This window comes from Aeromicrobium changchenzhani, from assembly GCF_057586615.1.
In genome coordinates, this window is the sequence record NZ_CM172480.1 from 2,626,297 (window position 1) to 2,683,967 (window position 57,671).

Annotated in this window: 49 protein-coding genes, 1 tRNA gene and 1 pseudogene (2 of these 51 only partly in view); 21 read left to right on the forward strand and 30 right to left on the reverse strand. The window is 59.3% G+C overall.

The genetic code is table 11. The features are described from left to right. Positions 1-1,474, forward strand: the 3' portion of a protein-coding gene (locus tag AC2YB9_RS13255) for a bifunctional metallophosphatase/5'-nucleotidase (RefSeq protein WP_487265810.1). 809 nt of this gene lie to the left of the window's left edge; 1,474 of the gene's 2,283 nt are visible here — the last part of the coding sequence; its start codon lies off the left edge, out of view; its stop codon occupies positions 1,472-1,474. 64 nt (positions 1,475-1,538) lie between these two features. Continuing rightward, the gene (locus tag AC2YB9_RS13260; RefSeq protein WP_487265811.1) at positions 1,539-4,280 is read left to right on the forward strand and encodes an ExeM/NucH family extracellular endonuclease; all 2,742 of its coding nucleotides are present in this window, start codon (positions 1,539-1,541) and stop codon (positions 4,278-4,280) included. Positions 4,281-4,293: 13 nt separating this feature from the next. Here the strand turns inward: AC2YB9_RS13260 and AC2YB9_RS13265 are convergent, their stop codons facing one another. The 3 genes from AC2YB9_RS13265 to glpK form a co-directional block, all read right to left on the reverse strand. Continuing rightward, the gene (locus AC2YB9_RS13265; RefSeq protein WP_487265812.1) at positions 4,294-6,021 is read right to left on the reverse strand and encodes a glycerol-3-phosphate dehydrogenase/oxidase; all 1,728 of its coding nucleotides are present in this window, start codon (positions 6,019-6,021) and stop codon (positions 4,294-4,296) included. Between the two features lie 122 nt (positions 6,022-6,143). Continuing rightward, positions 6,144-7,475, reverse strand: coding sequence for a 4-aminobutyrate--2-oxoglutarate transaminase (gene gabT / locus AC2YB9_RS13270; protein ID WP_487265813.1), 1,332 nt, complete (start codon positions 7,473-7,475; stop codon positions 6,144-6,146). A 107-nt stretch (positions 7,476-7,582) separates the two neighbouring features. After that, positions 7,583-9,100 (reverse strand): glycerol kinase GlpK, encoded by a 1,518-nt coding sequence (glpK, locus tag AC2YB9_RS13275; RefSeq protein WP_487265814.1) that lies wholly within the window; start codon positions 9,098-9,100, stop codon positions 7,583-7,585. A 38-nt stretch (positions 9,101-9,138) separates the two neighbouring features. Between glpK and AC2YB9_RS13280 the strand changes: the two genes are divergently transcribed. After that, positions 9,139-9,351 carry a hypervirulence associated TUDOR domain-containing protein gene (locus AC2YB9_RS13280; RefSeq protein ID WP_487265815.1) on the forward strand — a complete coding sequence of 71 codons (213 nt, stop codon included), beginning with the start codon at positions 9,139-9,141 and terminating at the stop codon, positions 9,349-9,351. Between the two features lie 3 nt (positions 9,352-9,354). Here the strand turns inward: AC2YB9_RS13280 and AC2YB9_RS13285 are convergent, their stop codons facing one another. Then, positions 9,355-10,335, reverse strand: a complete 981-nt coding sequence (locus AC2YB9_RS13285) for a pirin family protein (RefSeq protein WP_487265816.1) — start codon at positions 10,333-10,335, stop codon at positions 9,355-9,357. Positions 10,336-10,471: 136 nt separating this feature from the next. Between AC2YB9_RS13285 and AC2YB9_RS13290 the strand changes: the two genes are divergently transcribed. Together AC2YB9_RS13290 and AC2YB9_RS13295 are read left to right on the forward strand one after the other, a co-directional pair. Continuing rightward, the gene (locus AC2YB9_RS13290) at positions 10,472-12,379 is read left to right on the forward strand and encodes a cation:proton antiporter (protein ID WP_487265817.1); all 1,908 of its coding nucleotides are present in this window, start codon (positions 10,472-10,474) and stop codon (positions 12,377-12,379) included. 33 nt (positions 12,380-12,412) lie between these two features. Continuing rightward, complete coding sequence (locus tag AC2YB9_RS13295; RefSeq protein ID WP_487265818.1) at positions 12,413-13,978, forward strand: phytoene desaturase family protein; 1,566 nt, start codon at positions 12,413-12,415, stop codon at positions 13,976-13,978. Here the strand turns inward: AC2YB9_RS13295 and AC2YB9_RS13300 are convergent. Further along, on the reverse strand, positions 13,975-14,493 hold the full coding sequence (locus AC2YB9_RS13300; RefSeq protein WP_487265819.1) for an SRPBCC family protein: 519 nt from the start codon (positions 14,491-14,493) through the stop codon (positions 13,975-13,977). The two genes, AC2YB9_RS13295 and AC2YB9_RS13300, sit on opposite strands and share 4 nt — an antisense overlap. A gap of 78 nt (positions 14,494-14,571) precedes the next feature. Here AC2YB9_RS13300 and AC2YB9_RS13305 point away from each other — a divergent pair. Continuing rightward, positions 14,572-14,644, forward strand: a tRNA-Lys gene (locus AC2YB9_RS13305). Positions 14,645-14,756: 112 nt separating this feature from the next. Here AC2YB9_RS13305 and AC2YB9_RS13310 read toward each other — a convergent pair. The 7 genes from AC2YB9_RS13310 to AC2YB9_RS13340 form a co-directional block, all read right to left on the reverse strand. Continuing rightward, positions 14,757-15,911 (reverse strand): tyrosine-type recombinase/integrase, encoded by a 1,155-nt coding sequence (locus AC2YB9_RS13310; RefSeq protein ID WP_487265820.1) that lies wholly within the window; start codon positions 15,909-15,911, stop codon positions 14,757-14,759. Next, a complete protein-coding gene (locus tag AC2YB9_RS13315) occupies positions 15,911-16,186 on the reverse strand; it encodes a helix-turn-helix domain-containing protein (protein ID WP_487265821.1) in 276 nt (91 codons plus the stop codon). Before AC2YB9_RS13315 ends, AC2YB9_RS13310 begins: the two co-directional genes overlap by 1 nt. 77 nt (positions 16,187-16,263) lie before the next feature. Beyond that, a complete protein-coding gene (locus AC2YB9_RS13320; RefSeq protein ID WP_487265822.1) occupies positions 16,264-17,820 on the reverse strand; it encodes a replication initiator in 1,557 nt (518 codons plus the stop codon). Then, complete coding sequence (locus AC2YB9_RS13325) at positions 17,817-19,157, reverse strand: FtsK/SpoIIIE domain-containing protein (RefSeq protein ID WP_487265823.1); 1,341 nt, start codon at positions 19,155-19,157, stop codon at positions 17,817-17,819. The genes AC2YB9_RS13320 and AC2YB9_RS13325 overlap by 4 nt, the downstream gene beginning before the upstream one ends. After that, positions 19,154-19,420: a hypothetical protein gene (locus AC2YB9_RS13330; protein ID WP_487265824.1), complete on the reverse strand. Its 267-nt coding sequence runs from the start codon at positions 19,418-19,420 to the stop codon at positions 19,154-19,156. The genes AC2YB9_RS13325 and AC2YB9_RS13330 overlap by 4 nt, the downstream gene beginning before the upstream one ends. Further along, positions 19,417-19,734, reverse strand: coding sequence for a hypothetical protein (locus AC2YB9_RS13335; protein WP_487265825.1), 318 nt, complete (start codon positions 19,732-19,734; stop codon positions 19,417-19,419). The genes AC2YB9_RS13330 and AC2YB9_RS13335 overlap by 4 nt, the downstream gene beginning before the upstream one ends. Further along, positions 19,731-20,150: a hypothetical protein gene (locus AC2YB9_RS13340; protein ID WP_487265826.1), complete on the reverse strand. Its 420-nt coding sequence runs from the start codon at positions 20,148-20,150 to the stop codon at positions 19,731-19,733. Before AC2YB9_RS13340 ends, AC2YB9_RS13335 begins: the two co-directional genes overlap by 4 nt. A 133-nt stretch (positions 20,151-20,283) precedes the next feature. Between AC2YB9_RS13340 and AC2YB9_RS13345 the strand changes: the two genes are divergently transcribed. Beyond that, positions 20,284-21,042, forward strand: a complete 759-nt coding sequence (locus tag AC2YB9_RS13345; RefSeq protein WP_487265827.1) for an XRE family transcriptional regulator — start codon at positions 20,284-20,286, stop codon at positions 21,040-21,042. 48 nt (positions 21,043-21,090) lie between these two features. After that, the gene (locus tag AC2YB9_RS13350) at positions 21,091-21,567 is read left to right on the forward strand and encodes an NUDIX hydrolase (RefSeq protein ID WP_487265828.1); all 477 of its coding nucleotides are present in this window, start codon (positions 21,091-21,093) and stop codon (positions 21,565-21,567) included. Here AC2YB9_RS13350 and AC2YB9_RS13355 read toward each other — a convergent pair. The 3 genes from AC2YB9_RS13355 to AC2YB9_RS13365 form a co-directional block, all read right to left on the reverse strand. Further along, positions 21,555-22,106 carry an HDIG domain-containing metalloprotein gene (locus AC2YB9_RS13355; RefSeq protein ID WP_487265829.1) on the reverse strand — a complete coding sequence of 184 codons (552 nt, stop codon included), beginning with the start codon at positions 22,104-22,106 and terminating at the stop codon, positions 21,555-21,557. The genes AC2YB9_RS13350 and AC2YB9_RS13355 overlap by 13 nt on opposite strands. 185 nt (positions 22,107-22,291) lie before the next feature. After that, entirely contained in the window at positions 22,292-25,654 is a 3,363-nt protein-coding gene (locus AC2YB9_RS13360; RefSeq protein ID WP_487265830.1) for a DUF499 family protein, read from the reverse strand. 1 nt (position 25,655) lies between these two features. Further along, positions 25,656-28,460, reverse strand: a complete 2,805-nt coding sequence (locus AC2YB9_RS13365) for a DUF1156 domain-containing protein (RefSeq protein WP_487265831.1) — start codon at positions 28,458-28,460, stop codon at positions 25,656-25,658. Positions 28,461-28,576: 116 nt separating this feature from the next. Between AC2YB9_RS13365 and AC2YB9_RS13370 the strand changes: the two genes are divergently transcribed. After that, a complete protein-coding gene (locus tag AC2YB9_RS13370; RefSeq protein WP_487265832.1) occupies positions 28,577-29,572 on the forward strand; it encodes a DUF4917 family protein in 996 nt (331 codons plus the stop codon). 29 nt (positions 29,573-29,601) lie between these two features. On the opposite strand, the gene AC2YB9_RS13375 is transcribed toward AC2YB9_RS13370, so the two are convergent. Beyond that, positions 29,602-33,036: a helicase-related protein gene (locus AC2YB9_RS13375; protein WP_487265833.1), complete on the reverse strand. Its 3,435-nt coding sequence runs from the start codon at positions 33,034-33,036 to the stop codon at positions 29,602-29,604. A gap of 846 nt (positions 33,037-33,882) precedes the next feature. On the opposite strand from AC2YB9_RS13375, the gene AC2YB9_RS13380 reads away from it, so the two are divergent. The 3 genes from AC2YB9_RS13380 to AC2YB9_RS13390 all read left to right on the forward strand — a co-directional run bounded on the left by AC2YB9_RS13380 (position 33,883) and on the right by AC2YB9_RS13390 (position 36,898). Then, complete coding sequence (locus AC2YB9_RS13380) at positions 33,883-35,070, forward strand: DUF262 domain-containing protein (protein ID WP_487265834.1); 1,188 nt, start codon at positions 33,883-33,885, stop codon at positions 35,068-35,070. Then, the gene (locus AC2YB9_RS13385; RefSeq protein ID WP_487265835.1) at positions 35,067-35,909 is read left to right on the forward strand and encodes a HEPN domain-containing protein; all 843 of its coding nucleotides are present in this window, start codon (positions 35,067-35,069) and stop codon (positions 35,907-35,909) included. Before AC2YB9_RS13380 ends, AC2YB9_RS13385 begins: the two co-directional genes overlap by 4 nt. Before the next feature lie 182 nt (positions 35,910-36,091). Then, the gene (locus AC2YB9_RS13390; RefSeq protein WP_487265836.1) at positions 36,092-36,898 is read left to right on the forward strand and encodes a TIR domain-containing protein; all 807 of its coding nucleotides are present in this window, start codon (positions 36,092-36,094) and stop codon (positions 36,896-36,898) included. 310 nt (positions 36,899-37,208) lie between these two features. On the opposite strand, the gene AC2YB9_RS13395 is transcribed toward AC2YB9_RS13390, so the two are convergent. From AC2YB9_RS13395 to AC2YB9_RS13425, 7 genes are read right to left on the reverse strand one after another with little or no spacing between them, the layout of a single operon-like run. Then, complete coding sequence (locus AC2YB9_RS13395) at positions 37,209-37,478, reverse strand: hypothetical protein (RefSeq protein ID WP_487265837.1); 270 nt, start codon at positions 37,476-37,478, stop codon at positions 37,209-37,211. After that, positions 37,475-38,482, reverse strand: coding sequence for a M23 family metallopeptidase (locus AC2YB9_RS13400; protein WP_487265838.1), 1,008 nt, complete (start codon positions 38,480-38,482; stop codon positions 37,475-37,477). The genes AC2YB9_RS13395 and AC2YB9_RS13400 overlap by 4 nt, the downstream gene beginning before the upstream one ends. Further along, positions 38,479-39,012 carry a hypothetical protein gene (locus AC2YB9_RS13405; protein ID WP_487265839.1) on the reverse strand — a complete coding sequence of 178 codons (534 nt, stop codon included), beginning with the start codon at positions 39,010-39,012 and terminating at the stop codon, positions 38,479-38,481. The genes AC2YB9_RS13400 and AC2YB9_RS13405 overlap by 4 nt, the downstream gene beginning before the upstream one ends. Then, entirely contained in the window at positions 38,996-40,831 is a 1,836-nt protein-coding gene (locus AC2YB9_RS13410; RefSeq protein ID WP_487265840.1) for a hypothetical protein, read from the reverse strand. The genes AC2YB9_RS13405 and AC2YB9_RS13410 overlap by 17 nt, the downstream gene beginning before the upstream one ends. Continuing rightward, entirely contained in the window at positions 40,828-43,344 is a 2,517-nt protein-coding gene (locus AC2YB9_RS13415; protein ID WP_487265841.1) for an ATP-binding protein, read from the reverse strand. The genes AC2YB9_RS13410 and AC2YB9_RS13415 overlap by 4 nt, the downstream gene beginning before the upstream one ends. Then, positions 43,319-43,696, reverse strand: a complete 378-nt coding sequence (locus AC2YB9_RS13420) for a hypothetical protein (RefSeq protein ID WP_487265842.1) — start codon at positions 43,694-43,696, stop codon at positions 43,319-43,321. The genes AC2YB9_RS13415 and AC2YB9_RS13420 overlap by 26 nt, the downstream gene beginning before the upstream one ends. 4 nt (positions 43,697-43,700) lie before the next feature. Beyond that, positions 43,701-43,961: a hypothetical protein gene (locus AC2YB9_RS13425; RefSeq protein WP_487265843.1), complete on the reverse strand. Its 261-nt coding sequence runs from the start codon at positions 43,959-43,961 to the stop codon at positions 43,701-43,703. A gap of 225 nt (positions 43,962-44,186) precedes the next feature. Here AC2YB9_RS13425 and AC2YB9_RS13430 point away from each other — a divergent pair, with 225 nt between their 5' ends. The 3 genes from AC2YB9_RS13430 to AC2YB9_RS13440 all read left to right on the forward strand — a co-directional run bounded on the left by AC2YB9_RS13430 (position 44,187) and on the right by AC2YB9_RS13440 (position 46,170). Then, positions 44,187-44,549, forward strand: coding sequence for a hypothetical protein (locus tag AC2YB9_RS13430; RefSeq protein WP_487265844.1), 363 nt, complete (start codon positions 44,187-44,189; stop codon positions 44,547-44,549). Between the two features lie 818 nt (positions 44,550-45,367). Beyond that, positions 45,368-45,607 carry a hypothetical protein gene (locus AC2YB9_RS13435; protein ID WP_487265845.1) on the forward strand — a complete coding sequence of 80 codons (240 nt, stop codon included), beginning with the start codon at positions 45,368-45,370 and terminating at the stop codon, positions 45,605-45,607. Between the two features lie 41 nt (positions 45,608-45,648). Next, the gene (locus AC2YB9_RS13440; protein ID WP_487265846.1) at positions 45,649-46,170 is read left to right on the forward strand and encodes a hypothetical protein; all 522 of its coding nucleotides are present in this window, start codon (positions 45,649-45,651) and stop codon (positions 46,168-46,170) included. 19 nt (positions 46,171-46,189) lie between these two features. Here AC2YB9_RS13440 and AC2YB9_RS13445 read toward each other — a convergent pair whose 3' ends face one another. The 4 genes and pseudogenes from AC2YB9_RS13445 to AC2YB9_RS13460 form a co-directional block, all read right to left on the reverse strand. After that, entirely contained in the window at positions 46,190-46,435 is a 246-nt protein-coding gene (locus tag AC2YB9_RS13445) for a VOC family protein (RefSeq protein ID WP_487265847.1), read from the reverse strand. 76 nt (positions 46,436-46,511) lie between these two features. Further along, entirely contained in the window at positions 46,512-47,021 is a 510-nt protein-coding gene (locus AC2YB9_RS13450) for a nuclear transport factor 2 family protein (protein WP_487265848.1), read from the reverse strand. Further along, positions 47,011-47,487 (reverse strand): annotated as a pseudogene (locus tag AC2YB9_RS13455) (sigma-70 family RNA polymerase sigma factor); the annotation flags it as partial. The gene AC2YB9_RS13450 and the pseudogene AC2YB9_RS13455, both read right to left, overlap by 11 nt. Before the next feature lie 8 nt (positions 47,488-47,495). Further along, on the reverse strand, positions 47,496-47,945 hold the full coding sequence (locus tag AC2YB9_RS13460) for a VOC family protein (protein WP_487265849.1): 450 nt from the start codon (positions 47,943-47,945) through the stop codon (positions 47,496-47,498). A gap of 181 nt (positions 47,946-48,126) precedes the next feature. Here AC2YB9_RS13460 and AC2YB9_RS13465 point away from each other — a divergent pair, with 181 nt between their 5' ends. Then, a complete protein-coding gene (locus AC2YB9_RS13465) occupies positions 48,127-48,282 on the forward strand; it encodes a hypothetical protein (RefSeq protein WP_487268619.1) in 156 nt (51 codons plus the stop codon). Between the two features lie 71 nt (positions 48,283-48,353). Here the strand turns inward: AC2YB9_RS13465 and AC2YB9_RS13470 are convergent, their stop codons facing one another. Further along, a complete protein-coding gene (locus AC2YB9_RS13470) occupies positions 48,354-48,626 on the reverse strand; it encodes a dihydrofolate reductase family protein (protein WP_487268620.1) in 273 nt (90 codons plus the stop codon). On the opposite strand from AC2YB9_RS13470, the gene AC2YB9_RS13475 reads away from it, so the two are divergent. After that, a complete protein-coding gene (locus tag AC2YB9_RS13475; RefSeq protein WP_487268621.1) occupies positions 48,507-49,184 on the forward strand; it encodes a TetR/AcrR family transcriptional regulator in 678 nt (225 codons plus the stop codon). The genes AC2YB9_RS13470 and AC2YB9_RS13475 overlap by 120 nt on opposite strands. 34 nt (positions 49,185-49,218) lie before the next feature. After that, positions 49,219-49,950: a flavodoxin family protein gene (locus tag AC2YB9_RS13480; protein WP_487265850.1), complete on the forward strand. Its 732-nt coding sequence runs from the start codon at positions 49,219-49,221 to the stop codon at positions 49,948-49,950. 25 nt (positions 49,951-49,975) lie between these two features. Here AC2YB9_RS13480 and AC2YB9_RS13485 read toward each other — a convergent pair whose 3' ends face one another. Continuing rightward, positions 49,976-50,464 carry a hypothetical protein gene (locus AC2YB9_RS13485; protein WP_487265851.1) on the reverse strand — a complete coding sequence of 163 codons (489 nt, stop codon included), beginning with the start codon at positions 50,462-50,464 and terminating at the stop codon, positions 49,976-49,978. Between the two features lie 408 nt (positions 50,465-50,872). On the opposite strand from AC2YB9_RS13485, the gene AC2YB9_RS13490 reads away from it, so the two are divergent. From AC2YB9_RS13490 to cls, 3 genes are all read left to right on the forward strand, one after another. Then, on the forward strand, positions 50,873-52,480 hold the full coding sequence (locus AC2YB9_RS13490) for an amidohydrolase (RefSeq protein WP_487265852.1): 1,608 nt from the start codon (positions 50,873-50,875) through the stop codon (positions 52,478-52,480). Between the two features lie 116 nt (positions 52,481-52,596). Beyond that, the gene (locus AC2YB9_RS13495; RefSeq protein ID WP_487265853.1) at positions 52,597-55,326 is read left to right on the forward strand and encodes a bifunctional diguanylate cyclase/phosphodiesterase; all 2,730 of its coding nucleotides are present in this window, start codon (positions 52,597-52,599) and stop codon (positions 55,324-55,326) included. Continuing rightward, positions 55,323-56,822: a cardiolipin synthase gene (gene cls, locus AC2YB9_RS13500; protein ID WP_487265854.1), complete on the forward strand. Its 1,500-nt coding sequence runs from the start codon at positions 55,323-55,325 to the stop codon at positions 56,820-56,822. The genes AC2YB9_RS13495 and cls overlap by 4 nt, the downstream gene beginning before the upstream one ends. 12 nt (positions 56,823-56,834) lie before the next feature. On the opposite strand, the gene AC2YB9_RS13505 is transcribed toward cls, so the two are convergent. After that, on the reverse strand, positions 56,835-57,671 hold the 3' portion of the coding sequence (locus AC2YB9_RS13505; protein ID WP_487265855.1) for a cysteine desulfurase-like protein. Its footprint extends 375 nt past the window's final position; only the last 837 of its 1,212 coding nucleotides appear in the window; its start codon lies off the right edge, out of view; the stop codon is at positions 56,835-56,837.

Genomic DNA, 57,671 nt, shown 5'->3' on the forward strand with positions numbered 1-57,671 from the left:
CAAGGAGTATGTGTGGGACGCACCGGTAGCCGGCACCGATCACACCCGACCGATCGTGCAAACGGGCAGTTATGGCGAACGTATCGGCCAGGTCAAACTGACCTTCGACAAAGACACCAAGGCTGTCACGGCTTACACCGCTGGCAACGTTAAACGTACGACCGCCGACGATCAAGCTCTCATCGACGCGTTCCCGCGAGTCAAGAAGGTCGATGGAATTGTCGATGCCGCGCTTGCGAAAGCCGATGAGATCGGTGGTCAGCCAGTCGGCTCGGTCAAGGCCGACATCACGACTGCCTATACCGACGGCAATGCCGATGGGACTCCCGAGACCAGGGACGATCGCAGCAACGAATCAGCGCTCGGCAATCTCGTTGCTGACTCGCTCAAGGAAGCCGTTGGTGACACTCCGCTCGGCGCCGACTTCGGTGTCGTCAATCCCGGCGGTCTCCGCGCCGAGCTTCTGTATGGGGGCTCGACCGGCAGCGACGCCGCAGTCAACAAGGATGGCGTCATCACCTACGCGGAAGCCAATGCGGTCCTTCCGTTCGTCAACAACCTGCACTCAGTGGCGCTGACCGGTGCGCAGTTCAAGCAGGTCCTCGAACAACAGTGGCAGACCAACCCCGACGGCACCGTGCCCTCACGCCCCTACCTGCAACTCGGCCTGTCGAAGAACCTCACATATACGTATGACGCGAGCCGTGCAGCCGGCGATCGGATCACCTCGGTGTCGGTCAACGGCGGCCCACTGGATGCTGCCAAGACCTACAAGGTGGCAACGTTCTCGTTCCTGGCCACCGGCGGCGACAACTTCCGTGCCTTTACCGAGGGCACAACGGTCGACACCGGGTTGATTGACCGGGACGCGTGGATCAAGTATCTCGGTGATCACAAGGACCTGGCACCAAGTTTTGCTCGTCGAGCGATCGCGCTAAACGGCCAGAAATCGTCCTACCAGGCTGGTTCGAAGGTCGATCTCGCGTTGACCAAACTCGATCTGACCTCGCTTGGTGCGCCGAAGAATGCGACCGTGAAGGCTTCACTCAAGGGCGTCACGGGATCGGAGCAATCCGTCCCGGTCACTGCGGGCGCGGCAAAAATTGCGTACTCATTGCCAGCTGACCTATCGGGTGCACAGACGCTGACCTTGACTGCGCAACCGAGCGGCACAACGGTCGACGTACCGATCACGATCACATCGACCAAGAGCCCGACGACAATCACCGCCTCGGCACGCAGCCTGTTCTTCGGCTTTTCCGCCGTCACCGCGACCGTGACCGCACCGAACGGAAAGCCCAGCGGCACGATCGCGGTCTACTCCGGCAAGAAATTAGTCGGTTACGGCTACGCCAACAAGGGCAAAGCGGTTGCCGCAGTCTACGGACCAAAACCTGGCGCGACCCTGCGGGTCGAATATCAGGGCACTAAAAAGTACGCGCCCTCGACGATCAGCATCACGCTGAAGAAGTAACCCACCCGGCGGGGCCGTCTCGGTCCCGCCGGCGTCATTCTTTGCACCATCATCAGGGGGAAACATGCGCACATCTTCATGGCGAAATGCGGGTGCTGCCGCTGGCGTCGCACTCATCGCTGGGCTGTTCACCGCCGTCCCGGCGCACGCCACGGTCGACGAAGCAACAGCCGACGGAACAGCAATCGTGATCAGCGAAGCCTATGTCAATGGAAGCGCCGCCAATGCGGCCTTCGCCAACCGTTTCATCGAGCTCTACAACCCGACTGACGCCCCCGTCACGCTCACCGGCAAATCCGTGCAATACCGCTCGGCGACCGGAACCGGCAACGCCAATAACGCGATCGCGCTGACCGGATCAATCGCCGCCGGCGGGCACTATCTCATCCAAGGCACCGCCAACTCGGGCCCGGCCGGTGCGGGACTGCCGGCCGCTGACGCTTCAGGCGCCTTCAACAGTTCAGGTGCGTCGGGCACCGTGGCGCTCATCAACGACACCAAAGCGATCGCCTTGCCGATCGGCTCGGTGACCAATAATTCCGCTGTCATCGACCTCGTCGGCTACGGCAGCTCCAACACGTATGAGGGCGCGGCCGCTACCGGTCAGAGCGCGGCCCTATCGCTCAATCGCACTGAGGCGAAAGACTCGGACAACAATGCCGCAGATTTCGCCGCACATGTTCCCAGTCCCTGCAGCACAACCTCCTGCGCGGGCGGCGAGGAGCCGCCCGGCGATCCCGAGGCCGCCACGATCGAGCAGATCCAGGGCGACGGCCCCGACAGTCCATTCGTCGGCAAACTCGTCACGACCCAGGGCGCCGTTATCGCCGCCTATCCGGCCGGCGGCTTCAACGGCATTTATCTACAGACCGCCGGATCAGGGGGTACCCCAGGCACGACATCATCCGCCGTGTTCGTTTACGGCCCTGACCTGGCCAAAACGGTCAAAGTCGGCGACGCGATCTCGGTCACCGGCAAGGTCAGTGAGTTCGGCGGTCTGACCGAGATCAGCTCCGACTCCTTCCAACTGAGCACCGAGCCGCAGCCAGCGGTCAAGCCGACACCGGTCAAGTTCCCGCTGTCCGAGGTCCAGCGCGAAGCACTCGAAGGCATGCTGATCCAGCCGCAGGACACCTACACAATCACCAACAACTACGCGACGAGCCAGTATGGTGAGATCGGACTCGCACCCGGTGATTCGCCGTTGCGTCAGCCCTCCAACGAGGCCCGGCCGGGCAGCGCCGCCTATAACCAGCTTGTGGCGCACAACGCCGACAGCCTGATCACCCTTGACGACGGCGCTTCCACCAATTTCTTCAGCGCCGCCAATCAAGGCACCCCGGTCCCATGGCTGACCGCCGGCAACGAGGTTCGCGCCGGCGCACATACGCACTTCACCGGGCCGGGCGTTCTCGATTTCCGCTTCGGCTGGAAGATCCAACCGCTGGGCACGCTGACCGCCGACAATGCCGACACGGTGCAGGAGGTCGCGAACTTCTCCGCAACCCGCACGGCGGCGCCGACCGATGTGGGCGGCGACACCCGCATTGCCTCATTCAACGTGCTCAACTACTTCACGACGCTCGGCGAGGATTATGCCGCCGATGGGCACACCTGCAGTTATTACACGGACCGTAAGGGAGCCAATGTCACGGTCAAGGATTGCGGTTCGGTTGGTCCGCGCGGTGCGGCCAATGCCGCCAATCTCGAACGTCAGCAAACGAAGATCGTCAACGCGATCAACGGTCTCAGCGCCGATGTCGTGTCACTAGAGGAGATTGAAAACTCAGTGCTGTTCGGCGAAGATCGCGATGCCGCCTTGGCGACACTCGTGGATGCGCTCAACACCAGCGCCGGTGCTGACACGTGGGATTACGTACGCTCCCCCGCCACACTCCCGGCGCATCAGGACGTCATCCGGACCGCGTTCATCTACCGGCCAGCCAAGGTCAAGCCGGTCGGCGAGTCCCACATCCTTGACGACCCCGCATTCGACAACGCTCGGCAACCGCTCGCACAAGGCTTCGCGCCAATCGCCGGGAGTGCCGAGGACACATTCCTCGCGATCGTCAACCACTTCAAATCCAAGGGTTCAGGCTCCGGCGCGGATGCCGATCAGGGTGATGGGCAAGGCGCATCGAATCATTCGCGAGTCCTGCAGGCCACTGCGCTCGCCGGCTTCGCGACCGGACAGGAGGCCGCGCTCGGAACGGACAAGGTCTTCCTGCTGGGCGACTTTAACTCGTACACGCAGGAGGATCCGCTGATGGTTCTTGCCGACGCCGGCTATGTCGACCTCGGCCAGACGTTGAGCGACAAAGAGACTTATCAGTTCGGTGGCATGATCGGCTCGCTCGACCACGTGTTCGCCTCACCCGCCGCTGCCAAGAGCGTCACCGGCGCGGATGTGTGGAACATCAACGCCTATGAGTCAGTGGCACGCGAATACAGCCGTTACAACTACAACGCGACCGGCTTCTACAACACCAGCCCGTACCGGTCGAGCGATCACGATCCGATTGTCGTCGGCATCAAGAAGGCGGCTCCGGCGCTACCGGTTAGCAGCACGTATGCGTATTCGACACCGTTCGGGATCGTCGCTGCCGTGAGCACCCGCAAGGGCATGCCAACGGGCACGGTTACGTTGTATTCCGGCGATAAAAAGTTAGTCACGACGACGTTGAAGGACAGGCTTGCGTACTTCGCGCCATGGCAATATTCACCGCGCGCGAAGGACCTTCGGATCGCCTATTCCGGCTCGTCCGACTACGCCCCGTCGGAGGCGCCGGTCCGCCGGCTGTTCTGATCCAGCGGCCCGGTCAGGACATCGTGATCGGTACGACGTCGGCGGCGCCCATCCGGGCGGCGTCGGCGGTCGCGTCGTCGGGCATCGTCTGACTCTCCCGCTCAGCTTCCACCCGTTTGAGGTAATGATCGACTTCACTCGCGCGCTGATGATCGTCCCAACCGAGCACCCCGCCCATCAGGTCAGCGACCTCCTCCGCGACGAGCGTGCCGCGGTCGAACGTCTCGATCGAAATGTGCGTGCGGCGGGCGATCGCGTCATCGAGGTGGCGGGCACCCTCATGAGTGGCGGCGTAAACCATCTCAACGCGGAGGTAGTCATCTGCGCCGGTGAGTCCCTTAGCCAGATCAGGTTGTTCCTTAATCAAGTCGAGCAATTCGCTGATCATCGCGCCATAACGATGCAGCAGATGCTCGATCCGGCCAACGTGAAGCCCACTCTGCTCAGCGAGCATCTGACGCTGGTTCCAGACCGCCTCATAACCGTCGGCGCCCAGCAACGGGACGTCCTCGGTGCAACAGATGGGAACTTTTCGCGATAGCTGGCCCGATAGTCCGTGCACGGCCGCATCAATCGCATCCTTTGCCATGATGCGGTAGGTCGTGTATTTGCCCCCGGCGATCACGGTGAGGCCCTTGACGCTCGTCGATACAGCATGCTCGCGCGATAATTGGCTGGTCGCCTCATCCTCACCAGCAAGCAGCGGGCGCAGACCCGCATACACGCCCTGCACATCGTCTTGTGTGAGTGGCACCTCAAGCACCTTGTTGACATGGTGCAGGAGATATTTAATGTCACTGTGACTCGCGGCGGGGTGGTCTTTCGACAATGACCAGTCGGTGTCGGTCGTCCCGATGATCCAATGCTGGCCCCACGGGATAACGAACAGAACGGACTTCTCGGTGCGCAGGATAAGCCCGGCTTCGCCGCGAATGCGATCGCGCGGAACAACCAGATGGACGCCCTTGCTGGCGCGTACGTGGAACTGGCCCCGTTCACCGGCGAAAGCCTGAGTCTCATCGGTCCAGATGCCGGTCGCATTGACCACTTGACGGGCCCGGATATCGAATTCACGCCCGGTCTCGAGGTCCTTGACCTTCGCGCCAGTGACCCGATCACCCTCGCGCAACAGCGCGATAACACGCGTACGGCTAGCGACGTGCGCACCGTACGACGCAGCGGTGCGCGACAGAAACATCGTGTGGCGGGCGTCGTCGACTTGGCCGTCGTAGTAGTGGAGCGCGCCGATCAGCGCGTCTTTCCTGAGCGCCGGCATCATTCGACGGGCCCCGCGACGGGTCAGATGCTTGTGGTGCGGAACGCCACGCGAACGGCCCGACAGGAAGCCCATCGTGTCGTACAGCAGGACACCGGAGCCGGCGTAGAAGCGCTCCCACACGCGGTGGGTCAGCGGGTAGAGGAACGGCACCGGGTGGACTAGGTGGGGTGCGAGTTTCTCCAGGAGAAGACCGCGCTCCCCCAGTGCCTCGGCGACAAGTCGAAAATCAAGCATTTCGAGGTAGCGCAAACCGCCGTGAATGAGTTTGCTTGAACGGCTCGATGTGCCCGAGGCGAAGTCGCGCGCCTCAATCAATCCGACGCTGAGGCCTCGAGTGGCCGCGTCCAGTGCACAGCCGCCGCCGACGACGCCGCCGCCGACCACCAAAATATCGAGAGTCTCCGCTGCCATGGCATCGAGGGCGGCTTGGCGGTTATCGGGGGAAAGCGCTACAGATCGCATGGTTCCTAGTCAATCAGACGCTGCGCGACGGACACACCGCCGATACGCGGTCCGTATCGATCGTTAGCTCCAGTCGACGCTGAACTACAGGGCGTCTTGGAACGCTTCGAGGGCAACACGCCCTATTTAATGTCTCCCAAGATCGCGGTGAGGAGTTCAAGCCCCTCATTGAGAAGCTTGTCGCTGATCGCCAGAGGCGGCAGAAACCGCAAAATATTGCCGTAGGTCCCGCAGGTCAGAACGATCAGGCCCTGCTGGTGAGCGGCTGTGGCAACATTCTTGGTGAGCTCCGGATCGGGTTCCTGGGAGTTTCGCTTGACTAGCTCGACGGCGATCATCGCACCCCGGCCGCGAACATCGCCAACACGATTATCGTCGCTCTGAAGTCGGTGCAGCCAGCCAAGCAAGATCCCTTCGATCTGCTGGGCACGACCTACGAGATCGTCGTTCTTGATGGTTTCGATCGTGGCTAGGGCGGCCGCGCAGGCCAGCGGGTTACCGCCATACGTTCCGCCCAAGCCACCCGCACACGGAGCATCGACGATCTCGGCCCGGCCGGTGACCGCGGCAAGCGGAAGACCACCAGCAATGCCCTTAGCGGTGACGATCAGATCGGGCACGATGCCGTCGTGCTCACAGGCGAACATCGCACCGGTGCGCGCGAAGCCGGTCTGCACTTCGTCGGCAATGAACACGACATCGTTCGCCGTGCACCATTGGGCGATTGCGGGCAGGAACCCCAGAGCGGGAACGATGAAGCCTCCCTCGCCTTGAATGGGTTCGATAAGAACCGCAGCCAGGTTGGTCGCACCGACCTGTTTCTCGATCATGTCGATAGCGCGCTTGGCAGCAAGCTCGCCGTCCATTTCCTTGGCATCGCGGTAGGGGTAAGAGAGCGGTGCTCGGTAGATCTCCGGCGCGAACGGGCCGAAGCCGTCCTTGTACGGCATGTTCTTCGCGGTCAGGGCCATCGTGAGGTTCGTACGTCCGTGATAGCCGTGATCGAAAGCGACGATGGCCGCCTTCTTGGTATAGGAACGGGCAATCTTAACCGCATTCTCGACCGCTTCCGCTCCCGAGTTGAAGAGCACCGAACGCTTCTCATGATCGCCTGGCGTCAACTCGTTGAGAGCTTCGGCGACTGCGACATAGCCCTCGTACGGGGTAACCATGAAGCAGGTGTGGGTGAACTTCTCAACCTGGGCCCGAACCGCTTCGATCACGCTTTGGGCGCTATTGCCGACAGTCGTAACGGCTATTCCCGAACCGAAGTCGATCAGCGAGTTGCCATCAACATCCTTGACGATTCCGCCACCCGCCTCGGCGGCGAACACCGGCAGGGTCGTACTTATGCCGGCGGCCACGGCCGCACGTTTGCGTCTCATGAGTTCGGACGAGACCGGTCCGGGGATCGCGGTGACAATTTCGCGTCGCTGTAGCAAATTGCTGGACATTCCAGACTCCCTGAGAATCGCTGGCTCGATGTGGCTTTCAACATAATTGTGGGCAGCACATCGATATACCGCCCAATTGCCAATTTTGGTTCAACGGTATGCTTGGCTCAGTCCACTTCGACCCAGTTCAATGTTCGCTGGACGGCTTTCTGCCATTGCGCATAGCCAGCGGCCCGCTGCTCATCGGTCCATTGCGAGCTCCAACGCTTCGATTCATTCCAATTGCCGCGCAAATCGTCCTCACCACTCCAGAAACCAACCGCGAGACCAGCCGCGTATGCCGCGCCCAACGCAGTCGTCTCGGGGACTTCGGGACGGCTGACATCGACGCCGAGAATATTGGCCTGAATCTGCATACACAGTTCGTTCATGGTGACTCCGCCATCGACCTTGAGCGTCTGCAACTCGACCCCCGAATCCTTCGCCATCGCATCCACAACGTCCTTGGACTGATAACAAATCGCCTCAAGCGCGGCCCGGGCAATGTGCGCATTCGTATTGAAGCGCGACAACCCGACAATCACACCGCGCGCATCGGAACGCCAGTAGGGGGCAAATAGGCCCGAAAATGCTGGCACGAAATAAACTCCACCGTTGTCGTCAACTTGGCGGGCCAAGGATTCGGACTGCGAAGCCCCGCTGATGATGCCAAGTTGGTCGCGCAGCCACTGGATCGCCGAACCGGTCACCGCAATTGAGCCCTCCAGCGCATACACGGTGGGCTGATCGCCGAATTTGTAGCCGATTGTCGTGAGCAAGCCCGCCTTCGACCGAACAATCTCCGTGCCGGTATTGAGCAGCAGGAAATTGCCGGTGCCATAGGTATTTTTGGCCTCCCCAGCAGCAAAACAGACCTGCCCAACGAGCGCGGCATGCTGGTCGCCGAGGTCGCCGGCCAGCGGCACTTCGCCAGCAAACGGACCGTCCTCGCGCGTATATCCATAGATCTCCGAGGATGATTTGATCGTCGGCAACATCTGCCGCGGGATGTCGAAGAAGCCCAAAAGTTCGTCATCCCAGGCGAGCGTTTCGAGATTCATCAGCATGGTCCGACTCGCATTGGTCACATCGGTGATGTGTTCGCCACCGCGGTAACCCCCAGTCAGCCACCACAACAGCCAAGAGTCAGTGTTGCCGAAGATCGCGTTGCCTTCCTCGGCCGCGGCTCGTACGCCATCGACGTTGTCGAGGATCCATTGGATTTTGCCGGCGGAAAAGTACGTCGCCGGTGGCAGCCCGGCTTTCTGCCGGATCACATCACCACGTCCGTCCTTGTCGAGGGCAGCCGCAATCTTGTCGGTCCGCGTGTCCTGCCAGACGATCGCGTTGTAGTAGGGGCGACCATTGCGCTTGTCCCAGACAATCGTCGTCTCGCGCTGATTTGTCACCCCGACCGCGGCCAGATCGCTCGCATGCAGCTGCGCCTTCTGCAGTGCCGACTGGATAACCGCGCTCGTACGCTCCCAGATCTCGGTCGGATTATGCTCAACCCACCCGGCCTGCGGCAGGATCTGCTCGTGCTCTAGCTGATGTTTTGCGACTTCCTTGCCGTCATGGTCGAACACCATAAATCGCGTCGAGGTTGTCCCCTGGTCGATTGCTCCGACATACCGTTGCTTGGCCATGCCGTCAGCATATTGCCTAAAATGGGTACGGTCAGATCATGAGTACGTATGCGGTGGGCGATCATGTCAGTTGGAATTCTGAGGCCGGACGTGTCAGCGGGAAGGTTATCAAGGTCCACACTCGCGACTTCGACTATAAAGGTCACACGCACCGCGCAAGCAAGGACGACCCACAGTATGAAATCAAGAGCGACAAGACCGATCATATTGCCGCGCACAAAGGCGGTGCGCTGCGCAAGCTCAGCGACTGACGCTCAGAGCATCTCGCCGCGTACGTCGGCGTGCGGCACGCTGGGGATCTGGCCGAGTTTGCCCTTCTGGAAGTCCTCGAACGCCTGCAGAACTTCCTCGCGGGTGTTCATGACGAACGGTCCGGCCCACGCTATGGGTTCGCGAATCGGCAGACCACCAAGAATGACAACTTCGAGCGCCACATGGCGGCTGTCCTGCAACTGATTGGCGCCAACTGTGATGGTTTCACCGTGACCGAGCACGGCTAACTGACCCGACTGGATTGGCCTTCGCTCGGTACCCACAGATCCCTCGCCGGCCATGACATAGACCAGCGCATTGAAGTCAGTGCGCCAAGGAAGTGTCATCGAGGCGCCGGGCAGAACGGTTGCGTGAACCATCGCCATCGGTGTTTTAGTGCTGCCTGGACCTTCCACACCGTCAACCTCGCCCGCGATGATGCGGATGAGCGCGCCGGCGTCGGGCGTCGAAGCGAGACCGACTTCACTGGCGCGGAGATCCTGATAGTGCGGCGCGGTCATCTTCTGTTTGCGTGGCAGGTTCACCCAGAGTTGGAGGCCGTGGAACAGCCCACCCTTCTGCACGAGCCACTCCGGCGGAGCTTCGATGTGCAAAAGCCCCGAACCGGCGGTCATCCATTGTGTGTCGCCATCGGTGATCGAACCGCCGCCACCATGGGAGTCTGCGTGGTCGAAGACACCGTCGAGCATGTAGGTCACGGTCTCGAAACCGCGGTGCGGGTGCCAAGGGGTGCCCTTGGGCTCGCCGGGCGCATATTCGACTTCGCCCATCTGGTCCATATGAATGAAGGGATCGAGCGCCCGCTTGTCGACGCCCTCGAACGCTCGCCTTACGGGAAATCCTTCACCCTCAAAACCGCGCGGGGCAGTGGTGATGCTGACCGGGGCCCGATCCTCCTGGTCAGGAGTGGCCGCGATGACGCGCGGAAGTACGGTCCAATCGGCAACGGTTACAGCTGGCATGTCGAACTCCTTAGGTCTGATTTCTAATCTAGTTGAACTATCAACTATGGTCAACTATTCCCGATCCCCATAGCCGTGACGCTGCCGCAACCGGCAGACTTGCACCGATCAATCTGAGCAGGCAGGGTTACCGCCGATGAATGACTTTTGGAATACGGCCCTTGACACGATCAAGAACCTCGGCCCCACGGACTATTTAGCTCTCGTGATCGCCGCGAGCGTCGCGTGTCAATGGATCGCATGGAAGATCGGGATTCCTTCGCTGCTGCTTTTGCTGCTCTTCGGCTTCGGCCTCGGTCAAGCGGTGACCGCCGAAGCTGTCTTCGGGCGCGATGTCTTGTTTGGCGGTGTCAGCATCGCGGTCGGGATCATCTTGTTTGAGGGCAGCCTTTCGCTCCGATTCCGACAAATTCGTGACCTCGGCCGACCCGTGCTCCGACTGTGTTTTGTGACTACCGCGATCGCTTGGCCGCTCATCACGTTGGCAGCGTGGCTGATCGGCTTCGACATCCGCATCGCATTGCTGGTCGGAGCGATCCTGATTGTGACCGGTCCGACCGTCATCAATCCAATTCTCCGCACATTGCGGCCAACCCGTCGGGTCTCGTCCCTGCTCCGTTGGGAAGGCATCATTGTCGATCCGATCGGCGCAATCTTGGCCGTCCTTGTCTTTCAGGGCATCCGGGCTGGCAGCCTTGACGCCGCCGTGCCGTCAGTCGCCATCACTATCGTGACGACGCTGCTGGTCTCCTTCGGCATCGCGATCGTTCTCGGCGCCGTGCTCACCGCGGTGATGCGCAGACACGCACTGCCGGACTTTCTGCACGGAGTCACCTTCCTCGCCGCCGCGATCGGCGCGATGCAGCTGTCGAACGCCTTCCAGGCCGAGAGCGGGCTACTCACCATCACGCTATTAGGCATCTACTTGGCCAACCAGCGCGATCTGCACCTCGAACACGTCATGGAGTTCAAGGAACATCTTCAGGTGCTGTTCGTCGGTGCGTTGTTCGTCGTCCTGGCCGGCCGCGTCACACCTGCACAACTCAGCGATGTGGCACCCCGCGCGCTGATCTTCTTTCTACTGCTCGTGCTCATCGTCCGGCCCGTCAGCATCTGGCTCGGCTTGTGGGGCACCAAAGTCGAACGACGCGAACGTACGCTGTTGTCGTGCATGGCGCCACGCGGAATTGTCGCAGCCAGTGTCAGCAGCATCTTCGCGCTCGAATTTGCCCGCGCCGCTCGGGGAGTCTCTGAGCAGGCAGCAAAGGCCACCGGCACCGAAGCCATTGCGTTGTCGCGCGAGGCGCACCAACTCGACCAACTCGCAACGCAGGCGACCGACATGGTGCCGCTCGTGTTCCTCCTAATCGTCGGCACAGTGGCCGTGTATGGCCTTGGCGTCGGCCGTTTGGCCCGGCGATTGGGACTCGCGGACCCGTCACCGCAAGGCGTGCTGTTCGCTGGCGTCACTCCCCTCGTTGTCGACACCTGTCGGATACTCACCGAATTGGGGATACCGACGCTTGTTGTCGATCGCGACTACCGTCCTTTGGTACGGGCCCGCATGGCTGGCCTCAGCACCGAAAATGTCAATATTTTGTCCGAGTATGCGGTTGAAGAAATGGACCTCTCCGGACTCGGGTACCTGCTGGCGTGCACCCACGACGACGACACAAATGCGACCGCTGCTCGCCAATTCACCTCTGTGTTCGGCCGCGCCAACGTCTATCAATTGCATCGCAACGGTGAGACCAATGGTCCCGGCGGCGCCAAACGCAATCCAGCCGGGCACCTCAGCGGACGTTTCCCGTTCCGGCCGGCGCTTTCCTACAACGACCTCAGCGACCGGCTCAACTCGGGTATGACAGTCAAACGTACGAAGTTGTCTAAAGAGTTCTCACTCACCGATTTCAAGGCACACTACGGCGACGAGACGGTGATCATGTTTGTTTACAACGACGGCAAGCTCAGTGTTGCCAGTGAAGACAACAAGCTTCCCGAGCACGAAGGCACACTGCTCGCCCTCGTGCATGACATCGACTGAGCGGCACGCCGCCACAGTGCGTACCGTGTCGCTATGACGAACTCGTCGAACCCTGACCGCACCGAAACCACCGACGTCATCATCGTGGGAGGTGGCCACAATGCGCTCGTCGCAGCGATCTACCTGGCTCGTTCCGGGCTCCGGACGACGGTGCTTGAACGCCTCCCGCAGGTCGGCGGTGCGGCGGTCAGTACATCGGCGTTCACCGGTGTCGATGCCCGGTTGTCACGCTATTCATATCTGGTCAGCCTCTTCCCCGAGCCGCTCATCAAGGAGCTCGGCCTCGAGCTGCGATTGCTGTCCCGTGCCACCGCCTCCTACACACCAAACAGCTCCGGTGACCTTTTCGTTGAGACCGCTGAGGGCACCGCCACAAAGGAATCGTTCCGCGCGTTGACCGGCGATGACAACGAGTTCGAGGCTTGGCAGAAGTTCTATCGCGAGATCTCGACAGTTGCGGGTGCGATTGCGCCAACCCTGCTCGCGCCGCTCCCCCACATCGGCGACATCCGCGATCAGGTCGAGATGGCAATCTGGACTGATCTGATCGATACGCCGATCGGTCAGGCAATCGAACGGCGCTTCACCGACGATGTCGTACGCGGAGTCGTCGCGACCGACGCGCTGATCGGTACGTTCGCGTCGTTGCTTGACCAATCACTGATCCAGAACCGCTGCTTCCTCTATCACCTGATCGGCAACGGCACCGGTGAGTGGCGCGTCCCAGTCGGCGGTATGGGCGCGGTGACCGGCGAACTCGAACGGGTTGCCCGGGCGGCGGGGGTCGACATCCGTACTGACAGCGAAGTCACTCACATCCTCGCGGGCGATGATAACGTCACGGTCTCAGGCGCAGATTTCGAGCTCTCGGCAGCCCATCTGTTGAGCGGCGTCGCTCCATGGGTGCTGGCCGGGCTACTCGGCGAACCATTGCCGACCAAGCCGAGCGGAGCGCAGCTGAAGATCAACATCATGGTCGACCGGTTGCCAACATTGACATCGGGAATCGACCCCGCGATCGCCTTTGCCGGCACGCTTCATCTGGACGAGTCCTACAGCCAACTCGAGACCGCCCATGCCGAAGCCAGCGCTGGTCAGGTTCCGACTGTCATTCCCGGTGAGATCTATTGCCATTCGCTCACCGATCCAACGATTCTCGGTGCCACGCTGCAAACGTCGGGGGCGCATACGCTCACCTATTTCGGATTACACACGCCAGCCGAGATTTTCGAGCGCCCTGGGGCCAAGGAAGAGGCCCTCGCGACGGCCATACGTGGGCTCGATGCGCACTTGGACGAACCGATCGAGTCTGTACTCACCCGCGACGCCAATGGCAATCGGTGTATCGAGGCGAAGACGCCGCTTGATATCGAGGACGCACTCGGCATGCCGGGCGGTCACATCTTCCACGGCGACCTGCAGTGGCCGTGGCTCGAGGACGACGAACGCCCGCACGACGCCGCCCGCCGTTGGGGTGTTGAAACCGCACATGAGCGGATTCTGATGTGCGGAAGTGGTGCCCGTCGTGGTGGTGCGGTCAGCGGTATCGCGGGCCACAATGCCGCGCATGCACTGCTGGAACTACTCGGACGAGATTAGGACGGTCGTTCGGCGGCCGGCGCACCCGAGGGCATACCGGCGGCAACATAAACTCTTAAGATCGCCTCGAACGCTCCCCCAGCCTCATCGCTGTGTGGCCCGGCGCTCGGCTTGTCGGCCAGCACCTTGTCGAGCTCAGCGAGGCAGATCGACCAACCGGCCGCATTGCGTGCTGCATTGTCAGCTGTGGCGAGGACATTGATCAAGATGAGACGGCAGCCGTTGCCAAATCGTTCGAGCTTCATGTGGAGTTCGTCTGGACCCCAGGTAAACGCGAACGCCGTCGGCGGAAGGAACTCGAGGATCCGTCCCGTGTCGGGTTTGGAATAGGGCTCACCGAAGAATTCGATGCGGCCACCGACTTTGGCCTCATGAGTCACACCGGACGGGAACCAGCGCCGCAACTTTGCTGGCTCGGTCAGTGCCGCCCATACGTGCGAAATCGGGTAGGAGGAGTTCCGATCAAAACGAAGTGCGGGTTTGCCCTCGCGCTCGATGAAGCTGCCAAGATCCATGTTGCCCACTCTAGGTGCACGGTCGACAGACTCGATTTTCGTGTCGCCGCCGCGACTGATACATTTACTTCTGCTTCCGCGGCATTAGCTCAATTGGCAGAGCAATTGACTCTTAATCAATGGGTTCGGGGTTCGAGTCCCTGATGCCGCACAGCGAGAAACCGTAGGACACATACCCTGTGACCTGCGGTTTCTCATTTCTCCGACCAACAGGCTTGCCCGGTCACTGATTTTGGCCGACGGATTGACGTCACTTTTTGACGTCACTTTGAGTCACCCGCTTCGCTGAACAGCTGACCCATTTGGTCCATCGCATGCCGCTTCGAGTCCAGATTCACATGCCCATAGACGTTCATGGTCATCTCCAACGTTGTATGGCCCACGATCTCCATTGCGGTCCGTGGAGGAACTCCAAGCTCAAGAAGGACCGAGATGCAGCCGTGTCGAAATTCGTGCAGCCGGACCACTCGTACGCCAGCATTCCGGCATGCGCGTTGGACAACTCGCGTGCAGTTTCGCGGATCCATGGCAGTGCCCACCGACGAAGCGAAAATGTAGTCCGTGGCCGGCCATGTCTCGGCAAGTTCTGCCCGGTCGGAGTCCTGCTGCTTGTGATGTTGTTTGAGAACATCCACGACAATCGGAGGCAGCGGGATTGTTCGACGCGATCGTTCGGTCTTGGGCGGCAACTCGATCAGTTTGCCGTTGACTCGCTGAACACCGCGAACGACCCGTAAGGAGCCACGGTCCAGGTCAACCTCAGACCACCTCAACCCCAAGACTTCGCTCAGCCGAAGGCCAAGCAATGCGAAGACAACAAGCATCGGCAGCAACTTGTCGTCATGGTGATAGGCAAACAGTTGCCGCACTTCGTCGATTGATAGTGGCCTTGCCTCACGTTGGACCGGCCGGCGAACTCTCACCAATTTGGCGACGTTCTTCGGAATCAATTCCTCGCGCATCGCATCTTCTAACGCTGCACGGAGCGTGGCATGGACATATTGGATCGTCCGATCACCGGTCCCCCGCTGGCGGAGTGACTCGAGGTAGACCCTGACTTGACGAACCGATAATGCGCCTAGTCGGGTGTGCCCCAGATCCGGGACGAGATATTTTTCGACGTACCGCTGATAGCTGGCAAAGGTGGTCGCCCGCACGCGTGGTTGCACGATTGTTTCAAGCCACTCCTGGAGGTAGATCTCCACCGTCAGATGCGCCGGCGCGATCGGCTCATTGCGGGCTTGCGCCTCCAGCAACTCGTCGCGTTGGTCCTCAACTTCTTTGCGCGTCGAACCATAGAGGGTCCGTCGACCACGGTGACCGGTTGCGTCGGTTACAAATATCTGTGCCGACCATCGACCGTCGCTTCGTTTGTGCAACGTCCCAGCACCCCAGGCACGCGTACGCCGGGCCGCCATCAGGAAGCCGCCTCCAGTTCAGTTACGTAGTCGCTCAAGGCACGTGCGGAGATTCGCCGTGAGGCACCGACCTTGACTGATCGAAGTACGCCCATGCTGATCAGGTTGTAGACCTTTTGCCGGCCGACCATCAGCAGTCGCGCTGTCTCCTCGGGAGTAAACAGCAATGGCGGGATTTCTTCGGACTTGAGCAGCCAGATGTTCGGCCGCACGTCCGCGACACCATCGACCTCGGGCCGGTCGTCGTGTGCGTTGAACAGATGCATCGTCTCCATGGAGACCTCCTGCGAGTCTGTCGGGTCCATCCTCCCGACGTTGGATTATTAGGTTGAAGTCATGCCCGTCAAGGGCACTACGTGTCACTTCGTGATTCGCTTCGCTCACCCTTGACCGACACGCCCACAACCGAAGTTGGCTGGGGATCGGGAGGATGGGCCAGTTTGGTCTGTGGGCCAGCCCGGGATTTGGCCATCTCGTATTCGGCCTTCCAACGCATATGCTCGCTGATCGCTCTGGTCATAATTTGGCGATAGATCGGCATGGCCGAACCCATCGAATCGTGGATGCGCCATTCGAACCGTTGAGATCCGTCGGGTCGTTGAACCTGGGCAGAAAGCCGATCGACTTCGGTCTTTTCGATTCCGGCGGCAAGGAGCACTTGGCGAACAACTTCAGCTCGATCAGCCCGATGCCCTTTGAGCGTTTTGCCGGTCCACAGGCGCGATACCAACACGCGCCGGCCACCGCAGCCGAGGTGTTGAGAGTCATGAGCCTTGGATGGGCAAGATGCTGACGTCATCCCGGACTTTGCGTCTTGCGGCTGGACGCCGAAGTGCAGCCAGTTCCAGCAGCTCGGTGAGCAAGGTAGCCTGCGCACTTCCTGATGCAATCGTCGTGCGTGCGCTTGTTGGCGTCCGGTGGCATTGGCATCGTCGGCATACGCGTCAGCAAAGCCTTTTGAGAGGTACTTCGTCAGATAAGCAACACGCTGATCGGCGTCACCGTCAGTGGCGATAATTCCTTGAAGATCCATTTGCGTGCCAAAGCGCAGCACGTGGGCAGGGCGGGCGTCCTCACCGCTCTCGGCGTTGTCCAGAGCTTGCGACCAGGTCGGTAACAATTCGTGTGTAGTCGGGTCGGTATATCCTTGGCGGTTCGGTTCGTCGACCCAAATGGGCAACTCGTCGGTGTACTGATCCGGCCCACAGGCTGGCCACCAAACTTGGTGATAGGTGGCGGCCACAACATCATGGAACAACGCTCGTGGAATGGCTCCTCGTACCGCTGCATGGAGATGTGGCGCAAGCCGTCTTTGTGGTTCGACAGCAGCGAAATATTGAACTTTGAAGCCAACTGAACGGCGAAGGTTCTGCCACAGGCGGTCAATCAATTTGGGAAAATGCATGGCATCGAGTGCGGCACGTCGGTAGTCATAACGGGTCGGGTCGACCGGCGTGCCATCGGAGCGAACCCGGCCGTAGGACGGCATGGTGAAGGTCGCAAACATGCTGGGCCGGAACGTCTTGCCGCTCGACGTGGTGAATGTCCGTCCGATGGTGCGATCCTCCACCGGAAGCTTCGGCAAGTCCGGGGTGTCCTGGCGCCGACGGGTCGAACGCACACGGCGAGATTCGTTCTCAGGATTGCTTTCGTGATCGCCGATTTCTGGCCGTTCAGGTTCAGTTGTTAGGTGCCAGCCTTCGCGACATTGCTGCATGCGCAGGCGGCGTGCTTTGTCCGCACATGGCTGACATTTTTGAGCAATCGTCGCGCCGCACGGGGTCGGTACGAGATGTCGTACGCCGGTCTCGCGATCAAATACTTCGTGCAGGATCGGCCGAACGCACACGCCGTGGGCCAGGGCTGTGTCTCGGAGCGCCTCCGCCGACAGCTGCATCGAGGCACTCATTGTGTGATTCCTCCGTTTGAGAGATCGTGGCTTGGCGCTGCGAATTCGGTGGCGACCTGGCGAATGGCTTCGTCGGAGGCAAACCCGGCGCGTACTCGGATCGGAGCACCACCGTCTTCCGGGACGACATATCCAGTCCCAGGTACTTCCCGGCTGATCCGGTGACAATGTGCGCCGCTTTGGATCGCCGCTTCACCAAGAACCATCGAGGTTTCAGAGACGTCCTTTAGTCGAAGGCCGATCATTTGAGTGAACAGCCCGCGTGAAGGAACGACTTCTTTGCGTGGATCCTGAAGGCAAGCGAACACCATGAAGCCGGGTGCTCGACCTTGTGAACACAGCAGGTTGATCGCTGCTTCTGCTCGTCGCTGTAGGTCCCGTTCCCGGCAGTAGGCCGTCAGAGCCGCAAGTTCGTCAATCATGACGACATGGAATGGCTCCGTGGTCGAGGCGACGTGATGGCGAACTCGACCGGCGTAATCGTGAGTGCGTTGTTGCATCACATTGACGAGAACCTCCAGAACGTCGACGGCTTCGACTGCGGTAGTTGCGGTGGTAGTGAACAGCTCTTTCCCCATCAGAACTTCCATCCCGCCCTTGAGGTCCACACCGTGAAGTTGAACCCGGCCGGAATGCACGTCCTGGGCGAGCGCGAATGCGAATGACCAGAACACCGACCCTTTGCCCGAACCGGATGCGCCGGCCACGAGGGTGTGGGGTCCGATCGGCAACAGCCACGCCACTCCATCCGACTGCTGCCCCATGTAGGCAGCTGCAAGGTCGGCAGAGTCGCCAGTAGGGATAGCGGCATCGAACGGCGAAGCTAGCGGGTCGCCCATCGTGAAGGTCAGTGCAACGTCTCTAATTCCCGAGGGTTCAACCCTGAGCTGCGAAGCCCCAAAGGCGAGTCGTACTGCCTCAGACGCTCGCTCGTAGCCTTCGTAGGTCTGGCCGGCGAGTGGCCGCACAATGAGGCTGACACGTGGCCAGCTTCTTCGGGTCGTCAAGATCTTCGGGGTGTTGTCAGCCGATCCAAGATCACATGCCTGACAGGTTTGTTCCCATTTCGAGCGTGCTTGCCAGCGCCAAAGGGCTGAAAGAACTGGCCGCGACGCCCACCGATCGAATGACGGTCGCTGCAGGAGGCACCATGCTCGCACTGAGGTGAGCGCCATCGCAATCAACACGACCGCCAGGACCGATTGCCGGCCTATCAGCCATAGGACGGCAAGAGCGATGACGGCGTGGCCGAAATGCCCGCGCGTGAAGCGTCCAATGAAGACACCCCACGTCCGGGCCTCGTGCCACGCCATCGTCGCAACTTTGGTGTAGTTCATGCTGATTGCTGTTCCTTAGAGCGAATTTCGCTCACTACTTCGATCAGCATTTCGATGACCTCACTGAGCGACGTACGAGACCACCGAAGTCCTTCATCGACTTCGCCGCCTGGCGCGTTAATGAGTCCGCGCGAGGCCTTCTCCACCTCGTCGTAAGCGCTATCGAGTCGTGCAGCGAAGCGTCGAAGCTCGCTGATCGCCTCCTCATCAGTGCTGGCCTCAAGAAAGCGAAACCACTCATGCATCGTGCCGCCCGGCATCATGACCGATCCTCCGTCGTAACGGCGAGAATGAAGCCGGCAACTTCGGCTTGCCAGCCTTGATTCTGGAACGCACCAATGAACGCGACCTCATACTCGCCCTGGGTGATCTCACTTCGGAGCCGGAAAATTCCCTGCTCATCAGGCACGATCACCGTGATGCGTGGGAGCAACTCATCATCCGCGGGACAGCTCATCGTCACGCGCGCAACCACGTTGGTGCGACCGAGTAGGTCAGCTGCTCGCTGGAACACATCAGCGAGATCGCCTAGAACCCAGTCACCCCACTCGAGATCCCAGTCGCTGGCCTTGATCATGCCGCGGCCTTTTCAGTCCGAGCGACAACCCGCGGCGCCGAAGTCTTGACGCCTTTTGCGCGGAGAGACCACGAAACTCGCGAGAACGTTCCGACTTCCTCGATATAGGCGGTCGCAGTCATGCCCTCGAACTCAACCTGACGAAATGGCGAGTCACCTTCGGGCTTGTCAACGACGGGCTGGACCTTCGCCGAGACCTTGATCGTCATCGTCCGGTTCGACTTCTTGGCGTCAGGGTCGGCATCGACAACGTCGACAGCCCACAGCAGCAACCCCGTGTCGGGGTCAATTGCTTGGATCACTTCGGTCTTGGTGGAACGGTCATAGTCGCGCAAGGGCGAGATTTCTCCGACCATGTAGGCGCCGAACGGGAACACTGTCCCGCAATCAACGGGAAGCTTTCTTGGGATTGCCATTTCGATCTCCTTAGTTGGTGAACTGACTACCTCCACTTCACCGCTATCCACAGGACGTTAAAACCCCATAGTCAGGACGTTTAAGGACGTCTACTGTCGAAGTAGAACGTCCTTAAAACGTCCTAGGAGCGAAATGAGCAACGAGCACCTCCGCACGCAACTGGCAGTGGCAGGTATGTCGGTGACAGACCTGGCTACCGCGATCGAAGTTGACCCAAAGACGGTTGAGCGTTGGGTCAGAAACGGACGAGTGCCGCACCACCGGCACCGATGCCAGACGGCCAAAGTGCTGAATTCTAAGGAAACGTATTTATGGCCGCAGCTGCTTCGTCAGGAGAAGGTGCGTTCAGCAAGCCGCGCGGAACTCATGGGCATCTACCCGAGTCGAGGGGACGTCCCGCACGATCTCTGGCGTCGGCTCGTCGACGATGCCACGTCAAACATCGACATCCTCGTCTACTCCGGGCTGTTTCTTTTGGACAGCAACCCTGGCATGCCAGCAAAGCTCATCGAGCGCGCAGCGAACGGACTCAAAGGAAGGTTCTTGTATGGCGTCCCCGACTCTCAAACCGTCGCGGTGAGAGGTGAGGCAGAAGGTATCGGCGATGATTTAGCGGCGCGGATCCGTCTCAGCCTCGCCTATATGCAGCCCGTGGTCGGCACGCCAGGACTTGAGATTCGGCAGCACGAAACGATTCTGTATAACTCGATCTACCGATTCGACGATGAGCTGCTCGTCAATACGCACATGATCGGCTCACCTGCTGCCTCGAACCCCGTCATCCATTTGAGGGAGGTTCCCGGTGGTCTTTTGTTCGATCAGTACATGAAGTCGTTCGAGCGAGTGTGGGAAACTGCCGACAACCTTGGCGCGATCGCTAGTCAACGTTGAAATTCATTCTCTAAATCATCCCTTGTGAGATCGTGAGACGCTGGACATATGGGACGCCGAATTGATTACCTCGATGATCCGAATGCACCTGCACCCAACAGCCTCGTTCCTTCAGCGAACGCAATAGTCACGAACGATGCGGGTAAAATTCTGCTGATTTGCAGGACCGACAACGGGAACTGGTCTCTCCCTGGCGGCGCGATGGACCTTGGAGAGTCGCTCGGCCACACGGCAATAAGGGAGACGCTCGAGGAAACCGGGATCGACGTCGAGCTAACCGGGATCCTTGGCATCTATTCAAACCCCGGTCACGTTTTGGAATATACGAGCGACGGCGAGGTTAGGCAGGAATTCTCAGTTGTGTTCACGGCAAAGCAAGTAGGCGGAGTGCCAACGCCAAGTTCTGAGTCCTCGCACGTGGAGTGGGTCACCACCAGTGGTGCGCTCGATCTTCAGATGCATGCGTCGATGAAGAAGCGAATCGAGCGCTTCCTCGAAGGCAACGCCACCCCCTACTGGGACTGAGCTGCCAGCAGATCCCGAACATGAGCGACGGTCGAATGCAGTTCGGGTGCGGCACGCAGGATCGATCGGTGGACAACATCTTCGGGGTCGTACCGTTCCAGGATGTCTTCCAGTCGTTCATCGACGCTCATACGTTCTCCAAGCGGCCCAACGGTCATGTCGCAATAGGTGAGGAGAGCGAGCGACTCGGAGCCTGGTTGAGCAAATTCAGAGACAAGGTCGGAAAGGCATCCGCGTTCCTCGGCCTCAAATTCAGCACACGAATGATACGCAACTAGCCCCGCTACACCTGCCGAATAGCCAGTGTCCCGAGCAAACCTGGCGCCGTCGAGGGGATGAAAGCCAGTGATCGCAAGTTCGGACGCGTATCCAATGTCGTGCAACCACGCGGCAGAAATGAGCAACTCATCGTCGAGATGCATTTCTCGACAAACTATCCCTGCACGCTCAGCAACCCCAGCAACATGCGCAAGACGTCCTGGCAGATCAGTCAGAAGATTCTTTGCGATCAGAGATGCTGCGGCACTGGATGCTCCCACCAAGCCAGCCTACAAACCCTCGGTGACACTATTTTCAGCGACGCTCGAAAGTATCTGTCCGAATTGCTTGACGCGTTGCTCGGCTAAGGAGAGCACGAGCAGACCCATTTTCACCGAAGTTCGGCACTGTTTCGTACCCTGAAAGATTCAATGAGAGGAGGAGCTGCCGAGGAAGTCCAGCGTTTCTACTCGTCTTCGAACCCTGATTGATCGAACTTCATCGTGTCCGCATTTTCGCGGACTGTTCGGACCTTGCTTTCATCGAACCCAGCTGGCGCGATCGCTTCGATCTCGACGCGGACACTCAGTTCGACACCCGGCGTGGCCGCCAGGTGGGAGAGCACTTCATCGGAAATCTTTTTGAAGTCGATCGTGTAGCGGTCATTGCTGAGTTGCTTTGTCCCAAAGAACCGTTTCTTCAATTTTTTGGGAGGAGGGTTCACCGGACCCGGGATGACAGGCACCCCATGGTTGATGGGTGCCGGTTGCACGGGATCATCGGGATCGACTGGCTGTGGGCGCCGTTCAGCCGCTTCGAGATCGCGTTGCGCCAACGCCAGTTCGGGCTTCACCAGCAGGAGTTGGTCAGTCACGATCGGCGCGGAGCTATCTGATGGCAGGGTCAGCCCGCGGTAGCGTTTGGTTGTCTCGTCGTAGCCTTCGGCAAAGGCGAAACCGTCCTGAGCCCAAGCCAGCGACTGTTGAAGAATCCCGTCGTTGAGAACTCCGCGATCGCGCAGTCGAGTCATGTACGGGTAGGCGGCGTAAAGTCCCCACAAGTCACCGACCGAGACATGGCCCGATGTCCATACCGTCGGCACCCGGTCGGTGATGATGAACCGGATCGTGGATGCGGCCTGTTGGGTGGCCAGATCGCCGTCGTTACCGAGTTTCTTGGACACACGTTCGGCCAGTGATGTGGCCTGGCCTTCTGCCTTCGTCGCCTTGATGGTGAACGGATCGCCCGGAACCTGTTCAGGTACCAAAACCCAGTGATAGGCACCGAGGAGCCGGTCTGAGACGGTCCGGTCTGACTTGTCACGCTGGTCGTTGGCTTGTTTCGTTTGTGCCTGCGTCAGGTCAAGCTCGGCAGAGTTGTCGGTGACGTTCTTCCAGCCGAGGTATTGCCGGACAGCACTGTCGAGTTCGCTCATTCTCGACTCATCAGCGGCGAGATAGACGACCATGTTGCGGTTCGTGCGATTAGCGTTGCCCCGGTTTTCGGTCGCTTTGTGGGCGAACTGCACTGCTTCGGAATCGTGTTTCAGCCGCGAATGGGTCACCTTTGGATGCAGGATGACAAGGCGTGCCTCGTCGATGTCGGGTATGTCGGCAGTGTCCTCGGGACATACGTGTACGCCCGAGAATGCGCCGCGTTGCGAGCCCTGGCCTTGCAACCTTTTGCGGATGTCGGCCCAGACGTCCTCGGGGTGAAGTCGTTCAGCTTGGTCTTTCGCGTGCCGGGAAATGTTGGCCTGGACGTCGTACCAGTATTTCCCTGACCCGGAATAGAAATAAGTGGCCCGGTCGGTGAGCCGGTTTAAGGCGGTGTGGAAGTTGCCGACAACATCGCCGGGTATCGCGGTCCCGAGCAGCACTCGTTGGGTTTCGATGCCTTTGTGGGCTGCGCCAATCGTGGGTGCTGCGCCGAAGAAGACAGTGCGCGCCAGCCGTTTGGTGACCGAGCGTTGGCCGTAGATAGCGGTTTCGTTGTCGATCTTTGCCGGTTCGGAATTGTCGCCATCAACATCAGCGTCGATGATCGGCTTCCAGGAGTCCTGCAAATATTGGGTGAGTTCGGAGTTGACCTTGGAGACACTCAACGGGATCGAGCCGGGCAGAATCAGTGGCGACTGGTCGTTGCCGACCCACAATGCGTGAATGACCGTGTTCATCAGCCGCAGCACACCGCGTGTGCGTTGGAACCGCTCAAGAGTGGACCAGTCCTGATAGAGACGATCAAACAACTCCGGGTGAATTGGATAGGAGTGCCGGATCCGGTCTTCGTACGCGCTCTCGCGTGCCTCTTTGGGGAACTCGGAGGAATCTTTACGATACAACTCGACGAACGCTTTCGCGGTCGCGGCGATCTCTGCCAGCGCTTTAGCATCGGGTTCAACAAACAGGCGTCGTTTGACGATTTCATAAGATTCGGTCGACGAGGCCGGACGCCACTGCGAAGCAAGCCGGCGCACCACATTCTGTAAATTTTTGAGCGCTTCAAGTCCGTGCGCGCCACCCACCTCTTCGGCGTTACCGGCCGCGAGCTTATCGAAATCATCACCCGCATAAGACGCCGGGATAGAGATCGCAAGGAACACTCCCGATGTGGCTTTTGCTGCTTCGGTGAGTGATTGAGCGAACCCGAACTGCGTATCGAAGGTGCCACCGGCCAGATCGTCACGGCCATACAGCTGACGTGCGTAGGCAACCCATTCATCGATCAAAATGACTGCCGGCGCATAGGCTTCCAACAACTTGTGCAGCGCTGCACCGGGCGCAGTTCCTGCCTTGTCGGAGTCGGCGACAATCGCATAAGCCTCAGGTCCGCCGAGCTGCCAGGCGAGTTCGCCCCAGATCGTGTTGACCTTGGTGCCATCATCCTTTAACGATCCTGAGGGCGCCAGATGGTTGCCGACGATCGCGACACGCCGCACACCAGACGCGATGGCCGCGTAATTGCTGTCCTGTAGGAGTTCTTGTACGTCTTGGCCGAAGCTGGTGATCGGGGTGCCGCCAGCCAAATGCCACAGCGACAACATCGAATGTGTTTTGCCGCCACCGAAGTTGGTTTGCAGGTTGACCACAGGCAATTCATTGTCGTCACCGCCGAGGCGCTGTACCGCACGCGTGATCAGATCCCGCAGGCCTTCAGTCAGGTAGGTGCGAGAAAAGAACTCTGCAGGGTCTGAATAATCCCTGCTCTGATTAGCATCGCCCGTCGCGACCTTGTAAAGATCGGCCGCGAACTCTGCCGCCTGAAAGTTACCCGTCGCCACATCATCGTGTGGCTGCAGCACATCACGCCACGGTCGAAGCCCTTTCGACTCAGGGCTGTTAGCTGCCGCCTTGAGCGTTTTACGGTCGTCTTTGTCTGCAGTGACCCTGCGCAGGTTAAGTCGTAGCTTGGCGATTTCGGCGACCGGTTCAGGGGCGCCGACCGCAGTCAACAGCCGCTCGGCAGTATCCAATGCACGGTAGGCGTCGTCATCGCTGAAGGGTTTGTTGTGAGCCCAATCGTTGCGGTAATCACGCAACTCACTTGCATAGCTTTTATGGACTGGGCTCAAATGCCCATTGAAGGGAAACCAGCCCGGTTTGAGCTGGTGCGGGATGTTCTCGGTCAGCATCCGTAACTGCAACTGTGGGTCAGTGGCCGAATACGCTTTGCCGACTATGCCGTTGTTGGCGTCCTTCGCGGCAACCAACATCGTCCACGACTGGCCGTCGGGAAGTTCCGGGCCCAGAACCAGTTGCAGAAACCCGTCCAAAGCGGGAGCTGCGAGTTCGAACATCTTGCCAATGCGGTCACGGTTGGACAAAGCCATGTCAGTCTTCCTCGAATTCAAAACTCGATTGAGTGGGCACATCGTTCTTCTGATTACGGGCAGCGTCGACGATCTCAGTCCACGCGGTCACCAGGTTGTTGAATCCGATCGCTTCTTGGGTCCAGCTCCGCTCTTCACACACACGGAACAAAAGGTGTGCGAGCTCAGGTATCAACTCAGGGTCGATGGCACCGTCTGACCGAGACTGTGCGAGCGCCAAGAAATGCCCGGCAGCCCCTACACCGTCGGTCTCAAGGATCCGCATCAAATGGTGCGTGGCTTCCCAGCTGCTCGTGTGGCCGTCGGCTACGACGTCATAATCGGTCGGTAGATCCGCCGGGGCTATAAGCGCAACGTTGCCAGCTCGACTAACCAACACCTCATCACGATCCAGCGAGGCCACTGAAGTGTTGCGAGCACGGGCGAGACTGTCAGCGTCGCCGAACTTTCCAACTCCGTAACGGTTCTGTTTAAACCAAGCAATCGCAAACCGAGTGGTTGCGTCGAAGTCACCCTCTTGCTCATTGAGAACCTGATCAAGCACCTCATTGATGCGCGCGAGAGCCGACCGCACGGTCATCTTCGCACCGTTGGCTTCCATGACTGAGGCGTAGCGGGAGAACACCGCCATACCGGGTCCGATTGCAGCCTGGGGCAGGTCCACCGGTGCAATGCCACCTTGTTGAAGTTTTTCCAACGCGACAGCGAGTTCGGCTTTCATCGCATTGATGAAGCCCTTGCGGTCCGTCGTTGGAGCATCATCAGGGCGAGGGCGAAGCGCAAGAACAATAGAGGAAGCAAGGGCGTTAGTGCCGATCGAGATCATGCGGCCCGACCGCTCGCTTCGCATCGGCCAGGTCGCTGTGATTGCCCAACCTGAACGAATCATGCCTTCAAGGAGGGTCTCCCAACCAGAGGACGATTCACCTTCCTCGCTACTATCGCTTTGCTTGAATGCGTAATAGACAGTGATGGGGAAGTCATCCAGCGCAGACTCTCGTGCCCTTGCAAAGACTTCACGAAAACCATCCTCAAAAAAGTCTTTTGCGCCAGCTCTACCATCGTGGCGATAGGGATTTGCAACGAGTTCCTCGACCTTAGGCACCAGGAGAGTCGCAAACTGCGACGGCAAAATCGTTTTGAGTGTCCGTCGCTGCCAGACATAGAAATAGTCCGACAGATCCGAGTAGGCGATGTTGTCGTAGTAGGGCGGATCAGTCGAAATGAGTGCGTTTCGGTAGTCCCGTGTCGATGCGTCAGCCTGATCAACGACGCCCATCCCATGTGATGGGACGCCTTGGAGCGCGCTGGCCGTCCACTCGACTTGACCGCGATAGTTGCCTGACGAAGTCGAAAATGGGTTGGTCTCGACAAAATCCCACACCATGGGGATTGCTTGGCGAGCAAAAACATTTCTGACAAACTCACCCGTAGAGGCCCACGAGTTAATCGTGGAGAAATAGTCAGCCGACCGGCTGACTGCAAGACCCAAATAAATCGCAACCGCGTCAGCGTAGGCGGCTGCTCCTGTGCCGCCGGCTTCGAGCCGATCGCCCGTGGCCATGCCCTTGGCGACTGCGTCCTGGAGGGCAAGTTCGCGCGCTCCATCAACTAAGTCACTGAACGTTGTGAGCGCTGTCAATTGCCTGTTGGTGAAAAGGTCAGAAAACCGTGTCAGTCCATAGGCAGGCGTCCATAAGTTCCGCGGATCGTAACCTAATTCCTGATCTGGCACGTCAAGGGGACGTGTAACAATTGCTGTATCTTCATGCACTGAATCAGGCGCCACGTAAATTCGCCGCCGATTACCCTCGGCGACTACGGCCATCAAGGCAGCACCCATGCGACCAGCCTTCGCCTCGGATTTCACGTGGTCTTTCGGCACAACCGCCTGGCAGGATATGCAAATTCCACCTTTCCGCCCCGACATCGTTGCCGCATTGTGTGGACCAATCGGTTCATTTCCAATCGAGAATTTGACGCGCTTGCCGCTCGAACAACTTGCATCCGCGACGACATTTGGGACGACGTAAGCTTCTTTGCCCTTCTTCTTACCGAGCCACCAGGATCGTACGAGTGGCATCTCGATGCCGCAGGCAGGGTTCGGACAGGTCACAGTGCGGGCCCAGATCCAAGCGATAACAGTGGCTTCACCGCCATCGGGAAGTTGCGCTTTGGGATACAGATGTCCGATTCGTTTTTCGGCTTCATCGCGCATCCACTGACCGTATGAGCGAACGTCAGCGGCGAGACCCTCGGCGCCCTTCCAAGAGCCGGTCGGTGAGTTGGCGTGTTCTGGATGGACGGGTGGTTGGCTTCGAAATTTCGGTGGAATTTCTATGAGTGCTTTGTTGATCAGCACTGCGACCGGATTGAGGTCGGAGGCGTGTGCTTCCAACCCGAGGCGTTGCGCTTCGAGGGGGATGGTTCCGCCGCCGGCGAACGGGTCAAGGATCGGCGGCGGGTTACCTCCAGTTGACTTCATAATCTCGGCGCGAGCCTCGGCGATGAGCCGTTCATCGCGAATGTTCTCCCAGACTACAAGGCGTTCGATAATCTTGTGGAGCCGCTCGCGTTCTACCTTTTGGGCATCTTCAGTCGGGAACTCCTCAGGATTTGAAGACGGATCGTCGACTAGTTGTGCAAACAGAACAGCACGGGCCGCCGCCAAAGGACGCCGAGCCCACCACAGGTGCAGGGTCGAGGGGTGCCCGTGCCGTATCGATTTTTCTCGAGCCGACTCACGGTTGATCACCTCAAGCGGGAGTGCGACCTCGATAAGTTTCCGCTTCTGAACCGCGACCATTTCTCCCTCTCACCCAACAGTTGGGCTTTAACCTCACGCAGCTGCCCGAAATAGGACACACGGGCCTACTCTAGGCCCACACTATCGATCGAGTGGGACAGAATCAGGAATCGTTTATGACGACCAAGCCGTTGGCCACGTGGGATGAAATCCGCGAGCATCAAGACTGGCCGACGCTGATGCTCTGCAACGGCTTCAGCCCCAACATCTGGGCGCCGCTTCGCTACCGCTCGCTATTCGGCCAAACTGATCTCAGTCCAGAGATCAAACTGCTGCTCAGTCGTCTGCACTCGACGGATTTTGAACTGGCGCTCGAGTCATTGACGCTCGGCATCAAGGTGAATCGTGCTCTTTACGTCGAATGCCCGGAACTGGTTAGCGCCAAAAAACTCATCCGGAACGCACTCTTCACTGCGGTGCGAAAGACGCATCCCATATACAAGGATCTGGCGGCGACGGCACACCCTCACACCATCGGAGAGCTTCTTCAGGGATACCAGGCAATCTTCACTCTGAACTATGACTTGATCCTGTATTGGGCTCAGGCAGCCGTTCGAAAGACGAGTGCCATGACCGATTTCTTCGATCTAGACAACTACTTCTTCGATCCGCAGCAAGCTAACTTGGGGACTTCAATCTACTTCTTGCATGGCGCCTTGCACATCTGGACCGACCCGACAACGGGCGAGATCAGCAAGTACACGAGCACCGGCAAGAAGAACAACGATCTGCTGTCACAAATTCGAGGATCCATCCAGCGAGACACCAACCGTCAACCTCTGCTCGTCTCAGGTGGCAGTGCAGCACAGAAGCTGCGCACCATCCGCAAATCTCCATACCTAAGCTTCGCGCTGGACTCCCTGCGCAACTGCGACTCACCCACCGTAATTCTCGGTGCGAGCCTCGACACCTCTGATGCGCACATCATCAACGCGTTGAAACGAAGTAGGTCACCGATCGCAATTTCGATCTACCCTGGCAGCCGCGACTGGCGACGATCGATGGATCGCTTTCGTGCAAAATTGCCGCAGCGCGAAATCTCGTTCTTCGACTCGACAACTCATCCGCTCGGTGATCGAAACCTGAACTGCACACCATCGACCGATAGGTAGATCTGCAAGCCGGATGCGAGGCGACACAGTTAGAACGGCTCGTGTCCTTTTGTCCAGCTCTTGTGCCAATCGCCGCGATGCCCTGTCGCGGCGAAATCACCCATGTCGATACCTTTGAAGGGGTCGTCGAGATAGCGGACTTGATCATGTTCGGCGCCGCGCTGGTCGACTCGGACGAGCGCCAACCGGTAGTTGGGGGCGGTGTTCTTGCCGGTCATGATCTCGTTGTGGGTGATGAAGAAGTCGTCGGCGCCTTCGATGCGTGCTTTGACCTCGATACGAATCGGGTCTGCACCAGACACCTCCGACAAGACGTCAAAGCCCGGATTGTTGAATGCTTGCTCGATCGGGTGGCGACCTAACTTTCGCTCGGCGGCAAGTACTGCCTCAACTCCGCGACGTTCAACTGCTTTGGTTTCCACCGCATGTATCGGGGCCGATGTGGGCAGGTCTGCTTCGACGTCGTGCAACGGAACGATGAGTGCGGCCGATACGACGCGCGGTGGCTTGGTCGCGAGCTGTGATTGTTGGTCAAGGCACAGCATGCGTCGCGCTAACCGATTTTCAAGGTCAGCGATCTTGCGGTTGAGGGCTTCGGAACTTTGCTTCGGTTTGTTGCCCACGGACTCTTTTTCTGCTGCGGCCATCGATTCACCAGCAAGTCGATTGATTTCGCTGTCGAGGCGCTGCTTCACAGCCTTGCGGGTCCGATCAATTTCTGAAGCCTTGCGGGCCTTGGTCGTGGCTAAATAGTCGGGTAACTGGTTCGCGATGATCCAACTGGTTGCCGCGGACTCTGCATCTGGAAGCCATTGCAGTTCGCGGGCGTGACGGGTCGCGTCCGTTTCGGGGGCTGCGACGAAGTCGAGATACGGTGCTGGTCCTGCAGCGCTCACTGAACCGTCGGATTCGACGAATGCGTAGCCGAATCGTTTGGCCACCGATCGTCCTGCACCGTCGCTGATCTCTTCGACGACGCCCACCAGCAATCGGGGTGATTCAATTTTTGGGTCGACCAATGCAGCACCTGATTCGAGCGATACGCCCCACTTTGTGACAGCGGCCGAGCCGACCGCGTCATGGAGCGGATGGCCAGGGGCAAGAAGGTCAGCGCGAACCAAATCTGGGCGGGCGACTTCATCGAGTTCGAATGTCACTCGCTCATACTTGGTTGCGATCGGATCGAGCGCATGGACGTCGCGCAGTGCTGCGGGGACGTTGCTGATCTCGAAGCGGGACTTTTCTCGCCGGGCCATGCGACCGCCGAGACGTTTGAACGCGTTGCGGAATGCCCACTCAATGTAGTGCGGTTGGAGTCGGCGGGCCTTCGCTTCATCCATCTGGCGGCGCAATGACTCGATATCGGCGTCGGCCATGCTGTCCGAGGTCAACGCGCGCTCGGCTAGCAAATCCTGCAGGCCATCGGAAATGTGTCCGTCGATGACCTTGTGCATCCGGGCACGCACCTCGGGTTCCTCGCCATAACGGATCGCTTCGACCAGCAGGTCACGCAACGGACGACCTTCGAACGCCTCACCGAGAACGTCGAAAACCTTGCCCCCGTAGGCTTTGCGCTGCTCCTCGATTTTGTCGAGGAGTCGGGTGAACACTTCACCTTCGCGGGTGTTTTGGGCGACGAGATTCCACAGCCGACAGACCTCAGTTTGGCCGATGCGATGGATGCGACCGAAGCGTTGTTCGAGCCGGTTCGGATTCCACGGCAGGTCATAGTTGACCATCAGATGGGCAGCCTGCAGGTTGAGACCTTCGCCAGCGGCGTCGGTGGCTAAAAGGATCTGGGTCTGAGGATTTTTGGTGAACTCTTCGGTGATCCGACGTCGCTCATTGCGACTCACACCACCGTGAATGCACTCGACCGCTTCGGTGCGGCCCAACAGCGTGCGGATGCGGTGCGCTAGATAGAACAGTGTGTCTTTGTGTTCGGTAAACACGATCAGCTTGCGAGGGTTGCCCTGCGGGTCGGTCACCAGCGTGTGGTCTTCGAGGATGGTTCGAAGCTCGGCCCATTTGCGGTCGGTTTCAGAATCGCGGACTCGTTTGGCCAACACCCGCAGACGGGCCAGGACTGCGATCTCGACGTCAAGTTCTTCGACTGTGCGCGCAGAGGTCGCCGCGTCAACGAGTTCGTCTTCCATATTTTCTATTTCTTCGGCCGAGAACTCTTCATCGTCGGCCAGTGCCTCGGCGTCAATTGCGTAGTAGTTGTCGCGCACGGCAGCGACCGTTGGGTTGAGGATGTCGTCCTTGCGCTTCTCTAACCGGTCAGTTCGTCGGATTAGCGACTGGTAGATCGCTTCGGGACTGGATGCGAGGCGCCGTTGCAGCACAGTCAGTGCGAAACCGACCGTGTTGCGACGCTTGCCATCGAGCTTCTCGGCGCGGTTCATTTCCTCGCGCACATAAGTAGTTACCTCGTCATACAGTTCGGCTTCAAGTTCAGTGAGGTCGTACGGGACGGTTTCGGCGATGCGTTCGGGAAACAATGGTTTGCCGTCGAACGTCAGCAGGTCTTCTTTGACCATTCGGCGCATCAGCCCGGTCGTGTCGGACGAATGGACGCCGGCTTTGTATTTGCCTTCAAAGCGGTCGGGATCGAGCAAGGTGAGGAAGAGTTGGAAGTCTTCCTCTTTACCCGCGTGCGGGGTGGCTGTCATGAGTAACAGGTGGCGGGTCACGCCGCCGAGCAGTTCGCCGAGTTGGAAGCGTTTGGTCTTCACCAGTTTGCCGCCGAAGTAGTGCGCTCCCATGCGGTGCGCTTCGTCAACAACGATGAGGTCCCATTCTGACTCCTCGAGTTGCGACAGGAGCAGTTCGTTGCGGGCCATCTGATCCATACGCGCGATCAGTAGCGGATGGCGGTCGAATGCTGATTCGCCCGGGGTCGCGTCGATCATTTGAGTGGTAAGAATTTCAAAGCGCATACCGAACTTCATCAACAGTTCGTCTTGCCACTGCTCGACCAGCCCGCCGGGCGCCACGATCAGGCAGCGATGGACGTCACCGCGAAGCTGGAGTTCCTTGATGTAAAGCCCCGCCATGATCGTCTTGCCGGCACCAGGATCATCAGCCAATAGAAACCGCAGCGGCGTTCGCGGCAGCAGTTCGCCATAAACAGCACGGATCTGATGCGGCAACGGCTGTACATCGCTGGTGGAGACCGCGACCATCGGATCATAAAGCCCAGCGAGCTGGATCCGTTGCGCTTCAGCAGCGAGCCGAAAATCGGCCGCATCCGCATCAAACGGACGACGATTATCTTCAGCAACTGCGATCGCGTCTTGATCATCGCGATAGAGGACACGTTCCGCCAAAGCACCACCCTGCGTGCGATAAGTCAGCGTCAGAGCCGAGTCGCCATGCCAATGGGTTGCGAGGACAACGACAGTCTCGCCGGCAATGAGACCCTCAACGCGCATGCCCGCCGTCAGCACTTCTAATTTCACGTAGGCTCCCTCTGCATTTTGTCGACCAATTCAGAATGACCCTAGTCTTGGCCCACGACAAAATGGCGTGATTGGTGATCGGAGCCGCTGAAATTACCCAAACTGCAGTACCTAACAAGGATCACAACGGTGTTGTCATCGCCGATTCTGGCAACATTTGCGAGCCAGACAAACAAAGTAAGTTGGATGCGACTTGCACTGCGGTAAGCAATCGCTGTGTAGTCACAGTTCAGTCCTAGCGAATGCACATTCTCAGGAGCGATCGAGACAATACTGCCAACAGCGCAATATTGAGATTTGGCTAGGTCGAGTGCGACAAAATTGGTCCAGAATACGCGTGTTTGCGACGCAATGACCTATTCCATCTTTTCCGTCTTGCGCTGGGCTATTCAGTTTCACAGCTGTGAAACTCTGGTAATTCTGTGTTGTTCCTGCTCACACGGGGATGCGGGTATTGCCGAATTGGCCTCTTAGTAGTCAAGGCGCCGGCTCCGCCGGCGCACGGCCTGCGAGCGGCGCTGGCGCGCCGTTCTCAGCCGTCTCGACACACTCAGAAGTATCGTTAGCAACAGACGCCCAAGGGGCGACCGCAGACAAAGTTCACCTGCGTCTAGCACCCAGAATGACGCGAACGGCGGAACCCTCGACGTCCCTCAGGCTCTCTTTCCCAGCTCGAAACTGTTATACGCACTCCTGCCCACTCTACGAAAGTCGGAGCAGCCGGCTGGATTCCGGGGTCTCGAGCATGGTATCTAGCTGCAGGGGAGTTGGTTCAGATGTGAGGGACTTCAGACACTAGGCCTGATTCGGACTCTTAGGTGGCTAGTTCGAGGCATAATTGCAATCATGTCTGAACCAGTAGCCCTTGATACCGATGACGTCGAGCAGTGGTTTCAAGAGGAGGCAGAGGCAACACTCGATACGGCCGCTCGAAGCCGCGATCCCGCCGAAAAGTACGCGGCAAGTCAATTGCGGGTGGTGAGGGAGACGAAGGACTATCAACTCGATTACCTAAAGATGGCGCTCCAACCCGGTCCGGGCGGTCTCATTGATACCTCGCCGAAGTACCAGCGACGCGACCGGTGGAGCCAGCGGAAACGATCCCTGCTTATCGAATCATTCTTACTCAATATCCCGGTGCCGCCCATTTTCTTGTTCGAGCACGACTACAACGCATATGAGGTCATCGACGGTCGTCAGAGATTGGAAGCTCTGCGAGCGTTTCTATCGAACGAGTTCGCGCTCAGCGGCCTTGAGTACTGGCCAGAACTGAACGGGAAACGCTTCAATGCCCTCCCCGAGGTTATCAAAAAGGGTCTGATGCGTCGCAGCATCCCCGCGGTGATACTGCTGGCTGAAACTCGGGTGACGGATGAACAAGATCTGGACGTAAGGCGGGTTCTGTTTGATCGACTCAATACCGGCGGTGTGAATCTAAACCCGCAGGAGTTGAGGAATGCGCTTTATCACGGGCCACTAAATACGCTTCTCGTCGATTTGGCGCGGACTCAGGTTTTTACTCAGGTTTGGGGCATCCCGCCATACACTCCTGGCGAGGAAACTAACCCCCCCGACGCGCTCGTCAAGAACGCCCTGTACTCGACCTTTGCCGATGCAGAACTCGTTCTTCGAGTCTTCGCTTTGCGAGACGCTATCGAGAACGACAAGAAGGGTTCGCTCCGAATTATTTTGGATCGTTATATGAAGGTCAACGCCAACATCGATGACGCCCAGAAGGATGCGTTGGCCGAACTGTTTACGTCATGCCTAGGTCGTCTGAGCAATGTGTTCGAAGGTCGTCCGTTCCTGCTCGGGGACACGAACCGCAGAAGTCGACCGCTCTATGACGCTCTCATGGTGGCACTCAGCCTCGCCCCGGAACTCCCGGTTGAGTCCAATCGAGCAGCGATACAGTCGCATCTAGAACGTTCGCTGACGGATCCCCCCCGCTACGACGTTCTAGTAGGGCGCGGCAACACCATCCAATCAGTGAAGGACCGTGTCGAACTTGCGGGAAAGATTCTTCGAGGGTGAACGTAAACACAGAAGGCATCGATTCTGCGAAGGACGAGTTCCAGGCAGATATGGCAAAGGCAACGAATCTTCTCGAGTTGGTCGGCGAGTTTCGGGATTTCGCGTCGAGTATCCCTGATCCCGCTCAACATGGTGACTCATGGCCAGAGGCAAAGATCTTGCACGCGAAAACGAGCGTAGTACGCACCAGCCTGCCGACGATGTCAGGCTCGATGGTTCTGTACATCGCGGGCAGATATGAGTTTTTCGTTCGCCAGATCGTGGAGGCGTGCGCTCAAGAAATGGCCAGTCACGCTCAGTCGTTCGAGGAGCTTCCGAAGGCGCTACGCACGGCACTGCGTGCCTTCAGCCTTGAAGTAGGGAAAACCCCAAACAAGTATCAGCGCAGTGAGGCCGAAGCAAACACAGTTCTGACCCAATACACTGCGGCCGTCGCGTCGACTGGAAATGAACTGCTGATTGCCTCGGGGGTAATCTCGATCACCGATGCCAATATGAAACCTGACGTGATGAACGACGTCCTCAAGCGTGTGGGTCTCACCGATTTCTGGCGAGAAGCTTGTAAACAGAACCGCGTGAAATTGTATTACGAGGAGAAAGACGAAGGCTCTCTCCAGGAGAAGCTGAAGAACGACCTCAACGAGCTAATGAACCAGCGGAATCAGATCGCTCATCCGACCAGTTCGTCTACGTTTCCTGATCATGAACAAGTTTTGGAGCGGGTCAAGTTCTTGTACATGCTTTCGGAGACGCTCGCGGAGCAGGCGAAAGTTCACCTCAATGCAGAGGCCTCCAAACTAACGTTGGCCGCGGACTCGAGCCCGAAAACCGCGGTATGACGAAATCCGGTCCAAGGCAGCGTCACTGACGCGAACGGCCCGCGGTGACGTTCAATGTTCGCCGAGCCCTAACCAGTGCCGATGCGAATCGGACGGCGAGGCGACCCGTGTGCGTAGGTCTCTGCCGATGCGCGGATTGGTTGCAACTGCATCCCATCTGAGCGGTCCTCTACGATTTGCAGGTGGACACAGCCCGAAAGATCGAGATCCTTCGCGAACATATTGTCACTGCGAGCAACGGTCTGGTGAACGACTGGCAAGGGTGGAGGAACAAGAGCGAAGTCGTCGTCCGACAGATCTTCGGTGATGGCAGCACCATTCACACTAAGTTCACGGCGGTCCGATACTCGCCCAGCGTGTACACGTTGGGAACTGATTTCCGCCCGTATCAGCAAAGCGGAGTCCGGTCCGCATGCTCAGTGATCGAGGCCGGGATTTTGGAGCTGGAACTGGCTGATGAGTTCGACGTCCCGGCCACTACGGTTGATGCAATTGCGAATAGATCCGAGACGGCGCGGCTGGTGGAAGATTCGGCGCGTCAGGACGTTTTCATCGTGCACGGGCACGACGAAGCGACCAAGCTCAAGACGAGCGAGTTTCTGCAAGACTTGGTGAATAGGACGCCGATCATCCTGCACAAGCAACCAAACAAGGGCCGAACCCTGATCGAAAAGTTTGAAAAGTCTGCGGAAACCGCCGCGTACGCAGTAGTTCTGGCGACTGCCGACGACGTGGGCCGTGCGGCCAGGACCGACGATTTGTCGCCCCGTGCTCGGCAGAATGTTGTCTTCGAGATGGGGTTCTTCATTGGAGCCATCGGCCGTGGTCGGGTGGCTGTATTATACGATGAAGGCATCGAAGAAGTGGGCGACATGAAGGGCATCGTCTACATCGTCCTCGACGCGGCTGGTGCCTGGAGGAGTCAATTGGCGAAAGAGATTGAGGCTTCGGGCATAGCCGTCGATTGGTCGGCGCTGGGAAAGCACTAAGTCGCGCTAGACGCGCCTATCCGTGGTCGTTGCGGGACACTTCGGGATTTCAGGCCAAGAATTCTCACATCCATGATCTCGCCGACTTTCCCGCAGTAATCCGGCGTTTCCAGCCTCAGAAGAACGTGGCAGGTCGCCATCCCTGGCAGAACGCCAAACTGGCCCGGACGGCACCAGATCGTCGACACCGGGAAGCGCGTTATTCTGCCGCGTATGCAGCGCCCAAGGTTCGGCCTGGCCACTCTCGGCATGACATTTGCCGAGCAATTCAGCGTTTGTCCAATACTTAGTCTGTGCGGGAACAGGCTACCTATTCGACCCAGATCAGGCCCACGGCCCAGGACTCGGGTACCGTCCGCTGTCGAGCGAACATCCAGCGGTAATAGTCCTCTTCGCTGAGGACGTCGACTACATCCTGGCCGTCCGAGTAGCATTCGGTGACAGCACGCATGTCGTAGACAAACCCTTCGGGCGTCGACAGGATCACCCGCTTTCCACGGATCGTTTTCACACTGGGAGCGGGTTGTGGCACTCGTGTCGGTGGAACACCGAAGTACGGATATTTTGTCGACTCACTCATGGCTTTAATCCCTTCGCACGCAACCAGGGCATCGGATCGGTCGGTCGGCCATCGACTCGAATTTCAAGATGCAAATGTGGCCCAGTCGAGTTGCCAGTCGATCCTGTTTTACCCATTTCAGTGCCACGAGTCACCTGATCTCCCTGACTGACCTCGATTTTTGAAAGGTGGCCGTAGTACGACTCAACACCATTTGCATGCCGCACCCTTATGAGGTTGCCATAGCCGCCGCTCCAGCCGGTGAACGAAACAACCCCGGCTGAGACGGCGAGGGCCGGAGTGCCAGTCGGCACGCCGAAATCTTGGCCAGTATGGAAGTCCTGAGTGTGTTTAGTCGGCGAGATCCGACCACCAAAGCCGGACGTGAGTGAATACGGCACCGAGACCGGCAAACCCCAAGGGCCAGATTGCAGCGACTCACAGCCCGCGGTGGAATTTGAAAGTGCCTTAACGACCCGTGATGCGAGAGCTTCGTGCTTCTCGTAGGCGAAGGGAAACGCCGAACGCTGCACCTGTTGAGCTGCCTGCCAAATCGGCATGTCCTGCCAGCCTTTGACCGACAACAACCCGGGATTCGGTGTCGGCGAGTGAGGACCGCCGTAGAACGCTTTGGCGGCATAGACCGGGTTCACCACTTCTTTAGGCGATCCCCAGCCGGCCGACGGTCGTTGTTGCATCATGCCGAGTGAGTCGCGGTCGCCGTATTGCAGGTTTCGCATTCCCGACTCTTGCAAGGCAGCGGAGACCGCCACGACCCAACCACGCGGGGGAACTCCTTCTTCCTTACCTACGGCAATAAGGATGCGTGCGTTTTTAGTTTGTTCGGCATCCAGATCCGAAATGTCCTCCGAGCTGCCGGAGATCAAGCATGCGCTCACATTCGCTGAGGCGTCGGTCGTGGTCCCGCCGAGGACGACCGCCAACATTGTCAACGGGACACCGACCAACAACGCCAGCGAGCTGGCACTGGTTGCGATCAGAAGTGTTCCGAGTTTGCGATTCAACGCTCTGACCCCAATTGAACATCGGCCACTCGCCAGCCTTGACCTTCGAGCACAGCCTCAATCACCAAAAGGGTGCGGCCTTGCAGAGTCACCAAATATTCTTCGACGAACTGGCCCGCTTGTTCGACTTTGACATCCGTCACCGGTCGCGTGGGTAGTGCAGCAACGTCAGCAACGCGGAGTCCTTGCCACAGTGCCTCAGTTGTGAGGGATTGGAGATCGTCCGGGATCTGGTCGGCCGGGTGCGACGGATCTTGCAAGTAGAGGTCCAAGAATCGATCCACAACAGCGACAGATTTCATGCTTACAAGATCGGGCTGGGGTGGTGGTTCGGTCCCGCGGCTCATCGGGGTGCTCCCGGTGGTTGAGTGAGCATTCCCATGTTGAGCAATCGATGGGGTCGGATGGCTGTTCGAGCCCGTTGCGAAGGCCACCAAAGCGACGACTAGCCCGACCGCCACAACAGCCGTGACCAGCAGTCGCTTCGGTGAACGGAGCACCCACACGAGAGCGTCACGCAGCGTCGTCATCTGAGGTACCTCCGCCCGGCCGATAGATGGCGTAGACCTCTTCACCGTCGACCCATTCGGGTTCAGCTGGCGGGGCAGGAGCCGGCTCCGATGTAGGGCGTGGGACGAAGCCTTCGATCATCTGTGGCGCCTCTTGCGACGTTGCTAATGGCAGCGCCCCTACCATTGATGGTGAGGCTGTCCCAGGTGATTTTTGATGACGCGGAACCAATGGCGGCAATTCAGGCACCGTTGGTCGGGGTGGAGCCGCCGGCTCTGCGTGAGGTTCAGCCTCCGCTCGCTGCGGAACAGATTCTTCGTCATCCAGGGCAGCCACGGTGGCCACAGCGGCAACATTGCCGGTGTATGCGCCCAAAGCGACGACTCCGGCCTTCTTCAACATGCTGCCACCAGCTCGTCCGGAATCTCCTGCTGCGCCAGCGATGTTCGCGAAATGGTCCTCATGTGGTCGCACCATCTGCGTGAGGCGCCGGAAAGGCCGCAAGGCCACCCACATGATGAAGCCGAAGAGCGGCATGAGCACTAGCCCGAGCCACGATGGTGTGCCATGACCAGGATTGAACAGAAGCCCAAGAGCGGCCACCATCACACCTGCGCCAACACCAAATAGGATCGCGTTTATCAGAGCTGCGCCAACTGTCCGGCCGAGACCGATGACCAAACCTCTTGCTGCGGGAAAGGCTCCGAGCGTCGCGAAAGCGGGAAACATCATTACGGCGAGACGCACGATCAGGAAGCTTCCAAGCAGAAGTAGCGCCGAAATCAACAGGAATGGCAATGCCAGGTACGTTGCTACCGTCGCGAGCACCGCATAGCCAACACGTGTTTCGGACTTATTGCCAGTCAGATATTCGTATGCCTGCGGATCGACGGTCTTGATCTCTGCTGCGGCTGCTTTCCATTCCTTCTCCTTGGCTTCAATCAGCGCTTTGCCGCGTACCGGGTCCTGCGCGACAACGGCTGCTTCACGCCAGGTCAATGCGTGAGCTTTGAAGAGTCGCGGGCCGTACTTTTTCGCGATGGGCGAATCTGCATTCCCCAGCGTGCCCGCCAACCAACTTCTGTAGAAGATTGAAGACACAACGTTGGAAGCCACTGCCGTGCCTGGGTCGACACCCGGACCGTGCCCGTCGAGTTGACTGACCGTGGCACCGAGCGTGCTCGTCACAGTGTTGTCTGCGATGTGCCCAGCTTGGATGGGCCACCGAAACAGCGCCGTCGCCAGAAGGATCACGAAAAGCGCCCAACTGATTGCTGCCGCAGTTGAAGCAAAGCGAGCACGTCGAGCGCGGAAGACGATCATGGCGCCCATCAGCGCCAAGACCACGGGAACCCACGTCTCAAAAAGCCCTCGATGCAGTGCACTGGAAACCTTTGAAATCACAGGATCAAACGCACTGAGGAAGGTTGGGTTGAATGCGACCTCGGTCAACGAACCTACCAGCGCAGTCAACGAAATGGGTGCCTGAATCAGCCAGTTCGCGACGGCCGTGCCCACGATCGCCTGTGGATTGCGGGCAGCATCGGGACCACATCCCAAGTCATAGGTCGACCAACTCAACCCGGCATATCCGTACTGTTCGTAGATCGTCGTATCCGAACCCTTAACAAACGGGTCACCCGGCGGTGGGAGTTTGTCTGGAGCACGACTGAAGAATGCGGCGATTCCATTGCCGGGCGCTTCCGGAGTTGGAGCGTCCTTACAGTCGATACCGAGTATTTGTGGCAACTGATTTGGTGGTGACGCGGCTTGGGCCAGTGGCGCCAGTGCCACAAGTAGGACCAAAGCGCTGAGTGCCGCAAAGATCAAGCGCTTCATGCCACCTTCTCCTCATTGGCTCGATGACTCCCCGCCGTCGTGTTCAACGCTTCCAACAAAGCAGGATTAGCCGAAAGATCGACGCGAATTTTGTCGACGTGGCCGTCGGTGTCACGCATGACAAACTCACGAGAACGGTCCAGCCCACGCGAAGATGACAAGGTCGCCAACGCCCGCTCATATCCGACACCAGTTGGGACCCGCAGCATCCGCAAACCTTCGCGGGCAGCTTGTTCGTCCTCAATTCGACCGACGAAGGCGGCGGAAATGAAGTTGGCGACGTCCATATCGAGCACGTCAGACGGATTCTGAGATGCCGCCAAAACGCACGTGTTCCACTTGCGAGAGTCTCGACCGAGACGAGTGAATAGCGCTCGGCCTGCACTCCAGTCGCTCAAAAAATGCGTCTCATCAAGTGCGACAAGCTTCCTCGCCTCCATCGGCCGTCCGTAGACCGCTCTGGTGGCGTACCAAGACGCTAGGTGGAGCAGAGGGACGGCCAATTGTTCAGACGTTGACCAGTGATCTCTGGGCACCGAACGCGGTGGCAGCACTAACCCTGGCATCGTCAGAACCGTCAGGGTTGAATCCAGCCGGGTCAGGGCGGAAAGGCCGGCGCGCGGGAAGAACAGTCGTGACAGCGGGAGTTCGGCCATATCCCGCAGATAGTTCGCCACGATATGTCCATGTGCGTTGTCGTGCCCATCCAGACTTGTGACGATGTCCCATAGCGAGGAACTTCGGGCCCCTTGGGTTGAGCGGACGGCATCGGAAATCACCAAAGCCGTGTCGGGGATCTTCTCAAGTGATGGTGGCAGCAACATTTTCACTACGTCGATCGCGAGAAGTTTGCGATCCTGGGCAGCAAGCACCTGTGCCTCCATGAAGGCATCATTGGACTTGTACGCCGATCGCAACGGTTCTGCCACGACATCGAACGGGTTCAACGTGCCGCTAGCAGCAGTGGTGAGATCAAGGTGCTCGCTGTGTTCCTTAAGCTCTGGAAGTTCAGTGAGTCGAGCAAGTGGGCCCGATGGATCGAGCACAACTGACGGGATCCCGCGAAGTGCGGCTTCATACGTGATCTGGCCCAGCAGCACGCTTTTGCCCGCACCGAGCCCACCGACGACCGGAACCAAGCCGGAGGTCTCCTTCTCCTCGGTCGCGTAGTGGGTGTCGAACATGACTGCGCGACGTGACGACCCCGCCGTATACCCGATGTAGGGGCCGCGACGATCACCCAAATTGCTCGAAACAGTTGGCACCCCGGCAGTCAGATAGAGCAACGGAAGCCGGCGACGGTAGGCAGACGTGGACACTGGTTCGCCGGGGATGAACTCACGGAGCAAGCCGTATTGGCCCTTGGGATGTTCGATGGTCACCCGTCGGCCGCGAAACGAGGTCACGACTTTGCGAACTCGTTCCAAGCATTCGGTCTCAGAATCACCCGCGACAGCCAGCCGGAACCAGCCATGCACTCGGGCGGCGGCAACTTCGGCGCCGCGGCTCATCTGATCTTCGACTTCGCGGGCTTGACGAGCTTGACGGTCGAGTGCAAGTGGTTCGTCGAGGTCGTGCTCTGAATAGTGCCGCTGCATGTCTCGGACCACGAGGAGTTTTCGTTGGATCGCCCGACGAGCATCCACTCCCGACAGCACATCAAACTGACAGGACCACTCGACTGGGAATGGGAGTCGATCAGTATGCGATAGCCACGGATCGTGTGCTGGATCGGGAGCTTCGATCTCCTCGAGACGACCCACCGACAGCACCGCCACATGACGTTCGATAGTTCGGTTTTCGGCGTGGGTAGTCAGCCGTACCGTGCGCCCGAGAGGTTGAGCCGCGTAGTCGACTTGATCAGCAAACGAATGTAAGTCGTCTTCCTCCCAAGGCTCTGTTCCGATCGGAGGTCGGTCATCGGGAGCAGGCATGCCCAATCCGACGGAACGTCGTAGCAGCCATTCCATTTCTCGCATTGATGCTGGGCGACCTTCTATGCCAGGCAGGGAAACACTTTCGGTTGCCAACTCCACTTGGGACAGCAACCGAGCATGTTCCATATTCGAAGGGCTTCGAAGAACAGTGCCGATGAGCCGCTGCATTGCTGGGCGTTCGGAGATCCGAACCCCAAGGAACACAGTCTTTTCAGCCATCGTCCGTGTATGCAGGTGCTTCTGCATGGCCACCATGTGGTCGGTCCACGATTCAACTCCCGGCGTAACCAGCGGCTCGGGCGTCCGAGTGTGCAGACCACGTGCCCAATCCGCACTTGGATACGGCTTGGAGGTGACTCGAAGGTGGAGCCGGTGGCCGGCCAACCAAGCAAACCCGTCCCCGGCACCAAAGATCAGTTGCTCGCGTTGGGAGTCGGAGCGAAAAGCCCACGGCTGGCTCGGCAGCACGAACCAAGCCCACACGGCGCGGTTGGTGAAACATAGGTTGTTCTCAATGTGGCGTAGCGCGAGGTTGGCTGGCTTGGCTGGATCAGTAGACGATCTTTTGAACAACATGACGTTCCTTCAGGTTTACTGAGCTGCAATCCAGACGGCGGATTTGCTCAGGCTTTGGATCGCGGGGTGCGGTTACCTCTACGCGGACCAGCTGCACAAGGCTGGACAGCGAGCGCTCGTAATCGATGACGCCCATCAGTGCGTAGGTTGCGAGGATCGAGGCCACGATTTCCCAGACAGGTGGAACGCTGATCCTCATCGGCAGGACGGCTTCGACGAGAAGGATGGCCATGAAGACCATCAGCCAAATGCCGTAGGCGGTATAGCGGGCTGTCCATGGGAGGGTGAGTCCCCGTGGACCCAGCCAGATGGCGTCAACCCGGTAGACCTCATCGTCAGGACGAAGCAACATGGCCTCAGCCTTCAAACACGAAGCCCGCGATGCTGTCCGCGAAGCCATAGAACAATGCGGCCCCAGCGATAACAATGCATCCGAGCATGACGTTAGTGATCGTCATGGCGTTCTGGCTCATCTGGCCTTTTCTGGCACTTGCGATGATGCCGATGCCGATAAACAACATGACGATCGGAATGATGTTCTTAACGCCCCAGGAGACGATCCCATCGGAATTAAATTCCGGTGCTCGGGCGATTAGAGTAGATCCTAAATTTCTCATCAGGTTCAGCCTTTCCATCTAGCCCGAGGAGTATCGGCAGTTGCTAAACTGTCTCGCTGAACGAGCGATTCGATTAACGAATGTCCTACTTCGAGATGATCAAATTGATCGAGGTTGCGCCACCCCCAAAGCGGTAGCCTGTGGATAACTACAAGGGACGGCATTGCCACAGAGCGATCCGCAGAACGAAAGAGGCCACCAATGCCATCGACGAAACGGCTTGCCTTGGTTGCTGCCGCAACGCCTGTTCTTGCAAAGCAGCTCACCAAGATGTGGCCGCTCCTGCTCGAAAGCAAAAACCGAGAAAAGTTGATCGAAGTCGGCAAGGATCTCGCCAGCCACTCCCCGCGAAAGCGAATCGAAGGGAGGATCGAGGTTACGGCAGCACTCGCTGACACCGTCGCCACTAACGCAACTGACGCCGAAGAAAAGGAGTTGGCAACGGATTGGGCACGACGCGCTCGCAATCTCACCATCCGTTTGGACATGCCGATTCACGATCGAAAAGTACGCAAGTCGCATCGACATTCGGTGCAGGCCCAGCTTGATAAATTGCAAAACGAAATGAACAACTACCTCGAACAATGACTCACACCACGTACAGTGTTTGACGTCAGTTTTGACGGCACCGGGACGAGACGGAACGAGACGGAACAATTGCCGAATTGTTGTGTTTGCGGCCAAAAGAGACTCAACGAGACCGGATGAGACACGGTGGCAGAGACTCTTAATCAATGGGTTCGGGGTTCGAGTCCCTGATGCCGCACAAGGTGAAAAAGGATCCCGTCAGGGGTCCTTTTTTGCGTTGGGAGGCATCGTTCAGGGACGAGAACCCCGAAGGTGGGCCCCCGCGCCGCGCAGCGGCGTAGGGGAGTCGAGTCCCTGATGCCGCACAAGGTGAAAAAGGATCCCGTCAGGGGTCCTTTTTTGCGTTGGGAGGCATCGTTCAGGGACGAGAACCCCGAAGGTGGGCCCCCGCGCCGCGCAGCGGCGTAGGGGAGTCGAGTCCCTGATGCCGCACAAGGTGAAAAAGGATCCCGTCAGGGGTCCTTTTTTGCGTTGGGAGGCATCGTTCAGGGACGAGAACCCCGAAGGTGGGCCCCCGCGCCGCGCAGCGGTCAGCGGGTCGGCTCTTGGGTTGGGGTGGCCGGTCATGGGGAAGATACGCCGGGGCGACGGAAGCCCATTGAAGCCGGTTACTGGAATCCAGTGGCTGTGGCGCGGCCAGTTCGAAATCGACCACGACGCGATCACCTACGCGCTGGACGTCAACTATTTTGACTTCGCGGAGAAGGGTTACCTGTATGAGGACGGCACACAGGTAACCGTAGCGTCTCTGCCGGCGAAATTTCCGGTCGGGGACCGCCGAGCGCTGGCGGACGGGCCTAGAGCAGGCACGGCCAGGATTGAGCCGCCGAATCGCTATCGCATCCGCCATCGTTCTCATCGCCGCGCTACTGATCGAACTGCCCCAATTACTTCAGGTACTGACCGGCGCCGACTGGTTCCGGGACCTAGCAGGTTTGTCATTCACTGCCCCGTTTAGCTTGCCAAGCTGGGTCAATGGAGTTGTCGGCGCACTTGCGGTCGTCGCGGGACTGGAGCGCGCTTTGCGACTCAAGCACAACTGGCTTCGCGATGAGTAGAAACCAGCCGCAGATGGCACAGTAGGCGCATGGATGTTGGAATGCGCACTAGACCGATCGGCTCGATCATCGGCGCAATCGCGGGGCTGGTGTTCGTGCTTGTCAACGCAGGGGCGGTTCCCACATCGCTCATCTGGCGTATCGTCGCGGCAGTCGCGTTTGTTGCGATCATCTGGTTCGTCGTCCTGCGCGGCCCCGAAGTCGAACAAATATCGCCAAGCCGCTCGGCGTTGCGGACGTATGGGATTGCAGTGACCGCGATGGTCGTGGCAATTCCTCTGGGAGCGGCGATCATCCGCAACGTTTTCGATCGGCCGAACGCCGTTCTCATCTGGGTCGTGTTCGTGGTCGGTGCGCACTTCCTGCCGTTCGCCCACGCATTCGGACTGCCGATCTTCCGCTGGTTGTCGGCAAGCATGGTTCTTGTCTCGATCATCGGCGCGGTCTCCGCAATGGCCTTCGAGACGGCAACCACGGCGGCTTGGACGGGAGTCGCCGCCGGATTTGTTCTGCTGTTCTTTTCCGCAGCTGGACCACACCTCAGCCGTCGTTTTGCGACGTAGCCAGCCTCGTCAGCGCAGGTCAGTAGGAGTCTCCGGTACGCCAGGCCATCTCCTGCAAGGTGAGCGTGTTGCCGTCGGGATCACTGAACGCGGCGTACTTGACTCCTCCCCCGACGTCGACGACCGCGCCGACGTCCGCACCGCGTGCCAGAAGATCGGCGCGGGCCTGTTCGATATCGGCTACCACCAGGTGGAGGGACTTGACGGTGCCAGGCGTCCTGTCGTCATAGGCCGGGATAGGTACGAGTTCAAGTTTCATTTCCATCACGCTTCTCCTTCATCATGCGGTCGACGCCCCGGCTGGGCTCGGATCGGACACGCCTTACGGGATTAGACCTAAATCACGACGCTTGCTGGTTCGAGTCGAGGACCGTCGGGAGCCCGGCCAATCGGAATAGGTGGGGCTCGAACCAGCCGATGACATCGTCGATGCGGCCATCGGTATCGACGTGCAGCGCCTGCAGCTGGAAGGCTTCCCACTGGCGCCCCTTGCGCAGATACATGCCTACGGCGGGACCTCCGTTGAGTCGGGTCGTGAGGAACCTCAGGTCACCGGGTCCCGCGGCCGGGCAGTGGGTCCAGGCGAGTTCGGCGGCTTCACGTGCGCCGGAATACCACTGATCGAACGGTGGCATCTGCCAAGTCACCTGATCGGCGAGGGAGTCGACAACTGCGTCGAAATCGTGCCGCTCGAAGGCGGCAACGAACGCCTCTACCGCACGAGCCTCGGCCCTTTCGTCGACGCGGAAGTCGGGCTCGGAAAGTCCTCCGCCAATCGTTGCCCCCCCGCTGTAGGGCGGAATTAACCGACGCCGTGCTGGTTTCCAGGGTCGCGGCGACTTCAGCGGCACTAAGTCCGAGCACCTCGCGGAGCAGCAGCACGGCGCGTTGGTTGGGCGTTAGGTCCTGAAGTGCCGCGGTCCACGCAAGCGCGATGTTCTCGCGGGCGAGAAGCTCCTCCTCCGGGGTGGGCGCGGCACGTTGCCACAGCGTTGCGTCGGGGAGAGGCTCGAGCCAGGCGACGTCTTGTCGTGGGTTGATCGGGCCCTTCGGGTCGCCCGGGGGTCCGCCCAGCCCGGTGGGGAGCACCCGCTTCGCGGCGGACGAGAGCGCGTTGAGACACGCGTTGGTGGCAATGCGGTACATCCACGTCCGGACTGAGGCGCAGCCATCGAAGTTGTGAAACGCACGCCAGGCTCTCAGGTAGGTCTCCTGGACCTGGTCCTCGGCGTCCACGGCCGAGCCCATCATCCGGTAACAATGCGCCAGCAACTCAGGCCGCAGGGACGCAGTCTCCGCCTCGAAATCGGTGCTCACGAGACCTCCTAGTTAAATGTCTCGGCGTCGCGCGCCTTGTCGATGTCCATCCACATGATCTCCCAGATGTGATCATCGAGGTCGGCGTACGAGCGGCCATACATGAAGTCGCTGTGCTCCTCGGTGCGCATGGCACGGGCACCGGCCTCGATCGCGCGATCCACCAGGTCATCGACGTCTTCGCGACTCTCAGCCGACAAACAGGTCAGGACTTCATGCTGACCTGGCCGAGCGACTTCTGCATCGTGGAACTGGCCGAAGAAATCGGTCTGCAAAAGCATTGCGTAGTGGTTCGGGCCGAGCTCAAGGGCCACCCCACCCTCGTTGCACATCTCCTCGTTGAAGCCATAACCCAGCGCGGCGAAGAACGCCCGGCTGCGCTGCGGATCTGCCACCGGGAGGTTCACAAAGATCATCTGGTGGACGCGGGTTCGAACGCTGCTGTTTTCGCTTGTCATGGTGGCCTCCTGGGATGAATGCGGCGTCCCGTTGACGCCGCCATCATACGTATTGACCGACGCCAGCGGCTGAAATCATCGGTCGGCCCTGAAGAGCCTTGCCCCGACCCGCGTCGCCCACCACCTGCCGGACGACCTCGATGCCTAGCAGGACATCACCCCGTTGGCCCGCAACGAGTTCATCTGCTGGGTCGAGGATGCCAAACAGCAGGTGACCCGAGAACGCCGCATTCGCAGGACTCAGGAAGAGTTGGATGAGGGCCAACGCAGACCCTGTTGCTGGCCGGGATGTAAGCACCGCGATCGCACCGCCAGGAAGCAGGGCACCCCGCGTTAACGCGACGTGGCAACGGTGGGCAATGACCTTGAAACCTTGAAGCGCGTACTTGAAGACCGATAGCCGATCGACTATCGGGGCGTGCTGCGGGAGTATTCGGCGATGATCACTCCTGAGTTGAATTCACGGACCCGTGTGCGGTCGAAGCGATGAGGGTTGTAGGTCGTTCCGCCAAACAGGGGTATGCCGTCGCCGAGTATGACGGGGTTGATCTTGAGGATGAGATGGTCGATCTCGTCGAGAAGCGAACCGGCAAGAGTGCCACCGCCGGCGATCCAGATTCCAGTTCCTTCCTGCTCGCGGAGCTCACTGATCGTGGTGAGCCTGTCCGCGTGGCAAGAAATGACAATCGACGACGAGCGCTCGCCGACGCAGGAATCTCGGTGCTCGCCGCCGAAGGGGCCCGTGGGCTCTCACCTCGCGCCATCGACCGTCACGCCCGCGTGCCGGAAGGCACGGCTTCCAACTATTTCCGCTCTCGCAATGCGCTCATCCGTGCGCTGGTCGAACGGATCGAAGAACGCCTGACGCCTGACCCGGACGTACATCGCGAGTTAAGCGCACAATTCCCCGACAAAGAATTGTTCGAGGCATACATGTGCGACATCGTCGACCGTCTCCTGGCATCCCCCGAAGTCACGCTTGCGCTCTTCGAGTTACGGCTGGAGGGCACCCGTCACCAAGACGTCGCCGACAGGCTCTCAGCCTGGCGGCGAACCGCCTATACGTTCGCGGTTGACTTCAATGCAGGGGCAAGGTTGCCGGGAGGGTCTGATGAAATCGCTCTGTTCCACTACGCAATAGGCGGGCTCGTCCTCGACACATTGACCACCCCCATCGACACGAATCGCAACCCCTACGACACGATCCACACTCTCGTCGAGCGGATTCTCCCAACGTAATGCTGCTCCCGCGCTTCGGTGTTACATTCCAAACATGCCTACAAGCGATGCAGATTTCTCTGACCTGACTGCACTATTCATCAACACCACCCTCACCCGCTCGCCAGCCGCGAGCCACACTCAACTACTTGTCGACGCCAGCGCCGCGATCATGGCCAAGCAGGGCGTGCACGTCGATCAGTTTCGTTCCGTCGACCATCCGATCGCTTCTGGTGTGTATCCAGATATGCGCGAGCACGGCTGGGAGGCCGACGCCTGGCCCGAACTGTTCTCACGCGTTCTCGCTGCCGACATACTCGTGATCGCCGGCCCTATCTGGCTCGGAGATAACAGCAGCGAGACCAAGAAGGTTATCGAGCGGCTGTATGCCCACTCCGGAGAGCTCAACGAGCGCGGTCAGTGGCTCTACTACGGCCGAGTCGGCGGCTGCCTGATCACCGGTAACGAGGACGGCATCAAGCACTGCGCGTCCAACGTGCTTTACAGCCTGCAGCACATCGGTTACTCGATCGCACCACAGTCGGACGCCGGCTGGATCGGCGAGGCGGGACCAGGGCCGAGTTACGGCGACGAACTAGAAGATGGCACTCGAGCGGGGCTGGGCAACGAGTTCACCAACCGCAACACGACTTTCATGACCTGGAACCTGATGCATCTGGCAAACGCGCTGAAGTCGATGGGCGGATTCCCGACGCACGGTAACCAGCGCCGGGAATGGGACGCCGGGGCGCGCTTCGACTTCGAGAATCCCGAGTACCGCTCCTGACCTGCGCGCGTTGCTTCCGCCCAACCTAATCCGCTGCTGGCGTCTTTGATTCCTCGGCTTGGACAAGGCACTTCTTCTTGAACGCCAGATCGACAACTGGCGAGCCGGGTTCGACATAATTTTTGCCGATCTCCGCCAACCTGACGTATTCGGCAGCCGATTTGGCATTTTTCTTGGGATCTGGCTCGGGAGTCAGATAATCATGCATCGCTAAATCACATCGTTGAACGCCCACGAAGTTCGCATTCCATTTAAAACCGTAATGGCCACGGATCGAGTCCCCCTTGCCCCACGACGTCAACTCATACGTGCGGCCCATCCCAATGACACGATGGCCGGGCGTCGTACCGCTCACCTCATACACCGCATATGCGCTCAGCTTGACGCTCAATACGCGACCCTTCTTGCCAGTGACTTTCTTGGTCCTGATCTTCCAACTGGATTTGATTCGCGGTTCGCCAACTATCTCGATGTCTTCCCCAAAAACGGTAGCGAGCGCAACATTGGGGCTCACTATCTTGTGAAATGCTGTGTTCAGTCTGCTGCTCGTAGGAGCAGGAATCGGTTTTAGCACCAGCGAAATAGGAGCCGACGAATGGTAGATAGTCGGGTCGGCGGCTGCGGTCCTAGCGGAGGTGACAAGCATCGAGACCAGTGTCGGAACATCAGCCTTTGAATAACCAATCGGGCACCTTCACCGGCTTAGGTGTCGGCTTGGGCGCCGCTTTGTCATCGCTGGCACAACCTGCCGCACCAATTAAGACGAGCACACCAACACGACACCCCGCGATGGTTCGCATACGCCATGATGACAGATCCGACCGTCCACATAAGAATCTACCGGAGGCGAACAGTGCCGCTAGGGTGTGGAGACGCGACCGCTCGGCGACGCTAATCTCGGCGGTGCAAGTTAGGGAGCAGCATGACTTCATTACTGTTTGTGGGCAACATCGTGACAATGGATGAGACCACGCCGCGGGCGGGGGCAGTCCTCGTTGTCGACGAGCACATCACCGGGGTGGGTACGCCAGCTGAACTCCAAGCTGTGATGCCAACCGGCACAACGATGGTTGAACTTGGCGACCGAGTGCTGATGCCCGGTCTGATTGAGCCACACGGGCATCCGACATCGAGCGCAATTCTTGTCAGCGATCATGTCATCGACATTCGCCCGGTGATCATCCCAGACGCAGATACGGTCATGGCCAGCATTCGCGCAGCCATCGATTCACGACCTAAAGGCGTCATCGCCAATGGCTGGGACCCACTGCTGCAGCATGGGCTCACCAACCCCACGCTCAGCAGTCTTGATGAACTCGCAGGCGCGGTTCCACTCGTGATTCTTCACAACTCCGGGCATACGGTGTTCTTCAATTCGGCGGCGGCCCAGTTGGCGGGAATCACCCGCGACACCCCCGACCCTGCCGGCGCGTCCTACGGCCGTGATGAAAACGGAGATCTCACGGGGGTTGGCCTCGAAGCAGCGGCCGTGTTCGCGATCGCTGGCCCGTTCTTGAACAACGCATACGCAGAGTTCGACCAGCTCATCGCAGCCGACCTGCGCCGCGCCAACGAAGTCGGCGTGACCACCCTGTGTGACATGTCGTGGAACCCCGCCCAAGCACCGCTGCTCGACGCGGCCCGGCGGAATCAGGAACTGACGGCTCGTTTGCGTTTCTATGAGATGTCCCATCCTGGCGGCAAGGGCTCTGCGGCTTTGCAAAATGGTGACGATGTAGTGCGACAAATCGGCATCAAGACATGGGCGGACGGCTCTCCGTGGGTCGGCAACATCGCCACCTCCTACCCCTACCTAACCAATGCGACGACAGCCGCGATGGGACTGGAACCTGACCATCGTGGCAAGGCGAACTTCACCCAGGACCAACTCACACAAATCTCCCGCGAATACGCTGCCGAAGGTTGGCAACTCGCGTGCCATGCCCACGGCGACCTCGCGGTCGACAGTGTCTTGAATGCCTGGGAGATCGTCATCACCGAACTCGGTCTCACCGACCACCGGTTCCGACTTGAACACGTTGGCGCCATGACAAGCGCCCAATTTGAGCGCGCCACATCGCTCGGGATCACCGCAAGCGTCTTTGTAGACCATCTGTACTACTGGGGTGATGTCCTCGTTGATGAACTCTTTGGGGAGCCGGGCAAGCGGTGGGCAGATGCGCAGTCCGCGGTCGCCGCCGGAGTGCGCACGACATTCCACAACGACGGCACGGTGACGCCGCTCGAGCCTTTCCGCAACATGTCGGTGGCGATGACCCGGTTGAGCAATTCGGGCCGCCGACTCGATGGCGGTGACGGCGTCTCACTCGACGCGGCCCTGCGCGCACACACCGTCAACGCCGCATGGCAACTGTTTTCCGAGGACCAGATCGGCAGTATCGAAATCGGTAAGTATGCAGATGTGATCATCGTGGACCGTGACCCGCACGCGGTCAGTCCCGAGGAACTCGCCAAAACACAGGTGCTGGCCACCTATCTTGCGGGAAAACTCGTCTACGAGAGCGTCTAACCGACCAATACTTGCTGACGGCGATAGAGAACTCCGGCGCTCAACGCTGAAATGCGGTTTCGTCAATATGACACCGCAAACATGCGACCCTTGGACGGGCCGACGGAGGTCACTGCATGAATCTGCGAATCCGCAGGGCCAACGACACATCCCGTATGCCCTTATGGGTTCGACATCCCATTGTCATCCCGCTTGGCGTTGCGATCCTCCTTGCGACTCTGAGCCTCGTCTTCGCGCATGTTTCTGAGACGCGCGCGACCGACAGTGCGACAAACACTGCCCGACGCGTTATCGAGAGCAATAGGGATGCAGCCATCCGAGCGTTGGTCCGGCAGACCGATGATTACAAACGAGCCACCGCTTCGCTTGCTGCAGACCCGACCATCATCGGGAGTCTCCGGTCGGGAATTCCGACGAATTTCAAGGAATCGTTGGCCAAGTTGACAACTCTGGCTCGCATCGAAAATTCACCGGTCGCTTTCCTGTCCGACGTCGACGGCAAGAATCTCGTTGCCTACCCTGAACGCAAGGACCTAATCGGAAGCAACTTCTCCTATCGAGACTGGTTCAAAGGCGCCTCGCGCACCAACAGGCCGTACGTCTCGGCTGGCTATCGCACGGCCGCGGCTGGCCAACCCCTCGTCGTGGCCGTCGCTTCGCCGGTCACCGATACGCACCGCACGGTGGGCTATGTCGTTTTGTTGTTGCAGTTGGACTTGCTCCAGACGACCAGCACCGGCGCCTTGGTGGACAGCGCCATCACGGTTCACGTCAGCGACCAGTCCGGACAGTCCTTGCTCGAGCCGTTGAAGGTGGACGATCGTGGGCAGCCGATTTCGCAGTCAATTTCACCATCCACCAGATCGGCGCTTGCCGGACGGAAAGTCAGCACCACCGTCGATGGTCGCCTAACGGCTGCGGGGCCGGTGCCTGGAATCGGCTGGGCCGTGACCGCTGAGCAGCCCGCGTCTATTGTCGATGCCGCCACAGCAGATTTCAGGCATCAGCAGCGAATCAACTTGGCCGTGGCGGTATTCATCCTCCTCATGCTCGCTGCGTGGGTCAGCATTCTCGCCCGGCGCCGCGCCGGTGAACTCAAAATGGTCCTCAACGAGCGCAGACTGCTTCGCGCCAGCCACCAGCGCTTCAGGCGCGTCTTCGACGGGAGCCTGACCGGTAAGATTCTGGCGAACAGCGACGGCGACGTCTTGCGAATCAACGAGGCCCTCGACACCCTCCTCAGGTCGGGCGGGTCAGAGCTTCTCGGCCGGTCGATCCTGTCTTTCTTCGCCAACCCACACGATCGGGAGCGAGTGCTCGAGGTCATGCGCGATCACACGAGTGAGCTTCGCGGCGAGATGGCGATACAAGGTTCGACGGACGCCGCTATCTGGGGACGCGTCGTCATCACCTGGATCATCGAGGACGATGAAACAAGCGTTTTGCTGGTCCAGATCGAGGACATAACCGCACGCCGTGATGCCGAGAAACGGCTCACCGATCTGGCACTCATCGATGAACTCACCGGACTTCCCAACCGACGGCTACTGCTCGAGCGGTTCGAGCAGGCCTTCACAGCGGCTCGTTCGGGCCGCAATGGGCGGTCAAGCGTGGCGGCGATCTTCATCGACCTCGACGGCTTCAAGAAGATCAACGACCGCGCCGGTCACGAAGTCGGTGACCGGTTGCTGGTTTCCATCGCAGCCGACCTCACCCAATCGCTGAGAGAAATCGACACGGTCGCCCGGATCGGTGGAGATGAGTTCGTCGTGCTGGTCGAGCAGGACGAGGGTCTCGAGCAATTACAGGCGGTAGCCGGCCGCATCATCCAAGCCGTACGCAGAGACGTGACCGTGGACGGAGTCCCGCTCACGGTGTCGGCCAGCGTCGGCATCGCCCACGCCGATCTCGCCATGGAACCCGACATGGACCCGAACCAACTGATCAGGCGGGCTGATGCTGCGATGTACCGCGCCAAGGAGCGCGGCCGGGATCGCTACGACGTGTTCGATGCGAACCTTCGCGCGGACACCGAAGCTCGACAGGTTCTCGAGAACGCGATGCGCGAAGGACTTCGGCATGGACGAATTGCGCTCGTCTTCCAGCCGGTCGTCGATGTCGACAGCAACATGGTCGTCGGCGCTGAGGCGTTGTTACGACTTCACGACGTCAACGGCAGGTTGCTACCGACCCTCCCGGCGATCATCGCTGCTGAGGCGGCCGGTCTCGCCGAAGAAGTAGGTGATCGGGTCATGGACTTGGCCTTGACCGAAGCCGCAAGCTGGCCCTCATCGATGAGCATTGCGGTCAATATAAGTGCGCGGGAGCTCACCGATCGCGGACTCCGCGCTCGAGTCCAGGCAGCCCTGAAGAGATACGCGATAGAGCCGTCCCGGCTCGTACTCGAGATCACCGAGACATCCATACTGCGTGCTGGCCCGTCGGCCCTTGCGGAACTCGCAAGACTCCGGTCGACAGGCGTGCGGGTCGCGATCGACGACTTCGGAACGGGCTACGCCACGTTGGAAAATCTCACGAGGCTCCCCGTCGACATCCTCAAGGTAGATGCCTCCTTCACCGCCGGTCTGCCTGACATGCGAACCCACTCGGCGATCGTTCGTGGCATCGCGTCGATAGCGCACGCTCTGGACATTCCGTGCGTCATCGAGGGCGTCGAGACTACTCAACAGCTCGACGCCATCCGCGGTATGGGTGTTCAGGCTCAGGGCTGGTTGCTGGCCGAATCGCGCGGTGCCGGGCACATTCCCGAGGTGTCCTCGAACTCGATCGTTCAGCCGAGCCAACGCGGCAGCGGTCTCGGGCTTGGTGCAGACTTCCAATCATGACTTCCGCGATCCCGGTACTCGACAACAGCCCACCGTCGATTGCTCTTGTGATCGGATTCGCGTTCGCTACTACGTCAATCCTGTTCAAGATCGCGGCGCTCGGCATCATCCCGGGCAATCGCCGCCCATCATCAGGGATGGCGTGGCTCTTGGCGATCCTGCTGAGCCCACTGTTGGGATTCGTCGGCTTCGTTTTCTTCGGCAACACCCGGTTGGGGCGCCGACGTCATCGGCGGCAACGTGATGCTTTCGAGATCGTGGCGGCTCACACCGAAGGGCTGATCGAACCCGAAGGTGTCGACACGACGCCCGCGCTGCGCACTATTGTCCACCTCAACCGCCGGCTTAGCGCGCTGCCGGCGGTCAGCGGCAACACCGTGGAGTTCATCGAGGACTACCCGACCTCCATCGCCAAGATGGTCAAGACGATCGAGCTGGCTCGCGAGTCCGTCCACATCGAGTTCTACATCACGGCACTGGATGACATGACCAGTCCGTTGTTTGACGCACTCGAAGCCGCCGCTGCCCGGGGCGTCGCGGTGCGGATGCTGTTCGATCACCTTGGGTCACGTGGCATTCCCGGGTACGACGAAATGCTCAAACGTCTAGAGGCCGGACCGATCGACTTCCGGATCATGCTGCCGATCAAGCCGTTCAAGGGCCGATTTCGTCGCCCGGATCTGCGTAATCACCGAAAGCTTCTGGTCGTCGACGACAATGTCGCGTTCACCGGCTCACAAAATCTGACCGAGCCGGGCTACAACAAGCCAAAAAACCACAAGATCGGACGCAAGTGGGTCGAGCTCATGGTGCGGCTTGAAGGCCCTGCCGTGGCAGCGCTCGATGCGGTGTTCGTCTCGGACTGGTACGTCGAAACCGATGTCATGCCCAATGTCTCCGTGCCCGACAAGCAAACTACCGCCGTCAACGCGGGCTGCGTCAGCGATGTCACCTGTCAGTTGGTGCCGAGCGGTCCCGGCTTCGTCGCGGAGAATAACCTTCGTATGTTTACGAGCCTGATCTACGGTGCGACCGAGCGGATCTCACTCACAAGTCCGTACTTCGTCCCCGACGAATCGCTCCTATATGCCGTCACCACAGCTGCGATGCGCGGTGTCAAAGTCGAGCTCTTCGTCAGCGAGGTGTCCGATCAGTTCATGGTCGGCCATGCGCAGAGCTCCTATTATCAGGCACTTCTTGATGCCGGCGTAAGAATCTTTCAGTACCCTGCTCCGCTGATCCTGCACTCAAAGCACTTCACGATCGATGACAGCGTCGCGGTCATCGGCTCGAGCAATATGGACATGCGGTCATTCGGGCTCAACTACGAGATCTCACTCATGATGCTGGGCCCCGAGGTCGTGGCCCGGATGCGTCAGGTGGAAGACAGCTACCGAAAAGTGTCGATCGAGCTCCTGGCAGCCGATTGGGCACGTCGTCCTCTGCGTCTCCGGTATGTCGACAACGTGATGCGGCTGACCTCGGCCCTGCAATGAATGCGCCAACGCTCAGGGACGAGCGCTGCTCGCCAGATCGGCGAGCGCCGTCATCAGGCGCGTAATGTCGCCCGCCGTGGCGTACGGCGCCAAGCCGAGCCTGACCCCGCCAGCGTCCCCAAGGCCAAGTCGCGCAGACGCCTCGACCGCGTAGAACGAGCCAGACGGCGCGTTGATCGACGCTGCAGCCAGATGTTCTTGGATCTCGCGTGGTGTGTGCTGCTCCATCGTGAAGAGCAAAGTGGGCGTCCGATCGTCCGCTCTGGAATAGATCGTGACGCCGTCGAGTGCGGCTAACTGGTCCTCGAGGTCGACGCGCAGCTCATCTTCGTACTCTTCAAGCGCTTTCATGGATGCCACCAGACCCTGCCTGCGGGTGCCTTCGGCCGGGACCAGTCCGGCCAGGAAATCGACCGCCGCTGTCGTACCGGCAAGGAGTTCGTACGGCAGAGTGCCGAATTCGAACCGTTCTGGGACGACGTTGCTGGACGGTAACAGCTTGTCGGGAAACAACTCTTCAAGAAGTTCCGGACGCGCGGCAAGGACACCACAATGCGGTCCACAGAATTTATACGGTGAGCACACAAAGAAATCTGCGCCAAGCGCGGCAAAATCAACCGGCGAGTGCGCAGAAAAGTGAACACCGTCGACATAGAAAAGCGCACCGACCGCGTGTACGAGCTCGGCGATCTCAGCAATCGGCGGCTTCGTGCCGATCAAATTTGATGCCGCAGTGAGCGCAACGAGCCGAGTCTTGGGAGACAGCACCTTGGCAACGTCAGCTGCTGCAAGATTGCCGGTCTGGGGGTCGAAGTCGACCCATTTGATCGTGGCACCGGCTGACTCGGC

What these genes read in the sequence shown, in the direction of transcription:
- AC2YB9_RS13260 (WP_487265811.1), top strand. Translation starts at nt 1,539, where the DNA reads ATGCGCACATCTTCATGGCGAAATGCGGGTGCTGCCGCTGGCGTCGCA.
- AC2YB9_RS13265 (WP_487265812.1), bottom strand. Translation starts at nt 6,021, where the DNA reads ATGCGATCTGTAGCGCTTTCCCCCGATAACCGCCAAGCCGCCCTCGAT.
- gabT (WP_487265813.1), bottom strand. Translation starts at nt 7,475, where the DNA reads ATGTCCAGCAATTTGCTACAGCGACGCGAAATTGTCACCGCGATCCCC.
- glpK (WP_487265814.1), bottom strand. Translation starts at nt 9,100, where the DNA reads ATGGCCAAGCAACGGTATGTCGGAGCAATCGACCAGGGGACAACCTCG.
- AC2YB9_RS13280 (WP_487265815.1), top strand. Translation starts at nt 9,139, where the DNA reads ATGAGTACGTATGCGGTGGGCGATCATGTCAGTTGGAATTCTGAGGCC.
- AC2YB9_RS13285 (WP_487265816.1), bottom strand. Translation starts at nt 10,335, where the DNA reads ATGCCAGCTGTAACCGTTGCCGATTGGACCGTACTTCCGCGCGTCATC.
- AC2YB9_RS13290 (WP_487265817.1), top strand. Translation starts at nt 10,472, where the DNA reads ATGAATGACTTTTGGAATACGGCCCTTGACACGATCAAGAACCTCGGC.
- AC2YB9_RS13295 (WP_487265818.1), top strand. Translation starts at nt 12,413, where the DNA reads ATGACGAACTCGTCGAACCCTGACCGCACCGAAACCACCGACGTCATC.
- AC2YB9_RS13300 (WP_487265819.1), bottom strand. Translation starts at nt 14,493, where the DNA reads ATGGATCTTGGCAGCTTCATCGAGCGCGAGGGCAAACCCGCACTTCGT.
- AC2YB9_RS13310 (WP_487265820.1), bottom strand. Translation starts at nt 15,911, where the DNA reads ATGGCGGCCCGGCGTACGCGTGCCTGGGGTGCTGGGACGTTGCACAAA.
- AC2YB9_RS13315 (WP_487265821.1), bottom strand. Translation starts at nt 16,186, where the DNA reads ATGGAGACGATGCATCTGTTCAACGCACACGACGACCGGCCCGAGGTC.
- AC2YB9_RS13320 (WP_487265822.1), bottom strand. Translation starts at nt 17,820, where the DNA reads ATGAGTGCCTCGATGCAGCTGTCGGCGGAGGCGCTCCGAGACACAGCC.
- AC2YB9_RS13325 (WP_487265823.1), bottom strand. Translation starts at nt 19,157, where the DNA reads ATGAACTACACCAAAGTTGCGACGATGGCGTGGCACGAGGCCCGGACG.
- AC2YB9_RS13330 (WP_487265824.1), bottom strand. Translation starts at nt 19,420, where the DNA reads ATGATGCCGGGCGGCACGATGCATGAGTGGTTTCGCTTTCTTGAGGCC.
- AC2YB9_RS13335 (WP_487265825.1), bottom strand. Translation starts at nt 19,734, where the DNA reads ATGATCAAGGCCAGCGACTGGGATCTCGAGTGGGGTGACTGGGTTCTA.
- AC2YB9_RS13340 (WP_487265826.1), bottom strand. Translation starts at nt 20,150, where the DNA reads ATGGCAATCCCAAGAAAGCTTCCCGTTGATTGCGGGACAGTGTTCCCG.
- AC2YB9_RS13345 (WP_487265827.1), top strand. Translation starts at nt 20,284, where the DNA reads ATGAGCAACGAGCACCTCCGCACGCAACTGGCAGTGGCAGGTATGTCG.
- AC2YB9_RS13350 (WP_487265828.1), top strand. Translation starts at nt 21,091, where the DNA reads ATGGGACGCCGAATTGATTACCTCGATGATCCGAATGCACCTGCACCC.
- AC2YB9_RS13360 (WP_487265830.1), bottom strand. Translation starts at nt 25,654, where the DNA reads ATGGCTTTGTCCAACCGTGACCGCATTGGCAAGATGTTCGAACTCGCA.
- AC2YB9_RS13365 (WP_487265831.1), bottom strand. Translation starts at nt 28,460, where the DNA reads ATGGTCGCGGTTCAGAAGCGGAAACTTATCGAGGTCGCACTCCCGCTT.
- AC2YB9_RS13370 (WP_487265832.1), top strand. Translation starts at nt 28,577, where the DNA reads ATGACGACCAAGCCGTTGGCCACGTGGGATGAAATCCGCGAGCATCAA.
- AC2YB9_RS13380 (WP_487265834.1), top strand. Translation starts at nt 33,883, where the DNA reads ATGTCTGAACCAGTAGCCCTTGATACCGATGACGTCGAGCAGTGGTTT.
- AC2YB9_RS13395 (WP_487265837.1), bottom strand. Translation starts at nt 37,478, where the DNA reads ATGAGTGAGTCGACAAAATATCCGTACTTCGGTGTTCCACCGACACGA.
- AC2YB9_RS13405 (WP_487265839.1), bottom strand. Translation starts at nt 39,012, where the DNA reads ATGACGACGCTGCGTGACGCTCTCGTGTGGGTGCTCCGTTCACCGAAG.
- AC2YB9_RS13410 (WP_487265840.1), bottom strand. Translation starts at nt 40,831, where the DNA reads ATGAAGCGCTTGATCTTTGCGGCACTCAGCGCTTTGGTCCTACTTGTG.
- AC2YB9_RS13415 (WP_487265841.1), bottom strand. Translation starts at nt 43,344, where the DNA reads ATGTTGTTCAAAAGATCGTCTACTGATCCAGCCAAGCCAGCCAACCTC.
- AC2YB9_RS13420 (WP_487265842.1), bottom strand. Translation starts at nt 43,696, where the DNA reads ATGTTGCTTCGTCCTGACGATGAGGTCTACCGGGTTGACGCCATCTGG.
- AC2YB9_RS13425 (WP_487265843.1), bottom strand. Translation starts at nt 43,961, where the DNA reads ATGAGAAATTTAGGATCTACTCTAATCGCCCGAGCACCGGAATTTAAT.
- AC2YB9_RS13440 (WP_487265846.1), top strand. Translation starts at nt 45,649, where the DNA reads ATGCGCACTAGACCGATCGGCTCGATCATCGGCGCAATCGCGGGGCTG.
- AC2YB9_RS13445 (WP_487265847.1), bottom strand. Translation starts at nt 46,435, where the DNA reads ATGGAAATGAAACTTGAACTCGTACCTATCCCGGCCTATGACGACAGG.
- AC2YB9_RS13460 (WP_487265849.1), bottom strand. Translation starts at nt 47,945, where the DNA reads ATGACAAGCGAAAACAGCAGCGTTCGAACCCGCGTCCACCAGATGATC.
- AC2YB9_RS13475 (WP_487268621.1), top strand. Translation starts at nt 48,507, where the DNA reads ATGGTCGATCTCGTCGAGAAGCGAACCGGCAAGAGTGCCACCGCCGGC.
- AC2YB9_RS13480 (WP_487265850.1), top strand. Translation starts at nt 49,219, where the DNA reads ATGCCTACAAGCGATGCAGATTTCTCTGACCTGACTGCACTATTCATC.
- AC2YB9_RS13490 (WP_487265852.1), top strand. Translation starts at nt 50,873, where the DNA reads ATGACTTCATTACTGTTTGTGGGCAACATCGTGACAATGGATGAGACC.
- AC2YB9_RS13495 (WP_487265853.1), top strand. Translation starts at nt 52,597, where the DNA reads ATGAATCTGCGAATCCGCAGGGCCAACGACACATCCCGTATGCCCTTA.
- cls (WP_487265854.1), top strand. Translation starts at nt 55,323, where the DNA reads ATGACTTCCGCGATCCCGGTACTCGACAACAGCCCACCGTCGATTGCT.